We start from the raw sequence: 55,996 nt of genomic DNA, 5'->3' as shown, positions 1-55,996 counted from the left end.
GCATAAGGCCCCGGGCCATTGCCGTCGATTTGCATGCCGACTATGCCGCCACCCGGCTGGGCGTGCGCCTGGCAAGGGAGCGCGGACTGCCGTTGTACCGGGTGCAGCATCATCATGCCCATCTGGTGTCCTGCCTGGTGGAAAACAGCCATGGGCCAAATGAGCCGGTGCTGGGCGTGGTGCTCGACGGCCTGGGCCTTGGCGATGACGGCAGCCTGTGGGGCGGGGAGTTCATGCTGGCCGATTATGCCGCTTACCACCGGCTGGGGCGGCTGCGGCCTTTCCCTTTGCTGGGGGGCGATCAGGCCAGCCGCCAGCCCTGGCGCAACCTGCTGGCCCAGCGGGTATCGTTTTCTTTATGGCCGGAGCTGCAATCCCGCTGTCCGTTACTGTTCAGGGATGAGGCCGAGACGTTGCTGGCCATGGCGCCGCGTTTTCCGCTGACCTCATCGGCGGGGCGATTGTTCGATGCGGTGGCGGCACTGCTGGGCGTGGCGCCTGCCGAGCAGAGTTTTGAAGGGGAGGCGGCCATGAAGCTTGAAAGCCTGGCCGGCAGGGCGCAGGCCAGCGCCTGTTATGACGTTCGGGTAAGCCGCGAAGGCGGACTCTGGCAACTGGACCCGGCCCCGATGTGGCCCATGATGATCAATGCCCTGCTGGCGGGAGCAAGCGAAGCGGTGCTGGCGGCCAATTTTCACCTAAGTTTAGTGAGTGGGCTGTGCCGAATGGTGCAGCAGTTGCAACGCCAAGCGCGCTTTGACGTCGTGGCCCTGAGCGGTGGTGTGATGCAAAACCGCCTGCTGCTGGCGGCCCTGATTGAGGCGCTGGAAGCGATGGGGCTGACGGTACTGACCCAAAGCCGGGTGCCCAGCAACGACGGGGGCATTGCCCTGGGTCAGGCCGCCATCGCCCTTGCCCGGGGCAGGAGCAGGGGGAAGGCGCCGCTTTAGCCGGCGCGAGCAGGTTGTTTCGACCTGCGCCGAGGGGAAGGGGGTGTTTATGTGCCTGGGAATACCGGCCCGAATCGTGAGCATTGTGGATGTCGACGCCGGCCTGGCGCTGGCAGAGACCGCCGGGGTACGCCGGCAAATCAATATCGCGCTGCTGGCTGCCGATGGGCGAGCACTCTCGACGCTGGTGGGGAAGTGGGTGTTGCTGCACGTGGGTTTTGCCATGGCGCTGATTGACCAGCAGGAAGCCGACCGCACCCTGGCCTTGCTGGCGCAAATTGAGCAGAGGGAATGTGATGAGCCTTAACACAGACTTTCGTGATGCCGACCGGGTACGGGCCCTGCTGGCCGCCATGACCCCGGTGGCCGGGCGGGTGGCGGCGTGCCTTGGCCGGCCGTTGCAGATCATGGAAGTGTGTGGCGGCCATACCCATGCCATTTTTCGTTTCGGGCTGCACCAGCTCATCCCCGACACCATCGAGTTTATTCACGGCCCCGGCTGCCCGGTGTGCGTGCTGCCGGTGGCGGCGGTGGATCAGGCGGTCGCTCTGGCCCGGCAGCCCAATGTGATCCTGGCAAGCTTTGGTGATCCGCTGCGGGTGCCGGGCAGCCGGGGCAGTTTGCTGCAGGCCAAAGCCGAGGGCGCCGGGGTGAGGGTGCTTTATTCTCCCTATGACGCCCTGGCGCTGGCAAAGGCACATCCCCGCAAACAGGTGGTGTTTTTTGCCATCGGTTTCGATACCACCATGCCGGGCACCGCCCATTCGATTCTGGCCGCCGACCGTGCCGGCATCGGTAACCTGCGTTTTCTCTGTCACCACATTCGGCTGATGCCGACCCTGACCGGCCTGCTTGAGGCGGGCGAGGTGAAGCTGGATGGCTTTGTGGGGCCGGGGCATGTCAGCATGGTGATCGGCAGCCGGGTGTATGCCCCCATTGCTCGGCAGTACCATAAGCCGCTGGTGATTGCCGGCTTTGAGCCGGTGGACTTTCTGCAGGCCCTGTATCAGCTGGTGTTGCAGCTGGATCAGGGGCGTTGTGACATCGAAAACGCCTATGCCCGGGTGGTGGCGGACACAGGCAATCCGGCCGCCCTGCAAGCAATCGAGCAGGCGTTTGAATCGGGCGTTGACGGCCACTGGCGCGGCCTTGGCCGGGTGCCGGGCTCGGGGGTGCGGATACGCGCACCATACCGGCATCTGGATGCGACCGGGCTGTCGGCTGTGGCCGGGCCGGGCAAGGCCGCCGATGATCCCGCCTGGTGCCATGGCGTGCTCACCGGCCGGATCAAGCCGGATCAGTGCCCGCTGTTTCGCCGCCGGTGCACCCCCGAGCACCCGGAGGGAGCCCTGATGGTATCGAGCGAGGGCGCCTGTGCCGCCTACTACCAGTACCGGCCCGAGCAAGACCACCCCGAGGAGGCCCGCCGTGACTAGCACCGAAAAGACCATCACCCTGGCTCACGGGGCCGGGGGCGGGGCCATGCATGGGTTGATCGACGGCCTGTTTCTGTCCGCCTTTGGCGACATGCCCTTGCTGCAAAAGGAGGATCAGGCCCGCTTGCCATTGGCCGGCCTGCAGGCCCGGGGGGACCGGCTGGCGCTGACCACCGACAGCTTTGTGGTCAGCCCGCTGGAATTTCCCGGGGGCGACATCGGCAAGCTGGCGGTGTGTGGCACCTTGAACGATCTGGCCGTGGGCGGGGCCGTGCCGCTTTATCTGAGTGCCGCCTTTATCATCGAGGAAGGACTGCCGCTGGCGCTGCTGCAACGCCTGGTCGGCTCCATGGCCGAGGCCGCCCGCCAGGCCGGGGTTACCATCGTCACCGGGGATACCAAGGTGGTGGAACGGGGCATGGCCGACAAACTCTTTATCAACACCACCGGCGTGGGCGTGATCCCGGCGGGGCTGGCCCTGTCCGTTGCCGCGGCCCGGCCCGGCGACAAAGTGCTGATCAACGGTCATGTAGGGGATCACGGCGCCGCCATCATGCTGGCCCGGGAAGAGCTGGGACTGGAGGGGAAGCTTGCCAGCGACTGTGCCGCCCTGCACACGCTGATCCAGCCGGTGCTGGCGCAATGCGCGGGCGTACGCTGCCTGCGCGACGCCACCCGCGGCGGCCTGGGAGGGGTGCTGAACGAAATGGCCGAGGCGTCGTCGGTGGAGATTCGGCTGACCGAGCAGGATCTGCCCATTCGCCCGCAGACCCGGGCGTTGTGCGAACTGCTGGGGCTGGAGCCGCTGCTGCTGGCCAATGAAGGGCTGGCCGCCATGGTGATCGCCCCCGAGCAGGCCGGGCAGGCCCTGGCGTTGTGGCATGCTCACCCCCTGGGCCGCCATGCCCGCATTATCGGCGAGGTAAGGGCGCCGGCGTCGCCGGGACGGCTCAGCCTGCTCGGTCCCTACGGTGGCGCGCGGCTGCTGGAGGTGCCTCATGGCCTGCAATTGCCACGGATCTGCTGAGCATGCATGAGCTCTCGGTGGTGCGGGCCCTGCTGACCCGGCTCAAGCCTTATCAACACCGGGAGATCTGCCGCATTACCGTCGAGGTGGGCGCCATGAGCTGCGTGGATGGTGAGCGGCTGCAGTTCTGTTTTGACATGGTCAAGAAAGAGGCCGGGTTAAGCGGTGCCGAGCTGGTCATCCAGGTGGTGCCGGCCCGGGCCGAATGCCGGCACTGCGGCCGGCATTTCACCCCGGACAAGCCGGGGGACGCCTGTCCCTGCAGCAGCCACGACTATACTTTGACGTCAGGAAGGCAACTGCTGTTAACGGAAATAGGATTCGGCTGATGTGTGGTCACTGCGGATGTTCCGGCGACAAGGCCCGGTTGTCGACACCGGGCAGCGAAATCCATCGTCACCTTCACCATGAAGGTGACAGCCTGCGATTACAGCAGGCGCTGCTGGCCGGCAACGACGAACTGGCCCGGCAAAACCGCGACTGGCTGACCGCCCATGGTATTACCTGCATCAACCTGATGGGCACCCCGGGCGCCGGCAAGACCCGGCTGCTGGAAGCCACCTTTGCCCATGCCTCCAGACAGGCCGGCTGGCCGCCGATGGCGGTGCTGGAAGGGGATCAGCACACCCAGAACGATGCGCGGCGCATTCAGGCCTGTGGCGGCCGGGTGGTGCAGATCAACACCGGCACCGGCTGTCATCTGGACGCGCACATGATACAGGCGGGGCTGGCCACCCTGGCGGCGCCGGACGGCGCGCTGGTGCTGGTTGAAAACGTCGGCAACCTGGTGTGTCCGGCGCTGTTCGATCTGGGCGAGCAGCACCGCGTCGCCATGATGGCGGTGACCGACGGCGACGACAAACCGGAAAAATATCCCCATCTGTTTGCCGGCTGCGGGCTGGTTATTATCAACAAGGCCGATCTGCTGCCTTATCTGAAGGTGGATCTCGACAGCATAAAAAGCGCCCTGCGCCGGCTTAATCCTCATGTTCAGATCCTGGTGCTGTCGGCCCAGAGCGGCGAGGGGCTGAATGCCTGGTACGACTGGCTGTTGAGCACGCGGCCATGAGCCGGCGTTTTCTGCCGCGAAAGCACCTGCACCGGCTGCATCACGCGCTGGTGCAGGCCGGTTATGAGGTGATTGGCCCGCAAGTGAAGGACGACGCCATTGTGTTCGCGCCGCTGGCACATGTCGATCAACTTCCCTGGGGCTGGCAGGAACAGGCCGACGCGGGCAGCTACCGCCTGCAGCGCACCGCCGGCGAGCGTGCCTTTGCCTGGAACACCGGCCCGCAGGGCCTCAAACCCTGGCTGTTTTTACCTGAGCAACCCCTTTGGCGAGCCGAGCACACCGACGATGGCCTGCGTTTTCGCGCCGTGGAGCCAAAGCCCAGGCTGCTCGCGTTTATCGGCCTGCGGGGTTGCGATCTGGCGGCACTGCGCATTCAGGATCAGCATTTTATCAAAGGGCCTTATGCCGATGCCTTTTACCGGGCTCAGCGCGAGCACCTCTTTATCGTGGCGGTGAACTGCGGCCGCAGTGCCGACACCTGCTTTTGTGTGTCGACCGGCGACGGCCCCGAGGCCCGTTTCGGTTTTGATATTCTGCTCGACGAGCTGGCAGAGGGCTACCTGTTGCAGACCGGCAGCGACAAGGGCGACACCATTACGGCTCAATTGCCGCTGAACAAGGCGAAGAATAAGCAACTGAGCGAGGCGGAAACCGCGCTGGTGGCAGCCCGCCGGCAACAGCGAGTCATGCCCGGCGAAGCCGAACTGGCGCAGCTGGTGGACCGGCTCGACCACCCGCGCTGGCAGCAGGTGGCCGAACGCTGCCTGGCCTGCGGCAACTGCACCTCGGTCTGCCCTACCTGTTTTTGCTCGAAACAGGACACCGAAGGCGACATCCGCCATCGGCAGGCCGAGCAGGTGCAGCGCTGGGACTCCTGTTTCAGCGAGCAGCACAGTTACATCACCGGCAAGGTGATCCGCCATGAACTCCGCCACCGCTACCGGCAATGGCTGGTGCACAAGCTGGCCACCTGGCAGCAGCAATTCGGCCGCAGTGGCTGTGTCGGCTGCGGTCGCTGCATTGCCTGGTGTCCGGTGGCCATCGATCTGGTGGAAGAGAGTCAGGCCCTGCTGGAGGAGCCATCACAGGAGGGCGACCATGGCTGACGGGGTGCCCATGGTCGCCACCCTGGCGGCCAAAACCATGGAGGTGCCGGGAGTACATACCCTGAGTCTGGCGCTGGACACGCACTCACCGTTCGACTTCGATTACGGCCAGTTCAACATGCTTTACCTGTTTGGAGCCGGTGAGGTGGCCATTTCCATCATGGGCTGGCATCAGGGGCTGTTGCAGCACACCATTCGCGCCGTGGGCCGGGTCACGCGGCCGCTGGTGGCGCTGGAGGTCGGCCAGCAGCTGGGCCTGCGCGGCCCCTTTGGCCGGGGCTGGCCACTGGCGCAGCTGCGGGGGCGGGACCTGGTGTTTATTACCGCCGGGCTGGGCTGTGCCCCGGTGGTGGCGGCCATTCACCATGCGGTGGCCAACCGGGATCAATACGGTCGCATCGTGATCCTGCAAGGGGTCAAGCACCATGCCGATCTGCTGTGGCAGACGCAGTACCGGCGCTGGCAAGCCCTGGGCGAATGCCAGGTATTGCTGGCCGCCAGCGAGGAACACCGGCACCGGCATCACTGGCGGCTGGGGCTGGTGACCGAATTGCTGGCGCTGGCGGAGTTTGATGCTGATCACTGTGCGGTCATGATGTGCGGGCCCGAGATCATGATGCTGGCGGCCCTTAAACAGCTGGCGCGCTTAAAAGTGGCGGACGAGGCGGTTTACATGAGCCTTGAACGCAATTTTCAGTGCGGCCGGGGCCTGTGTGGTCATTGTCAGCTGGGGCCGTATTTTGTCTGCAAGGACGGTCCGGTATTTCATTATCCGCAGGTCAAGCCCTGGCTGGGCAGGGAGGGCGTATGACGGCCAAGCTGACCCTGGCGGTGCACAAGCTGACCTCCTGCTCCGGCTGCCAGCTGGCCTTGCTCAATCAGGGACCGGCGCTGCTGGATTTATTGGAGGAAGTGGAGTTTGTGCACTTCATCGAGGCGGGCATAACCGGGCCCGACAAAACCGTGGATGTGGCCTTGGTCGAGGGCAGTGTGTCCACGCCGGACGATCTCGAACGCGCCCGAACCCTTCGCCGCAACAGCAGGCTGGTGGTGACCATGGGCGCCTGTGCCACCAGCGGCGGCATTCAGGCCCTGCGCAATCTGGCGGATGGCCCGGGCTGGAAAGCGGCCGTTTATGCCCGGCCGGACTTTATCGCCACCCTGGCCACGTCCACCGGGGTAGCCGAGCACATCCAGGTGGACTTTGAACTCTGGGGCTGTCCCATTACCGTGGAGCAGATGCGCCATTTTCTGCGTCAGTTGCGCCTGGGCGTGTGGCCCCGGCCCGAGGCTGAAAAGCTGTGCATGGAGTGCAAGCGCCGTCAGCAGGTGTGCGTCATGGTCACCAGGGGCGCCCCCTGTCTGGGACCGGTGGTGCGCACCGGCTGTGGTGCCCTCTGTCCCGCCTTTGGCCGGGCCTGCTATGGCTGTTTTGGTCCGTCCGAGCAGCCCAACGGCGACAGCCTGGCCAACCGCTTCGCCGGCCTGGGGCTGCTGCCCGACGACATTGCCCGGCGGTTTGCCGCCATTCACAGCCACAGTCCGCCGTTTCGCGAGCAGTACCGGCGCTGGCAGCGCATCGATGTGCGGGAGCTCGACGAATGAAGAAAAAGGCCAGGCGTCGCATCGCTCTCAAGGTGCCCTTTGTAACCCGGCTGGAAGGGGAAGGCAGCCTGGAGCTGAACGCCAGAGGCGACCGCATCGACCGGTTGCATCTGGCCATTTTCGAGCCGCCCCGGTTGTTTGAAAAGTTTCTGGAAGGGCGGGGCTATCAGGAGGTGCCGGATCTCAACGCCCGCATCTGCGGCATCTGCCCCATGGCCTACCAGCTCACTTCCATTCAGGCGATGGAGCGGTTGTTCGGCATAGCGCTGCCCCCGCCGCTGGCGCAACTGAGACTGCTGATGAATCTGGGAGAGTGGGTGCAAAGCCATGCCCTGCATATTCACTTTCTGGCGGCACCCGACTTTCTCGGGTTTGATCATGCCCTCGACATGGCCAAGGTGTTCCCCGAGGTGCTGAAACGGGGCATGTTGCTGCAGGAAGCCGGCAATGCCCTGATGGCGCTGCTGGGCGGTCGCTCCGTACACCCGGTGGGGTTGCAGGTGGGGGGCTTTGGCCGTCTGCCGGATCACGAACGCTGGCATGAAGTGCGTGGGCTGGTGAAGCAGGCGCTGCCCGCCGCCGAGGCACTGGTGCGCTGGACCGCGGAGCTGACGTTGCCCGATTACAGCCACGACTTTATCTGGGTCAGCCTCACCGAGCCCGACGGTTATGCCATCAATGGTGGCCGTATCACCAGCAGCCATGGCCTGAGCCTGGATTATTCCGACTACCCCCGACATTTTGCCGAGCATCAGGAGCCTCATTCCACCGCGCTCTATTCCCTGCTCGATGGCCAGGATTACCTGGTCGGCCCGCTGGCGCGGATGAACAACAGTTTTGAGCGGCTGCCTGCCGAGGTGCGCGCCCTGGCCCGGGAATGCGGCTTTGCGTTTCCCAGCCGCAACATGTTTACCAGCATTCGAGCCCGGGCACTGGAAATATACTGGGCTCTGTTCGAGGCCGACCGATTGCTGGCGCAGCCATGCCCCAACGGCGATGCCAGCCTGCCGGTCACTCCTACCGCGGGAGAATGCTGTTTCTGTACCGAGGCGCCGAGGGGCATGATTTATCATTATTACCGGCTGGATGAGCAGGGCCGGGTGCTGTCCTGCTCCATCATTCCGCCCACCAGTCAGAATCAGGCCCGTATCGAGCAGGATCTCAGGGCTTCGGTCACCCGCTTTGGCCTGCACCACAGCGATCAGGAGCTCAAACTGTTCTGCGAGCGGCTGATCCGCAACTACGACCCCTGCATTTCCTGCTCCACCCATTTTCTGCAGTTCAGGCTGCGGCGCGAATAGCCGGTTTATGGCTAAACTTGCCTGAAGAGCGTCAAAGGGCGGCATCATTCGGTCACCCGCTCTGCCACCCGTAAAGCCACCGGCAAGCAGGAGGCTCGCATGGGCTTTGAAATCATCACCAAGACACCGGAGCCGTCCGGCGTCAGACCCAATCTGCCGGACTACCGGCAAGGCTGTCGTCAGTTTCACTGGCAGCAGGCCCAAGCCAGGATCAAGGGCCATGAGGGGGGCATCAACATCGCCTTTGAGGCGCTGGATCGCCATGTGCTGGAGGGGCAGGGCGAGCAGACGTCGCTTGTCTGGCTGAGCAAACAGGGGGAGCGGCGCACCTTCAGTTACCGTGAATTGCAGGGGCTCAGCAACCGCTTTGCCAGCCTGCTGGCCAGCCTGGGAGTCGTCAAGGGAGAAACCGTGTTCAGCCTGTGCGGGCGCACGCCCCAGCTGTATGCCGCCTTGCTGGGCAGCCTGAAAGCCGGCGCCGTGTTTTGCCCGCTGTTTTCCGCCTTTGGCCCCGAGCCCATTCGTTCCCGTATGGAGATTGGCAATGCCAGGGTATTGATCAGCAGCGCCCGTCTCTACCTGAAAAAAGTCGCGCCCTGGCGCAGCGAGCTGCCCCAGCTTGGGCAGGTGTTGCTCTACGACTGCCACGGCGACTGCCCCGCCGGCTGCCTGGATCTGGACTCCGCTCTGGCGGGGGCCGCCGACACCTTTCACATCTGCCCGACGCAGCCTGAAGACCCGGCCCTGCTGCATTTTACCAGCGGCACCACCGGCCTGCCCAAGGGCGCTCTGCATGTGCATGAGGCGGTGGTGCATCACAGTTATTCCGCCTGGTGCGCGCTGGATCTGCATCCCGGCGACATTTACTGGTGCACGGCGGATCCGGGCTGGGTTACCGGCACCAGTTATGGCGTGATTGCCCCCTTGTGCAACCGGGTCACCCTGGTCGTGGACGAGGCGGAGTTCGATCCCGAGCGCTGGTACCGGATCCTGGCCGACGAAAAGGTCAATGTCTGGTATACGGCACCCACCGCCATTCGCATGCTGATGAAAGCCGGTGACGAGCTGGTGGCCCGTTATGATCTGGGGGCGCTGCGTTTTCTGGCCAGCGTCGGCGAGCCGCTCAATCCCGAGGCGGTGGTCTGGGGGAAGCGGCTATTTGGCATGCCCTTTCACGACAACTGGTGGCAGACCGAAACCGGCGGCATCATGCTGGCCAATTTTGCATCCGAGCCGGTGAAGCCGGGCTCCATGGGACAGCCGCTGCCGGGCATCACGGCGGGCATAGTCCGGGTGGATGACCAGGGGCGGCTCACCGAGCTGAGCACTCCCGGCCAGGTGGGCGAGCTGGCGCTGAGGCCGGGCTGGCCGTCCATGTTCAGGGGCTATCTGCATGATGAGCAACGTTACCGCAACTGCTTCAGGGACAACTGGTATCTGAGCGGCGATCTGGCCTGGCGGGATGAGGACGGCTACTACTGGTTTGTGGGGCGCAGCAAGGAGCTGATCAAGTCCTCCGGCCATCTGATCGGCCCCTTTGAGGTGGAAAGCGTGCTACTCGAGCACCCGGCAGTGGCGGAAGCCGGGGTCATTGGTATTCCCGATGTGGTCGCCGGGGAAGTGGTGAAGGCCTTTGTGGCGCTCAAACCCGGTTATGAGGCCGGTGAGGACTTGCTGAAAAGTCTGATGGCTCATGCCAGAAAGCGCCTGGGCCCGGCGGTGGCGCCCCGGGAGATCGCCATCAAGGACAATCTGCCCAAGACCCGCAGCGGCAAGATCATGCGCCGCCTGCTGCGGGCCCGCGAGCTGGGCTTGCCACCGGGCGATATTTCCACCCTGGAAAGCGATGAGGGCAATGGTCATGAACACTCACCCCGAAGCTGACGGCAGCGGGCCGGACAGCCGTCACTTGCTGCAGTTGCTGCAGGCGATGTTGCGCATTCGCCGTTTTGAAGAGCGCTGCGCCGAGCTGTATATGGAAGAAAAAATCCGCGGTTTTCTGCATCTTTATATTGGTGAAGAAGCAGTGGCGGTGGGCGTGATGCAGGCGCTGACGGCGGAAGATGCGGTGATCGCTACCTACCGGGAGCACGGCCATGCGCTGGCCCGGGGGCTGGACATGAAAGCGGTGATGGCGGAGATGTTCGGCAAAGTCGGGGGCAGCAGCCGGGGGCGGGGCGGCTCCATGCATATTTTCGACAAGAACAAACGTTTCTATGGTGGCAATGCCATTGTCGCCGGCGCCCTGCCGATGGCGGTGGGACTGGCATTGGCCGACAAGCTGCAGAACCGCCGCCGGGTAACCTGCTGCTTCTTCGGTGAAGGGGCGGCGGCGGAAGGCGAATTTCACGAAAGCCTCAATTTGGCCCAGCTGTGGCAACTGCCGGTGCTGTTCGTGTGTGAGAACAACCGCTACGCCATGGGCACGGCCCTGGCCATCTCCGAGTCGGAGCAGCACATTTACAGAAAGGCCGCCAGCTATGGCCTGGACGCCCGCGAGGTGGACGGCATGCAGGTGGCGGCGGTGGAAGCGGCAGCCAGGGAGTCTTGTGACGCCATTCGTCAGGGGGGCGGGCCCCGCTTTCTGGAATGCCTGACCTACCGTTTTCGCGGTCACTCCATGTTTGATACCCAGCTTTACCGTACCCCGGATGAAGTGGAGCAATGGCAGCAAAAGGGCCCCATTGTGCAGCTCAGGAAACTTCTTGAGCAGCGCGGTGAGCTGGATGACGCCCGGTGGCAGCAACTGGAGCAGGCGGTCAGATTGGAGTTGAATGAGGCTGTTTCCTTTGCCGAGCAGTCGGTGTTTGAGCCCGAGTCGGAGCTGTGCCGCGGCGTCTATCAGGAGCCGGAAGCATGAATATGCCAGACATCAGCTACCGTGAGGCGGTGCGGGAAGCCATACGGGAAGCCATTCGGCAGGATCCCCGGGTATTCCTGATGGGCGAGGACGTGGGCCATTATGGCGGCTGCTATGCGGTAACCAAGGGGCTGCTGCAGGAATTTGGCGAGCAGCGGGTGCGGGATACGCCCTTGTCCGAGTCCGGGTTTGTCGGGGCCGGGATAGGCGCGGCGCTGGGGGGCATGCGGCCCATTGTGGAGGTGATGACGGTCAATTTCAGCCTGTTGGCGCTGGATCAGATCGTCAACAATGCCGCCACCCTGCGCCACATGTCCGGTGGCCAGCTGGGGGTGCCGCTGGTGATCCGCATGGCCTGCGGCGCCGGCCGGCAGCTGGCGGCCCAGCATTCCCACAGTCTGGAAAACTGGTATGCCCACGTGCCCGGCCTCAAGGTGCTGGCGCCGGCCACCCTGGCCGATGCCCGTTATATGCTGGCGATGGCCCTGGCGGATCCCGATCCTGTGCTGCTGTTTGAGCATGTGCTGCTCTACAACATGACGGGGCCGGCCCCCACGGCGGAGCAGTGCCCCGACATGCACCGGGCGCTGGTGCGCCGGCAAGGGACGGATCTCAGCCTGGTCAGCTACGGTGGCTCCATGCCCAAGGTACTGGACGCCGCCGAGTTGTTGCAAAGCCGGGACATCAGCGCCGAGGTGATCGATCTGCGCTGCCTGCGTCCACTGGATCTCGACACCCTGTTTGCCTCGGTCAACAAGACCCGGCGCCTGCTGGTAGTGGACGAAGGCTGGCGCACCGGCAGCCTGGCCGGCGAGATTTGCGCCCAGGTGGCGGAGCATTGCTTCTGGTCGCTGGATGCACCGCCCCAGCGGGTGTGCAGCAGAGAGGTACCGATCCCTTATCCCCGGCATCTGGAGCTGGCGGCCACCCCCCAGGTCGAGGGCATAGTGGCTGCCGCCATCAGGGTGGTGGGAAAATGATCAAAACCATCAGCATGCCATCCTTCGGATCCGACATGGCCAAGGGCACGGTGGCGGAATGGCGGGTGAAACCCGGGGATGCGGTTCACCGGGGCGATGTGATCGCCACCATCGACACCATGAAGGGACTGATTGATCTGGAAGTCTTTGACGAAGGCGTAGTTGAGGCACTACTGGCACCGATAGGTGAGCCGTTGCAGGTGGGTGAGCCCATCGCTCGCTTGCGCCTGAGTGGTGATGCCGAACAGGAGGAAACGGTCAGAGAACCCCGGGTACCGAATATGCCTGAGCCGGAACCGACCAGGCCGGCGGCTGCCGGGAGATCCGTTCGCATTTCGCCGGCGGCCCGCCAGCGGGCCGGCCAGCTGGGCATCGACTGGCGTGGTCTGGGACCCGGCAGTGGACCCGATGGCGCCCTGGTGCTGGCGGATATCGAGGCGTTGGCGTCATCGTCAAAGCCGCAGGAAGCGGAGCCGCGGATGCGCCAGGCCATTGCCGATGTGGTGAGTCGCTCCAAGCGGGAGATCCCCCATTACTATCTGGAGCAGGATATTGCCCTGGCGCGGGCCCAGGCCTGGTGCACGGCCTTTAATCATGGCAAGCCCGCCGAACAACTGGTGCTGGCCAATGCCCTTGTCTACTGTGCCCTGGCTCGAGCACTGGCCGAGTTTCCCCGCTTCAACGGTTTTTACCGGGACGGTCACTATTACAGCGAACCCCGGGTGCACCTGGGTAACGTCATCCACCTGCGCCGGGGCGGGCTGGTGGTGCCGGCCATCCATGACGCGCACCTACTGGGAGCGGCACAAATGATGGCGGCCCTTCGGGATCAGGTGATCCGGGCCCGGGAAGGGGGGCTGCGCAGCGCTGAACTGCAGGAGGCGACGGTGACCGTGTCCAGTTTGGGGGAACGGGGAGTGGATCGCATTCAGGGGGTGATCTTTCCGCCGCAAGTGGCCCTGCTGGGTATTGGTCGGGTGCGTCTGGCTCCCTGGGTACAGCAGCAGAACATAGTGCCCATGCTCCAGGCCAGCTTCAGCCTGGCCGCCGACCACAGGGTGAGTGACGGTCACGAGGGCGCCCGTTTGCTTAACCGGATAGACAACTTATTGCAACAGCCGGAGCAACTGGAATGAAAGACAAGCAAGCGCTGACCGAACTGGTCTGTCGCCACATTCGGGACATAGCACCGGATGCCGATACCGCACAGCTGGATCCGGGAGAAGACATGAGAGACGCACTCGATCTGGACTCGATGGATTTTCTGCGGCTGGTTGAGGCGCTGGGTCGGGAGCTGGAGATACATATTCCGGAAGCCGACTTTGCCAGCATCACTCAGCTGTCGCAGATGGTGGATTACCTGAGCCGGCACACCGGCGAATCCGAGCAAGAAGATACCGGCCAGGGGCCGGTATGACTCAGGGGGCGGGGGAGAGGAACCTTCAGTCCTGCTCTTTCAGCATATGGCCCAGCTTGCCGGCCTTGGTGTCCAGATAATGCTCGTTGAAGGGGTTGCGGCCTTCCTGCAACGGCACCCGCTCCACCACTTCGATGCCGAAATTTTCCATCGCCTTGACCTTGCGCGGGTTATTGGTCATCAGCCTGAGCTGTTTGACGCCCAGGCTGCGCAGCATGTCGGCACAGATGGTGTAGTCGCGCATGTCGGCGGCAAACCCCAGCTCGACGTTGGCTTCTACCGTGTCCTTGCCCTGATCCTGCAGGTGGTAGGCGTGGATCTTGTTGAGCAGGCCGATGCCGCGGCCTTCCTGACGCACATAGAGCAGCACGCCCCGGCCTTCCTTGGCGATTTTTTCCATGGCCGCCTGCAGTTGGAAGCCACAGTCACAGCGCAGGCTGAACAGGGCATCGCCGGTCAGGCATTCGGAATGGATGCGGCCCAGTACCGGCTGGCCGTCGGCCACGTCGCCCATCACCAGGGCGGCATGATCCTTGCCTGTGCCTTTTTCTTCGAACCCGACCAGGGTAAAGGTGCCCCAGGGTGTCGGCAGTTTTGAGTTTGCCATCCGGGTAACACTGCTCATGGCGTTCCTCTTCGTGTCTCATGCATCAAAAAATAGCGGCCATTGTAAAGCGGATGGGCCTGCAGGTATAGGCGCAATATGCAATGACGAAAGGTTAATCAATTGTAAATTATGCCTTTGTTCGCCAACTCGGGTATAATGCCGGCCGCGCGGCACCCGAGGTGCCCAGATACATGATTGAGTGGAGGATGCAATGTCTGAACTAGCTCCCGTCATCACCGTCGATGGCCCGGGCGGAGCCGGCAAGGGAACGCTTTGTCAGTTGCTGGCCGAAAAACTGGAATGGCATTTGCTGGACTCCGGCGCCATCTACCGCGTGCTGGCGCTGGCGGCACTGCATCACAATGTGGCGCTGGATGATGAAACCGGTCTTATGCCCCTGGCGGCCCATCTGGATGTGCAGTTTCCGGTGGTGGACGGGCAGATCAAAACCATCCTGGAAGGGGAGGACGTGTCCCGTTCCATCCGCACCGAGCAGGTGGGCGAAGCGGCGAGCAAGGTCGCCGCCTTTCCCCGGGTGCGCGAGGCCCTGTTGCGACGCCAGCGGGCCTTCCGGGCCAAACCCGGGCTGATTGCCGACGGGCGGGACATGGGCACGGTGGTGTTCCCCGATGCCCAGGTCAAGATCTTCCTCGACGCCAGTGCCGAGGAAAGGGCGCAGAGGCGGCTTAAACAGTTGCAAGATAAGGGGTTTGATGTTAGCTTTGACCGCCTTTTAAGCGAAATTCAGGCGCGTGACGACCGGGACCGAAACCGGAGCGTGGCGCCCCTCAAAGCCGCCGATGACGCCCTGGTTATCGACTCGACCCACCTGTCCATCGCCGAGGTGCTGGACAAAGTATTGAGTCATACTAAGGTTATTCTTGGTCGCTGAAGCGATTTGGCAATGCCCGCCTCAAGGACAGAGACGGGAGAATGTTAATCACCCCACCGGTGCCGGATTGCCCCGTGGATGTTCAACCTTAACAGTGTATTCATTAAACATGACTGAATCTTTTGCTCAACTCTTTGAAGAGTCTCTGAAAGAACTCGAAACCCGTCCCGGTTCCATCGTCAAGGGCACCGTTGTTGCCATCGAGAACGGCATCGTTCTGGTTGACGCCGGCCTGAAATCCGAATCCGCCATTCCCGCCGAGCAGTTCAAGAACGCCCAGGGCGAGCTGGAAATCAGCGTTGGCGACAGCGTCGATGTCGCGCTGGACGCGGTAGAAGACGGTTTCGGCGAGACTCTGCTTTCCCGTGAAAAAGCCAAGCGCCACGAAGCCTGGCTGCAACTGGAAAAAGCCTACGAAGATCAGGAAACCGTTGTTGGTATCATCAACGGCAAGGTCAAAGGCGGCTTCACCGTAGAAGTGAACAGCATCCGTGCCTTCCTGCCCGGTTCTCTGGTTGACGTGCGTCCGGTACGTGACACCCTGCATCTGGAAGGCAAAGAGCTTGAGTTCAAAGTCATCAAGCTGGACCAGAAGCGCAACAACGTGGTGGTTTCCCGCCGCGCCGTGATCGAAACCGAGAACAGCGTTGAGCGCGAGCAGCTGCTCGAAAACCTGCAGGAAGGCCAGGAAGTCAAGGGTATCGTCAAGAACCTGACCGACTACGGCGCCTTCGTGGACCTGGGCGGCGTAGACGGCCTGCTGCACATCACCGACATGGCCTGGAAGCGCGTCAAGCATCCTTCCGAGATCGTGAACGTGGGCGACGAGATCAACGTCAAGGTGCTGAAGTTCGACCGCGAGCGTACCCGTGTGTCTCTGGGTCTGAAGCAACTGGGCGCCGATCCCTGGGTGGATATCGCCAACCGCTATCCGGAAGGCACCCGCCTGTCCGGCCGCGTGACCAACCTGACCGACTACGGCTGCTTCGTTGAGATCGAAGAAGGCGTTGAAGGCCTGGTACACGTGTCCGAAATGGACTGGACCAACAAGAACATCCACCCGTCCAAGGTGGTTTCCGTTGGCGACAACGTAGACGTGATGGTGCTGGACATCGACGAAGAGCGTCGTCGTATCTCCCTGGGCCTGAAACAGTGCAAGTCCAACCCCTGGCAGCTGTTCGCGGAAACCCACAACAAGGGCGACCGTGTTTCCGGCAAGATCAAGTCCATCACCGACTTCGGTATCTTCATCGGCCTGGACGGCGGCATCGATGGCCTGGTTCACCTGTCCGACATCTCCTGGAACGCCAACGGTGAAGAAGCCGTTCGTGAGTTCAAGAAGGGCGACGAAATCGACGCCGTGGTGCTGCAGGTCGATCCGGAGCGTGAGCGCATCAGCCTGGGCGTGAAGCAAATCGACGAGGATCCTTTCAATAAGTACCTGTCTGACAACAAGAAAGGTGCTATCGTTAAGGGTACCATCACCGCCGTTGACGCCAAGGGCGCCGTGGTTGAGCTGGAAGAAGGCGTGGAAGGTTACATCCGCGTTGCCGACATCTCCCGCGACCGCATCGAAGACGCCTCCACCGTACTGAGCGTGGGTGAAGAAGTCGAAGCGCGTTTCATGGGCGTTGACCGCAAAAACCGTACCGTCAGCCTGTCTATCCGTGCGAAAGACGAAGCTGAAGAGAAAGCCGTTATGGACAACCTGAACCAGCAACAGCAAGAAGAAGTTGGTTTGAGTGCCATGGCCGAAGCTTTCAAGGCGGCGAAAGGCGAATAAGCCTGTCCGAATTCAAAAGGGGGCCTTCGCGCCCCCTTTTTATTTGGTGTTCAGGAGACATACATCATGACCAAATCCGATCTGATTGAGCGTTTGGCCGAGCAATACGGTCATCTTTCCGCCAAGGAAGTGGAAAACGCCATCAAGGAAATCCTCGAGCAAATGGCCTCGACCCTGCAAACCGGCGATCGCATCGAAATTCGCGGTTTCGGCAGTTTCTCATTGCACTATCGTGCCCCCCGCCAGGGCCGCAACCCCAAGACCGGTGAAAAAGTGGAATTGACCGGCAAGTACGTTCCTCATTTCAAACCGGGAAAAGAGCTGCGGGAGCGGGTGAACCCGTCCTGAGCCATACCGGTGCCGTCCGATATCACTTTTCATGCGTGCCCGGCTGGCGGGATCAGCGCTTTTCCGGGATAATGCCAACACTCAAAATCAGGAAGTTGAGAGGATAAGGTGAAAATCATTATTGGTCTGGTATTCCTGGCTATCTTGTTCGCGGTAGGGCTGACCCTGGGGTCGCAAAACGATCAACTGGTGCAGGTCAATTATTTGCTGGCCCAGGGAGAATACCGTCTTTCCACATTACTGGCCGTGGTCTTCGTGGCCGGTTTTCTTATCGGCTGGCTGGTATTCGGCCTGGTGATGCTGCGCCTCAAGATGAACAACAGCGGGCTGCGCAAGAAAGTCGAGCGTCAACACAAGGAATTGGAAGAGCTCAGGGCCTTGCCCGTTAAGGATTGACGAGCCCCATGCTGGAATTGCTGTTTCTGCTGCTTCCGGTGGCTGCCGCCTATGGCTGGTATATGGGGCGCAGGGGAGTCCGGCAGGATGCTCAACAACAATCCAATCACTTCTCCCGGCAATACGTTGCCGGGTTGAATTTTCTGCTTTCCGACGAGCCCGACAAGGCGGTCGATCTCTTTATTCAACTGTTGCAGGTCGACAGTGAAACCATAGAAACCCACCTGGCACTCGGTAATCTGTTCCGCTCCCGGGGGGAAGTTGACCGGGCCATTCGCATCCATCAGAACCTGATCGCCCGACCCAACCTGTTGACCGAACAGCGCCACCTGGCCATGCTGGAATTGGCCCGGGACTTTCTGGCGGCAGGCCTGCTGGATCGGGCCGAGCATATCCTGGTTGAGCTGAAAGACGATCCGGATTACGAAGAAGCGGCCTTGGGCCAGCTGATGCAGATCTATCAGCAGTTGCGGGAGTGGGAAAAGGCCATTGCCGTTGCCGAACGGTTGAAGAAGCGCCAGGGCATCAAGGCGATGACCCCCATGGGGCATTTCTACTGTGAACTGGCCGAGCAGCAGTGGCGGCAACAGGATGCCAAGACGGCGATCACGCTGTTCAAGAAGGCCCTCAAGGCGGATGCCGGTTGTGTCAGGGCCAATATCCGCCTGGCGGATATTCATATGGCGGGGGCAGAGTGGGCACAGGCCATCCAGTGCCTGAGCCGGGTCACCGAGCAGGATGCGGACTTTATTTCCGAGGTACTGCCGGCGCTGCAGCGCTGTTACCGGGAGCTCGGCAGGGAGGAGGAGTTCATCCGCCAGCTGGAGCAATGGGTGGCCAAGGACAGCGGCACCAGCGCGGTGCTGATGCTGGCCGACAAGATCGGTGAAACCCAGGGAACCCTTAGCGCCGAACAGATGGTGCTGCGCCAGTTGCAACGTCATCCGACCATGAAAGGCTTCCATCGGCTGATGTCCTATCATGCGGCCAATGCCGAGCAGGGCAGGGCGCGGGAAAGCCTGGAAATGCTCAAGTCGCTGGTGGCCGAACAGATCAAGGCCAAGCCCAGCCATCGCTGTGGCCAATGCGGCTTCTCTTCCCAATCTTTATTCTGGCAATGTCCCTCCTGCAAGCAGTGGGGCAGCATCAAGCCGGTGCGGGGACTTGATGGCGAATAAAGGGTGAGGCGTGAGGGGTGAGGCGTGAGGGGTGAGGCGTGAGGCGTGACGAGTAAAGAACGTCTTACTGCTCAGCCCCCACTCCTTACGACCCGTGATAAAAAAGGTAACCCATGCAAGATTCAAACATTCATGATCCCAAGATCCTGATAGCGCTCGACTTCGCCGATCGGCAGGAGGCACTGGCGCTGGTGGCCAGGCTGGATCCGGCCAGTTGCCGGCTGAAAGTGGGCAAGGAGATGTTCACCCTGTTCGGGCCGGAATTTGTCCGCTCCCTGGTGGACGCCGGCTTCGATGTCTTCCTCGATCTGAAATTCCACGATATTCCCAATACCGTGGCCAAGGCGGTGGCGGCGGCGGCCGAGCTCGGGGTGTGGATGGTCAACGTCCATGCCAGCGGTGGCCCGCGCATGATGCAGGCGGCCAAGGCGGCCCTGCAGCCTTACGGGGACAAGGCGCCGCTGCTTATCGCCGTCACCGTGCTGACCAGCATGACGGGGGAAGAATTGCACCAGGTGGGGGTACTGCGCTCTCCCGCCGAGCAGGTACTGACCCTGGCCCGCCTGACCCGGGATGCGGGCCTGGACGGCGTGGTCTGTTCGGCCCAGGAGGCCAGCTTGCTGAAGGCCGAGCTGGGGCCGGACTTCAAACTGGTGACGCCAGGCATTCGCCCGGCGGGAAGCGAGGCGGGTGATCAGCGCCGGATCATGACCCCGGAGCAGGCCCTGGCTGCCGGCAGCGATTATCTGGTCATCGGCCGCCCCATTACCCAGGCCGATGATCCTGCCGCTGTGCTGGCACAAATCAACCGCGGCCTGGCCGCTGCCGGCTGACGGAAAGATGCCGCTCTTGTCGTGTATCGGGATATAAAGTATGGGGTTCTCAGCGGCCGAGCTGCGGCTTATCATCAATAAACCCATGCCCTTCGGCAAATACCATGGCCGGCCGCTGTTGCGGCTGCCCATGGCTTATCTGTGCTGGCTGGAACGGCGTGGCTGGCCGGATGACCGGCTCGGGGCGGAGCTGGCACTGGTTTACGAACTCAAGCTGAACGGACTGGACGCGGGGCTTTACCCCTTGCTGGAGCAGGCCTGATAAAGGCAGGATGCCGGCACCAGCAGACGTTGGAATATCAGGATCTGCGCCGTTCGCCTTTGCGCCACGTGAACGGGCGCCTACAGATCCGGCGATGCCGCTGTAGGTGCCGCTTTAGCCGGTACGCACAGGCAAGCTGGTGGGAAAAAATGGTGCAACGTTTCGAGGCTTGATGCTGTTCGCCCATTTCCGCCACGTGAACGGGCGCCTACAGATCCGGCGATGCCGCTGTAGGTGCCGCTTTAGCCGGCACGCACAGGCACGCTGGTGGGAAAAAATGGTGCAACGTTTCGAGGCTTGATGCTGTTCGCCCATTTGCGCCACGTAAACGGGCGCCTACAGATCCGGCGATGCCGCCGTAGATATCTGCTTGTTAATTATTCAAGGCGAGGATGAAAACAGGGCCCGGAGGCCCTGTTTTTGAATCGCATTACTTGATCAGAAAGTCTTCCAGTTTTTTCTCGCCACTCTCAATGGCTTTCTGGATGGCGGCGGGCTTGCGTCCCTGACCGGTCCAGGTTCTGTATTCGCCGTTATCGTCCTCGTATTGATATTTGGCGGGACGTTTGCTGCGAGTGCCGCTGACCGCTTTTTTGCTCGGCTCGGCCATCTCGATGAGATCGTTAATATCGATGCCATCGGCCTCCAGCTTGCTGACAAACTCTTTCAGTTTACGCTCACGCTCTTCATTGGCGGCGCGCTCGGCGGCTTTGGCTTCACGCTGTTCTTCTACAATAGAAGTCAGTTTGGCCAAGCCTTCTTCCAGTTGTTCCAGAGTCAGATCGCGGGTAGCAGCACGCAGGCTGCGAATGTTGAGCAGTGTCTTCAAAAATTCGGTCATTGGGTTCACCTGTGGTGTTCTATCGATGCTGTAATAAATTAAATTTACAACTTCATTTTAAATGAAGCAAGTTAATTAATACAGACTTTAACAGGCGCATTCTTTTCAATTCCTGTCTCGTCATATATTGACGGATATGGCTTTGCAATTTGCAAAAATCAATCGCTAATCAAGAATGTGATTAAAGGGCTGCTTCATTATTCGGCAATGGCAATAGCGGTCGCGGGACAATCGCCTGAGCCAGAACTTAACAAAAACCTGTGAACCGAGCTGCATTTTTTCATAAAACAGCATGGCACAGATATGCTATGCGTGCCAAGGTAGCGAAAGATCTCATTATTTTGGTTTAATATATTGATCTTTTGCTTTTTATCAGTAAAATCCTCCGGCTTGCCTGCGTAGAGGCGCGTCTATTATCAGTAAACCAGCTCAGGGTGATGCCGTTTATCCTGGTTGAAAGGAATAGATGCCGAAGCCACGCCATTTATCCGATGGTCTGGTTGGGATCAGTGCCGAAAGGGCTGATACTGTCATGAATGTTTTCATGATGCGCTACTGCTGGGAAAGAGGGGACGGCCTTGACATCGGTTCCTGCTCCTGGTGGTGATGTTGACAACTCAGATTCAGGTGTCCTCGTGGAATCACATCTTTTTGTTCAGACGTTCTGGTCGCTACTGCCTCCCTTGCTGGCCATCATTCTGGCCATTTTTACCCGGCGGGTACTGCTTTCCCTTGGGGTCGGCATTGTCCTGGGGGTGTTGCTGTTGCAGCAATTCAATCCTCTCGATGCACTGGTTCATTTGAGCCGCAATGTAGCGGCACTGCTTTGGTCCGACAATGCCGTGAACGAATGGAATGTAAATATCCTGCTGTTCTTGCTGTTGCTGGGCTGCATGATCAGCATGCTCAGCCATACCGGCGCGACGCTGGCGTTTGCACACTGGGCTCAGGAGCGGATTAAAAGCCGCCGTCAGGCGAAGATCATGACGGGTCTGCTGGTGTTCATCTTTTTTATCGATGACTATTTCCATAGTCTTTCAGTGGGCACCATTTGCCGGCCCGTCACCGATCGTTTTCGTATTTCCCGGGCCAAACTCGCCTATTTGCTGGACTCCACCGCCGCCCCGGTGTGCGTATTGATGCCGGTCTCTTCCTGGGGGGCCTATATCATTGCCCTGGTCGGCGGCATACTGGCGAGCTATGGCCTGACCGGACAGAGCGCCCTGGGCGCCTTCCTCGTCATGGGGGCGATGAATTTCTACGCCGTCTTTACCCTGCTGATGGTCTTGCTGGTAATCCGTGGCGGCTGGGATCTGGGGGCCATGGCCCATCATGAACGGCAGGCGCTGGACGGCGTCCTGTTCGACCAGGCGAAAGGCACACCGCCCGGGGTGGCCGACAGTGCCGACAGTCCCGGCCGGGTCGTCGATCTGCTGCTGGCAATCGGCACCCTTACCCTGGTGACCGTGGTTTCCCTGCTGGCCACCGGGGCGGCGGCGCTGGCGGATAATAACCTGTCCTTCACCGTGCTGGCCGCCCTCGAAAACACCAATGTGGGTCGCTCCCTGGTACTGGGCGGTGTTGCCGGCGTGCTGGTCTGTGCGGTTGCCATGATCCGGCACGGGGCTGCCCTGGCGGTCTGGGGGCATGTTCTGAAGCTCGGGCTGAAAGGAATGCTGCCGGCCATTTATATCCTGTTGTTTGCCTGGACCATCGCCGGCCTTATCGCCGAGCTGGAAACCGGCAAGTACCTGGCTTCCCTGGTGCAACAGAACATTCCTCTGTTCGTGTTGCCGGCCATACTCTTTCTGCTGGCCGGGGTGATGGCCTTTGCCACCGGCACCAGCTGGGGTACCTTCGGGGTCATGTTGCCCATTGCGGCCGACATGACCATGGCCATCGATGCCCAGCTGCTGTTGCCGGGCATGTCGGCGGTGATGGCGGGAGCCGTGTTTGGCGATCATTGCTCGCCGATATCGGATACCACCATATTGTCTTCCACCGGGGCCTCCTGCCACCATATCGACCATGTGGTCACCCAGTTGCCCTATGCGCTTTCCATCGCCCTGGTCAGCGTGGCCGGCTATCTGGCCCTGGGCTACACCGCCTCGTTGCCGATGGGCTTCCTGGCGGCGGCCATCGCCTTTATGCTGGTACTGGCAGGCTGGGCCCTGAAACAAAGGAACTTACAAGGCAATGGCCTCTCTCCACTATAAATACGCGGCCATGAACTCGGGCAAGTCCACCCAGTTGATACAGGCGCACTTCAATTACCGGGAAAGGGGGCTCAGCCCCTACGCCATGACGCCGCGGCTGGATGACCGGGCCGGGGTGGGGGTGATCGAAGCCCGGGTCGGGTTGCGCCTGGAGGTGGATACCTTCAGCCGCGACTGTGATCTGTTCAGGCTACTCAAGGCCCGTCGTGGCCGGCACCGGGTTGACGTTCTTATTCTCGACGAGGCCCAGTTTCTGACCCGGGCCCAGGTCTACCAGCTGGCCCGTATCGTGGACGAGCTGGATATACCGGTGATGGCCTATGGCCTGAAGACCGATTTCCGGGGCGAGCTGTTTGAAGGGGCGCACTACCTGCTTTGCCTGGCCGACAAGCTGGAAGAACTGAAGACCATTTGCTGGTGTGGCAACAAGGCCCATATGAACGCCCGTCTGGACCAGGATGGCCAGCTGGTGCGTGAAGGGGATCAGATAGAGATTGGCGGCAACGAGCGCTATGTGGCCCTGTGTCGCCGCCATTACCTGCAGGGCAGGGCCAAGGGCTGAGAAGCGAAGTCAGGCCAGCCGGTGACCCTGGCCGAGCCGATTGCTCCATTGCACCGCCTGTTCGTAACACTGGCTGCTGGCCGCTTCACTCAGGCGGATAAAGGCGAGGCGCTGCTGCAGTTGCGGCCAGTTCGCCTGCTCATGATCGTGGATCAGGCCCATGAAAAAGCCCAGTTCACCCTTGCTTTCCAGCAAGGCGTGGGAGATGGCTTCCGATACCGACAGTTGCGGCAAGATTTCGGCCATGGGGCGTTCCAGCAATACGTCCAGCAGGGAAAAGAGGCCACAGATAAAGGCATCGTCCTTGAGGGCAGGGTGCACTTTGTCGGCCAGCAGTTCGCACCATTTGGCCCTGATGATGGAAAGCCGGTACAGCTCGATGTTCTTGTTTTTGCTGATGTAGGCGGTCATGACCAGGGCGGTAAAGCGTTTCAGCTGCTGGTGACCCAAATACACGATGGCGCTGCGCAGATTTTCGATATTCTGGTGCCGGTAGCCCATGTGCAGGTTGTTCACATAGCGCAGCAGGTTATAGGACAGTGACAGATCCCGGCTGAACAGTTCGGTCAGCCTGTTATAGTCGATCTCTTCCTCGTTGACGGCGGACAGCAACTCGAAGGCGGTCAGTTCGTCGGTGGTGAGGATGCGCCGGCGGATCACCTGGGGCTGCTGGAAGTAATAGCCCTGGAAAAATTCGAAGCCGACTTCGGCGGCGGCGGCGAACTCTTCCCGGGTTTCGACCTTTTCGGCGATAAAGCGCAGTTGCGGATAACAGCGGCATGCCCGGATAAAACGGGCACAGTCGGTCAGGGGCGTCTGGCGCAGGTCCAGCTTGATAAAGTCCATAAAAGGCAGGAAGGCATCCCACTCGCTGCCCGGCAGGTGATCGTCCAACGCCAGTTTAAACCCCTGTTGTTTAAGCCCTTTGACACATTCCAGCAGGGCCTGATCCGGGGTGGCGTCTTCCAGTATTTCAATAACCAGCCGGTGGGGGTGGAAGCCGTCGGCCAGACCTTCGCGCAGCAGGCTGTCGGGAAAGTTGACAAAACAGAGGGTATCGCCAACCAGATCCTCGATTTTCTGGCTCAGGAATTGCTCCGCCATCAGCCGGCGGGTAGCCTGTTCGGCGCCGATATTGGGAAAACGGTTCTCAAGGCCAAGGCGAAACAACAGCTCGTACCCCAGGGGATTGCCCTGCTTGTCGAGGATGGCTTGTCTGGCTACAAAACAGTTCATAGGGCCCCGGCGCGTCAAAAACAGGTTGTGGAATATACAGGATAATCATCGGGTTGACAAAGACTGCGCCGACAAAAAAGCGCCCTCGGGGGGCGCTTTCAGGCAGGACTCGACAAGGGATCAGAAGCGGTAGTTCATCTGCAGGCCGAGCAGGTAGGCATCGCCGCCGGAACGAAATTCATAGGGGGCGGGTAAGGCATGGCTTTCTTCTCTTACATCAACCTTTTTACCGTGGAGGAAGGCAAAGGCGGCATCGAAACTCAGATTCTGGCTATAGGCATAGGTGGCGCCCAGGGTATACCAGGTACGATCCACATCCGGAATGGAGATGGAGCGGAACTCTTCGGGCACCGGCGACTTGTCGTAGGCGATACCGCCGCGCAGTGTCCATTGATCGTTCAGATAGTGGGTGGCGCCGGCGCTGATACGCCAGCTGTTTTTGAACTGCTCGGGTTTTTCCAGGCAGACACCACCGGTACATTGGTTGCTGGTGGCTTTCAACTCATCGAAGTGACGCCATTCGGTCCACATCAGGCCATAATGAACGGCCCAATTGGGAGATAGCTTATTGAAACCGGAAAGCTCCGCAATAGAGGGGAGGGTCAGATCAAGTTTTCCCGGCACCGTCTGAAAGCCGGAGTTGCTGCCACTATACTGGCCATCGAAGGTTAGATCGACTTTGGAGCGGTAGGTCAGAGCCCAGCGGTTATTTTCATCGGCTTCAAGTAACAGACCGATATTCCAGCCATAACCCCAGTCGTCACCCGTTAAACGAGACACTTCCGTTGTAGCAGAAGGAATCGCTGGATTTGCACTCAAGATACCGGCGTGTCTGATCAATTCAGCATCGGCATAAACAGCGTTGAAGCCAGCACCCAGTGACAGGTGATTATTGACCCTGAATGCGATGCTAGGATTGAGGTTAAGAGTTTTCAGAGAAGTTTTGCCCGCAACTTCACCGGCAAAATGGTCATTGGCATAGCTGGTGGACAAACCATAGTTGGTAAAGGCGCCAAAACCGGCCACCCACTGCTCATTGATGGGATGCACATAGTAGAAGAAAGGCACCACCGCATCATCGGCGATATCCTTGGCATCGGTAGGAAGGCCCATCGCCTTGCCTTGCTGGGCAAAAGCACCTTTCCCCTCCACATCCACTTCCGGGTTGATATAAACGGCACCGGTGGACAGGGCGGGGCGTTCGAACAGGGTCATGGCGGCGGGGTTGCGGCCCAGCACAGCGGCGTTGTCGGCCACGGCGCCCTCTCCGGAGTAGGCGCGACCGAGACCCGTTGTATTCTGCTCGGCCAACTGGAAAGCGGCGGAATGGGCCTGCCCTGCTGCCACGGCGATGGCGGCGGCGAGCACGGACAGTTTCAACGTCTTATGGCTCATAGAAGACTCTCTTCTCGTTGTTATGTGAATCGGGCGCGACAGCTTTTAGCGCAACTGGTATGAGGTGTGAACTCTTACCAGACGGGAGAATAAAAAAATGTAACCTAAAAGTAAAACGCTTGTTTATAAAAAAAGGGCCCTCAGGCCCTTTTTGTGAGAGGAATCAAAGCTTAAAGATCGGATTCCATCCGTCTGAACCCCAGTACCACGGCCTTGGACGGCTCCTTGTCCATGCGGCTGACCAGGATGGCGGCCAGGCCGCAGGCCAGGAAGCCGGGCACGATTTCGTACAGATCGAACAGGCCGCCGCTCAGTTGCTTCCAGCCGATCACGGTCAGCGCTCCCAGTATGATGCCGGCCAGGGCCCCGTTACGGGTGAGGCGGGGCCAGAACACCGAGAGGATGATCACCGGGCCGAAGGCGGCGCCGAAGCCGGCCCAGGCATAGCTGACCAGGCCCAGCACCGTGGTCTGCGGATCCAGGGCGATCAGCATGGCGCATACCGCCACCCCCAGCACCGCAAAACGGCCCACCCAGACCAGTTCGTTGTCGCCGGCCCGTGGACGCAGCCAGCGCTTGTAGAAGTCTTCGGTAATGGCGGAGGAGCACACCAGCAACTGGGAGTCGATGGTGCTCATGATGGCGGACATGATGGCGGCGATCAGCAGTCCGGCCACCCAGGGGTTGAACACCGCGTTGGCCAGGGCCAGGAACACGGTCTCGGGGTTGTCCAGCGGGGTGCCGCTGAAGTAGACGGCTCCGGCCAGGCCCACGCCGAGGGCGCCGAGCAGCGACAGTATCATCCAGCTCATGGCGATACGGCGGGACAGGGGGACCGAGTTCGGCGAGTCGATGGCCATAAAGCGGGCCAGGATATGGGGCTGGCCGAAATAACCCAGCCCCCAGGCCAGCAGGCTGAGCCCGCTCAGCAGCGAGAAGTCGTGGAAAATATCGAGCTTGGTGCTGTCCATGCCTTCCAGGGTGGCCAGGGTCTGATCCATGCCACCGAGTTCGTTCATCACCACCCAGGGCAGCACGATCAGCGCCAGCAGCATCAGTATGCCCTGGAAGAAGTCGGTCCAGGACACGGCCAGGAAGCCGCCCATAAAGGTATAGGCGACGATGACGCCGCCGCCGACGATAAGGGCGGTGAGGTAGGGCAGACCGAATACCTTCTCGAACAGGATGGCGCCACCCACCAGGCCGGAGGCGGTGTAGAAAATGAAGAACACCAGTATGGTCAGGGCCGAGATCACCCGGAGCAGGCCGCTGTGGTCGGCCAGGCGGTTTTCCAGGAAGTCGGGCAGGGTGAGGGAGTCGTTGGCCTGCTCGGTATACACCCGCAGCCGCTTGGCCACGAACAGCCAGTTGAGCCAGGCGCCGATCACCAGGCCGATGCCGATCCAGGCCTGGTTGATGCCGTACAGGTAAACCGCGCCGGGCAGGCCGAGCAGCAGCCAGCCGCTCATGTCCGAGGCACCGACACTCAGGGCCGCTACCCCGGGGCCGAGGCGGCGGCCGCCGAGAATGTAATCGCTCAGCGAACTGGTGGCCTTATAGGCCACCAGGCCGATCAGCATGGTCAGCAGCAGATAGCCGACAAAGGTAATCAGAATGGGGAGTTCTATGGTCATAGCGCATTCCTGTTGTTCCGAACAGCGTTTTCGCTTCCGTGTGGGCGAGGGTGCCGAATGTTACACCATTAGGCGATTGAACTCCCAGCAATAGGTGTCGTTTTTGAGACGCGATCCGGGGCCGCCACCGGCGTTCCAGCCGGCGGGCAGGCGGCGCCAAGGCGACAGGATGGATGCCGTTGATGAATTTGCGCCACGTAAACGGGCGCCTACGATTGCAGGCGGCCTTGCAGGTGCCGCTGTAGACGCCGCTGCAGGTGCCGCTGCAGGTGCTGCTGTAGGTGCCGCTTTAGGCACGAACCGGCACGCACCGGCAACAGGTCAAAGCGCTCTTTCCAGCGATGCCCGGACCCTTTCGGCCACCGAATGCACGTTCTCCTGCCTGTCGCTGACCACCACCAGGCGGTTGTAGGTCATGGGGATCACCTCGCCGTGGAGGTTGGCGTCGGAAAACTCGGCAACGATCTGCAAGGCGCGCTCCATGGGCACCAGGAAGACGTGCACGCGTTCAAACTCCCCCTGGATCACCAGGTGGGCCGCCGGACCACCGCCGAACATGCAGTGATTGGCGTAGTAGATCTTGCCGACGGCGGCGATGTCCTTCAGCCTGGCGCCGTAGGGGCGCAGCTTGGCGTTGACCGTGGCCAGGGTCAGCTCTTCGTCGACATAGCGGGTAAAGGGCATTTCCATCTGCACGTGGTGCATCGCCACCTTGGCCACCGAGGGCGGCAGATTGCCGGACTCCGCCGATAACTGCATGAACCGGGTGGAAAAACCCAGGGCGAAGGCGATGGAGGCGGCCACCGCCAGGTGGCGCCAGCCCAGCCCTTCCTTTTGGTCGGGCTGGCGCAGCAGATGGGACAGCATCAGTTTATCGGGCAGGGCCGGAGGCACGGGTTCGCTCAGTGCCCGCTCCAGCTTGCGGTTGAACTCTTTCAATTCTTCCATGAACTGCCGGTTGCCGGCGTTGGCGGTAGATGCGGATACAAACTCCGGGCTCTTGTCACAGGGATCGGCATAAGCCCGACGGCGAAATTCCAGATCATCCATTGCAGCGGCCTCGTGTGCTCTTGTCCTGCTCCAGGGCCTCTTTCAGCTGGTTGCGGGCGCGAAAGAGGCGGGTCATTACGGTGTTCTTGTTCAAGTCCAGTATCTCGGCTATTTCCTCGCCGCTGAAGCCGCCGATGACCTGCAGCAGCAGCGGTTCCCGGTATTCCACTGCCAGCTCGGCGATATGCCGGCGCAGCCATTCGTTTTCCATGTCCTGCTCCGGCCCCAGGCTTTGCTTGTCGGCCACGGGCACCGTTTCCAGATCGACCAGATCGAACTGCTTGCGTTCGAACCGGCGGGCGTTTTCCCGCCGCAGTATGGTAATAAGCCAGGCCTTGGCGGCTTTTTCATCCTTCAGACTGTCGAGCGCCTTCCAGGCGCGCAGAAAGGTTTCCTGCACCAAGTCTTCCGCCACCTGCCGATCGTGGCATAGCCAGTAAGCATAGCGGAACAGATCGCCATGCAAGGCATACACCAGCGCCTCGTAACGCTTTTGTTTTATCTTCATGCTGTTAGAGACCGCATCCGGCTTTGTCTTCTTTCGCCTGAATATGGAAATCATCATTCACCGTGGGCTAGGGGTGGCTTCTATCAGTCTACTCACTCTTGCAGGGGGATGCGACAGTAGCCGGTGCTTTAGCCGCCGGGAATACTCGCGCCGGAGACGCAGGCACCCCACCGGTTGCCGGTTTGCGCCACGTAAACGGGCTGGCCGGCCTCAGGAAAAATTTCAATCACCTGTTTAAAACTTGTAGGGCCATTGTTAATATGGCCGCGAGGTCAGACCTCTTGCCAACAAGGAGCAGACATGACGCTGACTAACCCCTTAACCACCAGAGCCGGCGATCGCATCGCCATCGTCTCCGGCCTGAGAACCCCCTTCGCCCGGCAAGCCACCGCCTATCGCGGCATTCCCGCCCTGGATCTGGGCCGCATGGTGGTGGCCGAGCTGCTGGCGCGCACCCCCATGGAGGCCGGTGAAGTGCAGCAGCTGGTGTTCGGCCAGGTGGTGCAGATGCCCAAGGCTCCCAACATCGCCCGGGAAATCGTGCTCGGCACCGAACTGCCGGTGGGCACCGACGCCTACAGCGTAACCCGGGCCTGCGCCACCAGCTTCCAGGCGGTGTCCAACGTCGCCGAGGCGATGATGGCCGGCCATATCCAGGTAGGCATTGCCGGCGGGGCCGATTCCTCCTCGGTGCTGCCGATAGGGGTATCCAGCCGGCTGGCCGATGCCCTGCTCGACCTGAGCAAGGCGAAAACCCTGAGTGCCAGGCTCGGTATTCTGCGCCGGCTCAAGCTGAAAGATCTGGCGCCAGTGCCGCCGGCGGTGGCGGAATATTCCACCGGCCTGTCCATGGGGCAGACCGCCGAGCAGATGGCCAAGAGCCACGGCATCGGCCGGCTGGAGCAGGACGAGCTGGCCCACCGCTCGCACCAGCTGGCGGCCCGGGCCTGGCAGCAGGGGCTGCTCGACGAGGAAGTAATGACCACCTATGCGCCGCCCTTCAAGGCGCCCTTCGAGCGGGACAACAATATCCGCACCGAATCCAGCCTGGCGGATTACGCCAAACTCCGGCCCGCCTTCGACAGGCGCCATGGCAGCGTGACCGCCGCCAACAGCACCCCGCTCACCGACGGCGCCGCCTGTGTGCTGATGATGACCGAGACCCGCGCCCGGGAGCTGGGCCTCAGGCCGCTCGGCTACCTGCGCAGCTACGCCTACGCCGCCATCGATGTGTGGCAGGACATGCTGCTGGGGCCGAGCTACGCCACCCCCCTGGCGCTGGCGCGCGCCGGCTGCACCCTGGCGGACATGGATCTGGTCGACATGCACGAGGCCTTCGCCGCCCAGACCCTGGCCAACCTCAAGATGTTCGAAAGCCAGACCTTCGCCGAGCGCGAGCTGGGTCGCGGCCAGGCCATAGGACAAGTGGACATGGCCAAATTCAACGTGCTGGGCGGCTCCCTGGCCTACGGCCACCCCTTCGCCGCCACCGGCGCGCGCATGATCACCCAAACCCTGAGAGAGCTTAACCGCCGTGGCGGCGGCCTGGCGCTGACCACCGCCTGCGCCGCCGGCGGCCTGGGCGCGGCCATGGTACTGGAGGCAGCAGAATGAGCGAACAACAACCGACCTTCACCCTGCGCAAGGACGACGGTATCGGCATCATCACCATGGATGTGCCGGGCGAGCGCATGAACACCCTGCGGGCGAGCTTTGCCGGGGAGATCCGCGCCCTGCTGGACGACATCCAGGCCGACGCCAGCCTCAAGGGGCTGGTGCTTTGCTCGGGCAAGCCCGACTCCTTTGTGGCCGGCGCCGACGTCAACATGCTGGCCGCCTGCCAGAGCGCCGGCGAGGCGGAAGCCCTGGCCCGGGCCGGCCAGGAAATCTTCACCGCCCTGGAGGCGCTGAAACTGCCGCTGATCGCCGCCATTCACGGCCCCTGCCTGGGGGGCGGCCTGGAGCTGGCCCTGGCCTGCCACGGCCGGGTGTGCAGCGACGACGACATCACCCGCCTGGGGCTGCCGGAAGTGCAGCTCGGCCTGCTGCCCGGCTCCGGCGGCACCCAGCGCCTGCCCCGGCTGGTGGGGCTGACCAGGGCGCTGGACATGATGCTCACCGGCAAACAACTGCGGCCCAAACAGGCGCTGAAAGCCGGCCTGGTGGATGATATGGTGCCGAGGAGCATACTGCTGGACACCGCCATCGCCCTGGCCCGCAAGGGCAAGCCGAAGCACAAGCGCAAGCAGGATCTCAAGACCCTGGCGCTGGAGGCCAACCCCTTCGGCCGCAAGCTGGTGTTCGACAAGGCGCTGAGCGCCCTGCGCCACAAGACCCGCGGCAACTATCCGGCACCCGAGCGGCTGCTGGAGGTGGTGCGCACCGGGCTGGACGAGGGCATGAGCAAGGGCCTGGCCGCCGAGGCCAGGGCGTTCGGCGAGCTGGTGATGACGCCGGAGTCGGCGGCATTGCGCCACCTGTTCTTCGCCACCACCGAGATGAAAAAGGAAAGAACCTTCCAGGGCGCCGAGCCCATGGCGCTGAAGCGCATCGGGGTGCTGGGCGGCGGCCTGATGGGCGGCGGCATCGCCTTTGTCACCGCCACCAGGGCGGGGCTGCCGGTGCGCATCAAGGACATTGCCCACAACGGCATCAACCAGGCCATGGCCACCGCCCACCAGTTGCTCGCGCCCAGGGTCAAGAAGCAGCAACTGCGCGCTACCGAGATGCAGCGCCAACTGGCGCTGATGACCGGCACCCTGGATTACAGCGGCTTCGGCCGGGTCGACATGGTGGTGGAGGCGGTGTTCGAGGATCTGGAAGTGAAGCGCAAGATGGTGGCCGAGGTGGAAGCCCATTGCCCGGCCCATGTCGTGTTCGCCTCCAACACCTCCTCCCTGCCCATCCATCAGATAGCAGAAGGGGCGACGCGGCCGGAGCAGGTGCTGGGCCTGCACTACTTCAGCCCGGTGGACAAGATGCCGCTGGCGGAGATCATTCCCCACGCGGGCACCAGCAACGAGACGGTGGCCACCGCCATCGGCCTGGCCCGGGCCCAGGGCAAGACCCCCATAGTGGTGCGGGACAAGGCCGGTTTTTACGTCAACCGCATCCTCGCGCCCTACCTCAACGAGGCGGCGCGGCTGCTGCTGGAAGGTGAGCCCATCGAGGTCATCGACCGGGCCCTGGTGGATTACGGCTTCCCGGTGGGGCCCATCACCCTGCTGGACGAGGTGGGCATCGACGTGGCGTCCAAGATCTCCCCCATCCTGGAGCGGGAGCTGGGCAGCCGCTTCAAGGCGCCGGAGGCCTTCGGCAAGCTGCTGGACGACAAGCGCCATGGCAAGAAGAACGGCCGCGGCTTCTACCGGTTCGACAAGAAGGGCAAGCCGGTGGACGAGAGCGTCTACAGGCTGCTCGGCGTCAAGCCCCAGGGCCGGCTGCCGGCCGGGGACATGGCCGAACGCTGCGTGCTCTTGATGCTGAACGAGGCGGCCATGACCCTGGACGAAGGGGTGGTGGCCTCGGCCCGGGACGGGGACATCGGCGCCATTTTCGGCATCGGCTTCCCGCCCTTCAGCGGAGGCCCCTTCCACCATATGCACCGGCAGGGCATTGGCGCCATCGTCGCCAAAATGGAGGAATACGCCCGCAAGTACGGCGAACGCTTCGCCCCCTGCGACGCCCTGCGCCGACTGGCGGAAGAAGGACGCAGTTACTACTGACTAAAGCTTGAAGCTTGAAGCTTGAAGCTTGAAGCTGGAAGATCCTTCCGGCTTCCGGCTTCCGGCTTCCGGCTTCCGGCTTCCGGCTTCCGGCTTCCGGCTTCCGGCTTCCGGCTTTGTTTCCCGCCGCCTCTTGAAATCCCCGTATCCAACCCCATCTTTCAGGCTGTAGGTTAAACCAAGCAAGGAACTTATCATGTCAGAAGCCGTGCATACCGAAACTCATGGTTTTCAAACCGAAGTCAAACAACTGCTCAACCTGATGGCGCACAGCCTCTATTCCAACAAAGAGGTGTTCCTGCGCGAGCTGGTGTCCAACGCCGCCGACGCCGCCGACAAGCTGCGCTTCAAGGCCCTGTCTGACAGTGAACTCTATGAGAACGACGGCAACCTGCGGGTGCGCCTGATCCTGGACAAGGATAAAAAGACCCTGACCATCTCCGACAACGGCATCGGCATGACCCGGGACGAGGTGATCGAGCACCTGGGCACCATCGCCAAGTCCGGCACCAAGGCCTTTTTCAGCCAGCTGTCCGGCGACCAGGCCAGGGATTCCCAGCTGATCGGCCAGTTCGGGGTGGGTTTCTACTCCGCCTTTATCGTGGCCGACAAGGTCACGGTGCTGAGCCGGGCCGCCGGCCAGCCCGCCGATCGCGGCGTGCGCTGGGAGTCCGACGGCGACGGCACCTTCACCGTGGCCGACATCGACAAGCCCGGTCGTGGCACCGATGTGATCCTGCATCTGCGCGAGGAGGAGCAGGAGTTCCTCGACGACTGGCGCCTGCGCAGCATCATTGGCAAGTATTCCGACCACATCAGCATCGCGGTGGAAATGTGGAAAGAGGGTGAGCCCGAGCGGGAAGAAGACGGCGAAAAAGTGCTCGCCACCGAAGGCGAGTGGGAACAGGTGAACAAGGCCACTGCCCTGTGGACCCGCGCCAAGGGCGAGGTGAGCGACGAGGAATACCAGGAATTCTACAAGCACATCTCCCACGACTGGCAGGACGCCCTGGCCTGGAGCCACAACAAGGTGGAAGGCAACCAGGAATACACCAGCCTGCTGTACGTGCCCGCCAAGGCGCCCTGGGACCTGTGGAACCGGGATCAGAGCCACGGCCTCAAGCTCTATGTGCAGCGGGTGTTTATCATGGACGATGCCGAGCAGTTCATGCCCACCTACCTGCGGTTCGTAAAGGGCGTGCTCGACTCCAACGATCTGCCGCTCAACGTCTCCCGCGAGATCCTGCAGGACAACAAGGTCACCGCCCAGCTGCGCAAGGCCTGCACCAAGCGGGTGCTGGGCATGCTGGAGCAGATGGCGAAGGACGATGCCGACAAGTACCAGGGCTTCTGGAAGGAATTCGGCAATGTGCTGAAGGAAGGCCCGGCCGAAGACTACGCCAACCGGGAACAGATTGCCGGCCTGCTGCGTTTTGCCAGCACCCATAACGATACCGACGCCCAGACGGTGTCGCTCGATGATTACCTCGGCCGGATGAAGGAAGGCCAGGACAAGATCTACTACATCACCGCCGACAGCTACGCCGCCGCCAGCCACAGCCCGCACCTGGAAATCTTCCGCAAGAAGGGCATCGAGGTGCTGCTGATGTGGGAGCGGGTGGACGAGTGGCTGATGAACCACCTCAGCGACTATAAAGAGAAGCAGTTCGTGTCGGTGACCAAGGGCGAACTGGACCTGGGCGAGCTGGACGACGAGGAAACCAAAAAGGCCCAGGAAGAAGCCAGGGAAGCCCTGGCGCCCCTGCTGGAGCGGGTGAAGACCGCCCTGGGCGACGAGGTGAAGGAAGTGCGCCTGACCCACCGCCTGACCAGCACCCCCTCCTGCGTGGTGGCCGGTGAGCACGACATGAGCACCCAGATGATCAAGCTGATGCGCGCCGCCGGCCAGCCGGTGCCGGAGCAGAAGTACATCCTGGAGCTCAACCCGGATCACGTGCTGGTGAAAAAGCTCGAAAGCCTGGCCGAAGGCGAGCAGTTCAACGAGTGGTCCCAGCTGCTGCTGGAGCAGGCCCAGCTTGCCGAGCAGGGCGGCCTGAAAGACCCGGCCGCCTTCGTGGCCCGGGTCAACCGCCTGCTGCTGGGCTAAACAGTAAACCACCCCGGCGCACCGGGGCGGTTTTCCTTCCATCCCCAGCAATGCCCTGCCTTCGCAGGGCGTTGCTTTTTCAGGGCGTCGGCGGCCGCTGATGGTAGGGCTCGACATGGGAGCCATGGAACAGCTCCTGCCCGGCGATAATGGTTCTTTCCACCGCCAGATCCCGCAGCCGTAGCGGATCGACGCTCAGGGGGTCTTCCGCCAGCACCACCAGATCCGCTACCTTGCCCACCTCGATGCTGCCGCGCTCCTGTTCGTCGAAGGTCAGGTAGGCCGGTCCCCGGGTGTAGGCCCGGATCGCCTCTTCCACGGAAATCGCCTCTTCGGCACCATAAACCTTGCCGTCATGGCCGAGACGGTTCACCGCCGCCCAGATCCCGAGCAGGGGACCATGGGGCAGGCCGTCCGAGCCGTAGGCGATGCGGATGCCGCGCTCCAGCAGGGAGCGTTGTGGATTCTGCCGCTCCAGCCGGTTGCCGCTCACCGCCGCCAGCATAAAGGCGTTGTTGTAGTAGGTATAGTTGGGCTGGGTGTCGACGATCAGGTCCAGCTCGGCGATCTTGGCGAGGGTCTCCTCCGGCGGCCTGATGGTCAGGTGATGGAGATGGTGGCGATGATCCTCTCGGGGGTACTCCCGCAGTACCCGCTCCAGCACCTCGACCGCCTCGACCACGGCCCCATCCCCTATGGTATGGATGCCGAGCTGCCAGCCCAGCTCATGGGCCCGGCTGGCCACCCGGTACAGGCTGTCCTTGGGGATCACCGTCACGCCGTTGAAATCGCCCTTCTGGTTTTCCCAGGGGCCCCGTTCATCGAAACGTACCTTGCCGTCGTAGGGTTTGAGGGTCCTGAAGTCCGGTACCGCGATGGCGCCGTCCATGCTCATCTTGATGGCACCGAGCTTCAGCCGGTCATTACCGATACCGGTACGAAAACCGAGTCCTTCCAGCTCGGCGAGGCTGGTGTCGACATCGTCGTAGCCGGGAAACAGGAAAATCTGCAGGGTGGCTCGGGGCAGCTCGTCCCCCCAGCGCTGGTAGACATCCTGGATCAGGCGCAACTCGTTCGGGCGCACGCCGGCGATATTGACGCTGGTGACCCCCATGGGCAGGAATTTTGCCAACTGGGCGCGCAGGTTGTCCCGGGCGCTGTCGTCACTCAACGCCGGATTGGGGATGACCCGGGTGGCGTAGCGTCGCGCACCCATGGTCAGTACGCCCTGCGGCTCGCCCTGTTCATCCCGCACGATAAGCCCATCCTTGGGCTCCGGCGTGTCCTTGCTCAAGCCGGCCAGCTCGATGGCTTTGGAGTTGAGGGTGAGCTTGAGCACGCCGCAGGCCAGCATCACCGGGTGGTCGGGTACGATGGCGTCCAGCTCCCAGCGGTTGGGCATCTGCATATGGCAATGGGGGCGATTCATCAGCCCGACCAGCCAGTCACCGGCCGGCACCTTGGCGGCCTCCCGGGCCAGTATCTCTGTTAACTGATCAGGGGTGGGAACATTGAAAGTGGCGCCGAAGGGGCGGGGGCCTGTCCCCACATGGATATGGCCGTCATAGAAGCCGGGCAGCAGGGACTTGCCCTGCAGATCGACCTGCCGGGTATCGTTTCCGGCCAGCTCCTGCAACTGAGCATGGCTGCCGACCGCCATGATACGTCCCGCCTTGATGGCCACCGCGTCGGTGATGTCGAAGTGGTCATTGACGGTCATGACCCGGGCATTGTAGTAGATGGTTTCGGCTTCTCCCCCGGGCGTAACGGCCCCGGCAGAAAACGTCATGGCAGAAGCCAGGAGCATGGCCGACCATGCCGTTTTGTCTCTTGTGTTATCCATCGCGTTTCCTTTATCACATCCATTTGCCTGATGGTGGTTACTTTTGCTAACTAATTGTTATAAAATTGCTAGCAAGTGGCATCACACTGTATCCTGGCCACCGGAGCCAGGGCCAACCGGCATGGTGCTGTGGTGCCAGGCTAGGCGGCTCAGAGCCAGCTGCGGATTTCCAACAGGGTCAGATGGCCTTCGGGGGTGAAGGCGCCGGTGTCGATATACAGCATGTTGCCGAGGCGGGTAATGGCGGGGACTATGCTGTGGCCGGCCAGGACCAGATCGATGTGGGCGATGGGCGTGGGGTCGCGCCGGGCCAGCCGCTCCCGGGCCCATACCAGTTGGGCAAGCTGGCCCCGGGTGAGTGGCCGGTGCAGGCTGTACCAGTCCTGCTCGGGGACTTCGGCATGCACCAGGCCGACCTTGTTGCCGCTCAGCTCCACTTCGATGGCATGGGGCATGCGGGCGAGGGCGCTACGGGCATAGGCCTTCAGCTCCGCCCAGTCGTACTCGAAGCCCCACTGGCCGCCGTTCATGAGCCAGTGGGCGAGGGCGCCGGGGCTGGCGCATTCCAGGGCGGCCTGCATCATCTGTTCGTGGTTGCCCTGCACCGCGAAAAACCAGGGCTCGAACACCAGGTCCAGGCAATCGAGGGAGCGGGGGCCCCGATCGATCAGGTCGCCCACGCTGAACAGGCGATCGCGTTCGGGATTGAAAGCGGCATCGGCCAGGCAGGAGCGCAGTGCTTCATAGCAGCCGTGCAGATCGCCGATGGCGAAGTCGCGGCCCCGCTTGTTCGCGCCGAATGTCTGCAGCTGCATGCCCGGATCTCCGCTCGAATACCCATATTACCCATGCCTTACGTTCAGTGTAGTGCCCATCTCCGGCGCGGATGGAGGCCAGGGCCGGGCGCAGCCGGCGTTGTCCGGGCCAGGATATTTCCCTGCGGGGACGCGGGGTGCGTTCGATACCGCTTTAATACCGAGGTTTGCCGGCAATATCATCAATAGGTCTAACAGGGCCGTCCTCTCCCTTGTTCCCATGCCGGTGTCATGCCACAATCAGGCCCCAAATTACGAATGATTAATCAAAAGAGGACGCTGTTATGCGCATCGTTTTGCTGGGTGCTCCGGGCGCGGGTAAGGGAACGCAGGCTCAATTCATCATGGAGAAGTTCGGCATTCCGCAAATCTCCACCGGTGACATGCTGCGAGCCGCTATCAAGGCCGGCACCCCGCTGGGGCTGAAAGCCAAGGAAGTCATGGATCAAGGACAACTGGTTTCCGACGATATCATCATCGGTCTGGTTAAAGAACGCATCAGCCAAGACGACTGTGCCAAGGGCTTCCTGCTCGACGGCTTTCCGCGTACCATCCCCCAGGCCGACGCCATGAAGGACGCCGGCGTTCCCGTCGATTATGTGCTGGAATTCGCGGTGCCGGACGAGGAAATCGTCAAGCGCATGAGCGGCCGCCGGGTGCATCCGGGCTCGGGCCGGGTTTACCACCTGGTGTATAACCCGCCCAAGGTGGAAGGCAAGGACGACGTGACCGGCGAAGAGCTGGTGATCCGTGCCGACGACGAGGAGAGCACGGTGCGCAAGCGCCTGGCGGTGTACCACGAGCAGACCGCGCCGCTGATCGACTACTACAAGCAAGAGGCCGAAGCCGGCCGCACTCGCCACTACAAGGTGGACGGCACCCAGTCGGTCGAGCAAGTCAGCCGCGAACTGACCGACATTCTGTCCTAATTCCATCGTTCTTCGGCCGGGAGCCTGTGGCTTCCGGCCTTTGCTATTCAGGATATGGTAACAAGGTGAAAACAGGCGTCTTACTGGTTAACCTGGGTACCCCCTCAGCCCCCACCGCCAAGGCGGTAAAGACCTTTCTCAGCCAGTTTCTGCACGACCGTCGGGTAGTCGATGTTCCCCGGGCCCTGTGGTGCCCGTTGCTGCACGGCATTATTCTGCCCTTTCGTTCCCCCAGGGTCGCCAGGCTTTATCAGTCCATCTGGTGGGAGGAAGGCTCGCCGCTGATGGTGATCAGCCGGCGCCAGCAGGCGGCATTGGCCGAGGCGCTGAACGAAGCGGGCATCGACATGCCGGTGGCGCTGGGCATGAGCTATGGTGAACCCTCCCTGGCAACGGCCTGGCAGGAGCTGAAATCGGCCGGGGTGGACAGGGTGGTTTTGCTGCCGCTTTATCCCCAGTACTCGGTCAGCACGACCGCGTCGGTGTTCGATGGCTGGGCCCGGCTGATGAAAAAAGAGCGTCTGGTGCCGGCTTTTCGTTTTATCCACGACTACCACGACCACAGCGGCTACATCCAGGCACTGGCCGAGTCGGTGCGTCGGCATTGGGAACAGCACGGGCGCGGCGAACTGCTGTTGCTCTCCTACCACGGCATCCCCAGGCGCTACGAAGACGAAGGCGACCCCTATGGCCAGCAGTGCCACCGTACTTCCGAGCTGCTGGCCGCCGAGTTGGGGCTGGAGCGCCACCAGTGGCGCACTACTTTTCAGTCCCGCTTCGGGCGCGAAGAGTGGCTGCAGCCCTATACCGACGACACCATGAAAGCCTTGCCGGGGGAGGGCATCAAGCGGCTGGACGTGATCTGCCCCGCCTTTTCCGCCGATTGCCTCGAAACCCTGGAAGAGATCGCCGAGCAGAACAGGGAGCTCTTCATGGCCTCCGGTGGCGAAGCTTACCACTATATCCCCGCCCTCAATGACCAGCCCGCCCATATCCGCATGATGATGGATCTGGTCTGCCGCGAACTGGTGTAACCCTGCATCTTCAGGCCCTGTCTTAGTGCAGGGCCTGCATCTCGTTGTTTGGCGTAATCAGGAATATTCTGCTCCGGTGCTGCTGCACCGCCTGCTCGAGTGACTGCTGCAGCCCAGCGACGGGCCGCCATTGCCAGCACACCACGGCGGCTATGCTTTTATAGGCCATGGCCCGCAGCAGCAACTGTTGTTGCTCTACCTTGTTACCCATGTCGATAACCAGCGCCGGATCTACCCCGGCGTCGGCCAGCAGGCGGCGCGACAGGGGCGCGGGCGTGTTGAGCATAAGGATCCATCCGCGCCGTTCATGGCTGATGGCGGCGAGTTCAGCCAGCAGTTGGCGTTGCCCGGCATTGTTCCATCCGTCAAACCACTCCACCAGCGGCGCCTTGGACACCGGCTGATGCCATTGCCTGGACGGTACGGAAAAGGCCTGTTTGCGAGACAGCAAGACGGTAGCCATATGCACTCCCTGTTGATTTACTGTTTATATATACAGTATCGATCATCAACCGCAGAGGTCAAGAAGAATACTGTTTAAATTTACAGTATCTCGGCCTCGCCGGCGTTCGGTGCCGATCTATACTGAGCAGACAGGTACGACAAGGGGGCAGGCCATGAACAAGGTTCAACTGGAGCATATGGACGATCATATGCTGCTCAGCATCATCAACGAAAAACTGCGGCTGGAGTGTGAAAGCCTGGAGGCCTTGCTGGTGCTGTATGAGCTGGACAGCGGCCATGTAAACGCCCGCATGGCCCGGATTGGCTATCATTACGACGCCGGCAGCAACCAGTTCAAGGCCGCTTGAAATGCCCGGTTGAGTCTTGAGATAGTTATCCTCCTTTTGTATTGCGGGAGATGACATGGACGCACAATTCTGGCACCAACGCTGGCAATCCTCACGGATCGGCTTTCACCAGCAAGAGATCAACGAACTGCTCGGCCGCCACTGGCATCGCCTTGGCGTGCCCGAGCACACCGAAGTACTGGTTCCCCTGTGCGGCAAGAGCCGCGACATGCACTGGCTGGCGGAGCAGGGCCACAATATCGCCGGCTTCGAGCTTTCGCCACTGGCCATCCGGGACTTCTTCGGCGAGGCAGGGGTACTAGCGCAGCAGCAAAAGCTGGTGCACTACCTGTGCTGGCAGGCCGGCGGCTTCAGTCTGTACGAGGGTGATTTCTTTCAGGCGGAGTCCCTGGGTCGGCGTTTCGACGCCGCCTACGACAGGGCCGCCCTGGTCGCGTTGCCCGAGCCGCTCAGGCCGCTTTATGCCCGGCTGCTGGCGCGACTGCTCAATCCGGGCGCCGCCATGCTGTTGGTGACCCTGGATTACGCGCCGGTGCAGCACGAGTCGCCGCCCTTCGCCGTCAACGAGCAGGAGGTAAGGCGCCTGTTCGGGGCCGACTTCGAGGTGACCCTGCTGGATCGCATCGAAGAGGGCAACAGCAACCCCAGGGTGGCCAGCGGCGAGCGGCGCTTCTTTGACGAACTCTGTTTTTTGTTGCGCAGGAAATAGGGGAGGGCGTGTTACCGTTCGCCGGGGTCTGTCCGGCCTGACGCGGTATTTTCCGGCAGCTATACCCGGCAGTATTTCCGGCAGCTAAAGCGCTGGCTACGGCTACGGCTACGGCTACGGTTACGTGGGGCGCGGGCGGCCCGCCCGCATGAGGGTGGCACCGAGGTTGGCGAAGGCACAACCCAACCCGTGATGCCTGTTCTGCCTCGAGCCTCTTTCACCCTGTGCTGTGGTCGGCCAGTCCGAGGGTTCCCGCTGCGCGGGAAAGCAGGCGGGCCGCCTGCGCTCCACCATCCAGGTGCCAGTCTGCAAACATCGTTTGCCGCCGACGAGAGTGGCAGGGATAGCACACGCCATCCTTCCCTAAGCGTCTTCCCCTATCATCTTTCCCGCTTGTTTCCGTTTTGTGCACCTGATCTGTTTGCATGCGCGGACAAAATCCTTATACTCCACCCCTGAAATTAACAATACAGAACAAATATCTAACAAGATCTATTTTTGTGGGTTTATGTTTTGATTTTATCTTTTGATTAAATATATTTGGCTATAAAATAAGTATTCAGCAATCCATCAGTTTACTGGCAACTTATTCGCTCAAACGTTGTTTTTATTCTGGGTTGGTTGGCTGAACTGCATAAAAGTGCGGTTTTTACCTTTTTATAGCCGAGTTGGGTGCTGTTGCCCGATAAGGAAGGAGTAACCATGGAAAAGACGTTGACGGTGCAGGCCGAGGCCAGCAAGCGAAACCTGCTGATGTTCCTGCTGCCCTCGCTCGCGGGCATATTGCTGTTTATGACTCCGGTCAGCTACAACGGTGATCTCACCATCATGATAGCGGTGCTGGCCAAGAGCCTGCAGGCGTTGTTGTCCGACTGGCTGACGGCCATCGTCACCGTGCTCATCACCCTCTCGGCCCTGCTGTCGCTGTTTACCACCCTGTTCAAGCCGGCCTTGGTGACCCGCAGCCTGTTCCTGAACACCCTGTTCAACGTGCGGCCGGTATGGCTGGTAAGCCGGTTGCTGGGCGCGGCCTTCGTGCTGATGGTGTTCACCCAGTCCGGCCCCGAACTGCTGTACAGCGGCGACACCGGCGGCCTGGTCCTGAACGACCTGCTGCCGGTGCTGTTCGCGGTGTTCATCTTCGCCGGCCTGCTGCTGCCGCTGCTGCTGGACTTCGGCCTGCTGGAGTTCGTGGGCACCCTGCTCACCGGCCTGATGCGCCCGGTGTTCCGCCTGCCCGGCCGCTCGGCGGTGGATTGCATGGCCTCCTGGCTGGGCGATGGCAGCGTGGGCATACTGCTGACCAGCAAGCAGTACGAAGGCCATCACTATACCCAGCGCGAAGCGGCGGTGATCGGCACCACCTTCTCGGCGGTGTCCATCACCTTCAGCCTGGTGGTGCTGGCCCAGGTCAAGCTGGAGCACATGTTCGTGCAGTTCTACCTGGCGGTGTGCCTGGCCGGCATAGTGGCGGCCATAGTGGTGCCGCGGCTGCCGCCGCTGTGCTGGAAGAAAGACACCTTTATCAACGGCGAACCCCGGCCGGCCAACGATGAGAACACCCCCGCCGGCTATTCCCGCCTGGGTCACGGTTACGCCCTTGCCCTGGCCCGGGCCGGCAAGGTGAAAAGCATGGGGCAGGTGGCCCGCACCGGCGTGCACAATGCCCTGGACATGCTGTTCGGCGTGCTGCCGGTGGTGATGGCCTTCGGTACCCTGGCGCTGGTGATCGCCGAAACCACGCCGCTGTTCACCTGGCTGGGCCTGCCTTTCGTGCCGCTGCTGGAGCTGCTGCAGATCCCGGAAGCCGCCGCCGCCTCCGAGACCATAGTGGTGGGCTTTGCCGACATGTTTATTCCGGCCATTCTCGCCACCTCCATCGAGAGCGACATGACCCGCTTCGTGATTGCCGCCCTGTCGGTCACCCAGCTTATCTACATGTCCGAAGTGGGCGCCCTGCTCTTGGGCAGCAAGATCCCGGTCAATATCGTCGAGCTGTTCGTGATCTTCCTGCTGCGGACCCTGGTTACCCTGCCGGTGATCGCCCTTATCGCCCACCTGGTGTTTTAATCCCTCCCTCATCCCCTATACTGTGGCCAGATAGTCACGGTATAGGGGAACCTCATGTATCAGTCTGTACTGGATTTCTGGTTTGAAGAGCTGCCTCCCGAGCGGTGGTGGCTCAAGGATCCGTCCCTGGACGAGCTGATTCGCCAACGCTTCGGCCGGCTGCACACCCAGGCCTGCCTGGGCGAGCTGTTCGAATGGCGCACCCGGGCCCGGGGGAGGCTGGCGGAGATCATCGTGCTCGATCAGTTCTCCCGCAACATTTACCGGGACAAACCCCAGGCCTTCGCCGCCGATGGCATGGCCCTGGTACTGGCCCAGGAGGCGATAAGCAGTGGTGCCGAAAAGGGGCTGAACCAGCAGGAGCGGTTGTTCCTGTACATGCCCTTTATGCACAGCGAGTCGCTCAAGGTGCACGACGTGGCCCTGGCGCTGTTCGAGAAGAACGGCCTGGCGGACAACCTGGAATTCGAGCTGCGCCACCGGGACATCATCGCCCGTTTCGGGCGCTATCCCCATCGCAACGCCATACTGGGGCGGGTATCCACGGAAGAGGAAAAACAGTTCCTGGAACAACCTGGCTCCAGCTTCTGAAGTGCTAAGCACCCGTTGACGATCTTCGGAAGTATTCCCCGGCGGCTAAAGCGCCGGCTACGGGCCCGGCGGCAGATGCCGGTTATGGGGAGGCCGTAGGCGCCCGTTTACGTGGCGCAAACCGGCAAACGGCGAACATGGACATTCGGTGCCCTGTTCCCGCCGGTTTGTGCCAGCTAAAGCGGCACCTACAGAGCAAAAAGGGGCGGAGTCAATTTTTAATTGACTCCGCCCCTTTTTTTATCAGCCTGCCAGTTTTACTGCTGCTGGATCATCCAGATCTGGAAGGCGCGGCGGGTGTCCTTGTCGGCGGCGTTCCACCAGTGTTGCAGCATTTCCAGGGCGTCGGCATCAACGGCGGCGTCACCGAATTTCGCCTGGGCGGCGGCGACCGCGGCGTCGGTGCGGCCGCTGAAGGCCTTGCCCTGCTCCTGCAGGTAGTCCTGAATGCCCCGACCGGTATCCAGGCCGGCGGGGGTGGGGATGGTGAAGATGTCCGCTTCCATTACCCGGCCGGTGGCCTTGTCGACCACCTTCACCCGGCTGTCCTGCTCGCGCAGGAACTGAACTGCCTGCTGGTAATTGTTGGGCTCGGCATAGTCCAGGGCCAGTTGGGCATCGGCGGGCACGTCCAGGGTGATGATCACCGGGTTGCCATTCAGTACCCGGCTATCGGTGCGGGTGGAGAAGTCCTTGCTGTAGGCCACGGCAAACTGGTGCTTGCCTTCGCCGATGGTCACGCTGTGCACCGACTTGGTGATGGTGCTGGTGGTTTTCTCGCCGTCGACCAGATGGATCTGGTAGGGCTGCTGGGCTTCGAAGGTGGCCGCGCTGGCACCGAAAGACAGGCCGGCAACGGCCAGGGCGACGAGGGTAGAACGCATTTTCATCAGGGGCTCCTGAGCCATTATGATTCCCGTAACGGGTTGCTAAGTAATTGAACCAAATACCCACTAAACCGCGAGATTGTGGCAATTAATGGGGCCGAGCGCAACGATCAAAACCAGGCCTGCCAGGCGAGCTTGATGGAAATGGCCAGCACCATCAGCACGAAAATGGGGCGGATAAAGCCGCCGCCGAAGCGAATGGCGGAGCGGGCCCCGATAAAGGAGCCGGCCATGATGCCGAGGCTTAAGGTCAGGCCCAGCACCCAGTCCACCTGGCCCAGGGCGATGAAGGTCAGCAGGGAAACGAGGTTGCTGATAAAGTTCATCGACTTGGCCAGGCCCGAGGCCAGCAGGATATTCAGCCGGTACAGGGCCATGCCCGAGACGATAAGAAAGGCGCCGGTGCCGGGGCCGAAGGCGCCGTCGTAGGCGCCGAGCAGCAGGCCCTGGCCCCACTGGCGGCGATGCAGCCGCCGATCGGCCCTGGGCAGCTGATTGCCCTGGGGCTCGCGCTTGCGGTTGAGCACCGTATAGACGGCCACCATCAGGATCAGCAGCGGCAGGGCCTTTTCCAGCCAGGCGGCGCTGATCTGGTTGATAAGCAGGGTGCCGAGCAGGGCGCCCAGGGCGGCGGCCAGGCAGGCCCGCCACCAGAAGGCGGGCGCGAACAGCCGCTGGCGGTAGAAGGTGCTGGCGGAGGTCAGCGAGCTAAGGCTGGCGGCCACCTTGTTGGTGCCGAGTGCCAGGTGCGGCGGCAGGCCGGCGCTGAGCAGGGCGGGGATGGTGATAAGGCCGCCGCCGCCCGCCACCGCGTCGAGAAAGCCGGCGACCAGGCCGGTGGCGGCCAGCAACAGGTAAACGGAAATGTCCAGGCTCATGGCAGCTCCCGGCTGAAGGGGGGCAGGGCGTCCAGCAGGGCGGCGCCATAGCGGCGGCTGACCAGGCGCTTGTCGAGCAGCACGATACGGCCATGGTCGGTTTCGGTGCGCAGCAGCCGGCCGCAGGCCTGGATCAGCTTGCGGGAGGCTTCCGGCATGGCCAACTGCATAAAGGGGTTGCCGCCGCACAGGCTGACCCATTCGGCCATGGCCTCTTCCACCGGCGAGGTGGGCACGGCAAAGGGCAGCTTGGTGATGATAAGGTTGGTCAGGTAATGGCCGGGCAAGTCCAGCCCCTCGGCAAAGCTGCCGGTGCCGAACAGCACGCTGGGCTGGTTGCCGTCGCATCGTTGCTTGTGCAGTTGCAGCAGGGCCTGGCGGCTGGCTTCCCCCTGCACCAGCAGGGACTGGCCCCGGCCCCGCAGGGCCTCGGCCACGGCCTGCATCTGCCGGTAGGAAGAAAACAGCACCAGGCTGGCGGTCTGTCCCTCGAGCCAGGCGGGGATCTGCTCGCACAGCAACTGGTCGAAGCGCGCATCCGTGGGTTCGCAGTCCAGGCGGGGGAGGATAAGCCTGGCGCTCTGGTAATCGAAGGGAGAGTCGAGGCGCAGGTAGCGGCTGCCGTCGTTCGCCCTGAGCCCCACGGCGCGGCGAAAATAACCGAAGTCGTTGAGGGCGGTCAGGGTGGCCGACACCAGTATCGCCGCCGCCGCCCGCGACCAGCACCACTGCTCCAGCAAATGGCCCACCGCCAGGGGGGTGGCGCACAGGGTCAGCTCCTGCCGGTCCTGCTCCAGCCAGCGGGCCGGGGGCGGCTGCTTGGGGTGGCCGGCGCGCAGCATCAGTTCGCACAGATCCCGGGTTTGCTCGGCGCGCAACTGTTGCTGGCTCAGGGCGGCCAGGGCCGCCTCGATGGCGCCCGCTTTGGCCGGCTGGCGCTTCAGCTGTTCGCCCAGCGCGGCCTGTACCCGCTCCAGGCTGCGGGCAAAGAGCTTGTTGTCTTCCTTCAGGCTTACCAGGGCCTCGAGCAGAAAACCGGGCAGTTCCCCGGCGGTGAAGCGCAGGCAACCCTGTTCATCGGGGGTCAGCTCCTGGCGCGAGAGGGCGCTGCTCAGTTGCCGATAGAGCTGGTTCAGGGCGGGGATCAGCTGTTGCAGCGCCTGTTGCAAGCGGGCCAGGCGCGGCTGGCCTTCCTCGCCCAGCAGCTCGTGAACGCCGCCGAGCTGCTTGTTGAACTGCTCCAGTGCCCGCCGGTGCAGGCCGAGCGGCAGGCGGGCCGAGCCCTGCTCCCGGGCCACGGCGGCGATATGGTGGGCTTCGTCCAGTATATAAAGGCATTGCTCGGGTTCGGGCAGCAGCACGCCGCCGCCCATGGCGAGATCCGCCAGCAGCAGGGCATGGTTGACCACCACCACATCGCTTTTGTCGATCTCGGCCCGGGCCAGGTGGAAGGGGCAGTGCCGGTGACCCAGTAGCGGCTGGCAACTGTGCCGTTCGGCCTGCAGCTGTTGCCAGAGGCTATCGTCGATGGGTTCCGGCCAGCTGTCCCGGTCGCCGGGCCAGCGTTGGTCGCACCAGGCCTGCCAGAGCCCGGCCAGCTGTTGCTGCTGGGCGGGGGTAAGGCCCGCGGCGGCCTCGAACAGGCCGAGCTGGTTTTCGCCCAGTGCCAGGGCCTCCAGCCAGCGCACGCAGCAGTAGCGGGCCCGGCCCTTGGCCAGGGTAAAGGTAAAACCGGGCTGGCAGTGGGGCTGGAACAGGGGCAGGTCCTTGTTGACCAGTTGCTCCTGCAGCGCCAGGGTGGCGGTGGAGACAATGACTTTTTTCTGGTTGAGCCGGGCCCAGGGAATGGCGGCCTGCAGGTAGGCGAGGGATTTGCCGATGCCGGTGCCCGCTTCGGCCACCAGGATACGTCTGGCGCTGTCGTAGTGCCCCAGCAAGACCTTGCCGATTTCCGCCACCAGGTAGTTCTGCTCCCGGCGGGGGGTAAAGCCTTGAATAGACTGGCTTAATCGGCGGTAGTTGTCGCGCACCAGGGTGCGGTAATCGGCTCTGGCCATGGCTGCCTGCAGGTATAAAATCCGGCGCCAAGTATACCCGCTAGACGTTTTTATGCCAGTTGCCAAGCCGTGGCTTAATAAAAAGCGGCCAAGGTCACAATTGCGCACCTTACGAACATCATTGTCATAAAAAGTTCCCGCGATTTTGTTGCAAGCTCAAAAAACCGGTGATAGGCTGCTCGCCATAGTAACGTGAATCGTTGCTAACACAGGGAATAACAAGGACTTAGTGTTTAATTACAGTAGGCATCTAAAATTATGAAAAAGACTATTCTTGCACTGACCATCCCTGCGCTGTTCGCAACCTCTGCCAGCGCCGTGACCGTATACTCCGACGAAGGCGCCCAGGTTGATCTGTACGGCCGTATCCAGTACGACGCCGGCTCTTTCGATCACGAAGGCGCCAAGCGTGAGAAGTTTGGTGGCGACGGCTCCGCTCGTCTGGGCACCAATGTCAAGTACAACCTGAACCAGGACGTAGCCCTGATCGGTAAGCTGGAGTGGCAGGCCGCCGCCGAATCTTCCGACGGCAGCAAGCTTGACTCCCGTTACGCCTGGGCCGGTTTCCGCTTTATGGATACCACCGACCTGACCTTCGGTAAGAGCGAGAACCCCTACGTTCAGCTGTCCGACATCACCGATATCTTCGATCTGTTCGGCGCCGCGGCTTACTCCCACGGCTTCCGTATCGATGACCAGGTACGTGTCAGCTATGCCGACCAGGGCATCGATCTGCGTGCCGCCTACGCCTTCAATGACGAAAACAAGACTCGTCAAGATCTGGCGGCTGACGAAGAGCGCGCCCAGAATCAGTACAGCCTGTCTGCCGGCTATACCTTCCCCTTCAACCTGGGCCTGGTTGCCGCCTACGAGAAGCAGAGCGTGAAGACCGGTGCCAACGCGGGTCTGGATGCTGACTTCGACATGTGGGGTCTGGGTGCCAACTACAGCATCGACGGTTTCTACTTCGGTACCGTTTACGGTCAGAAACAGCAGGACGTTACCGGCGCTGCTGATGAGAAAACCCGTTACTGGGAACTGGTTGCCGCCTACAACGTAGATGCCTGGACCCTGAAGGCTGGCTACAACTACGAGAAAGAGCGTGGCACTGGCGACAACGAGAAGCTGGTGAACGAGTACGTGCTGGGTGCCGCCTATGCCCTGACTCCGAAAGCCAAGCTGTATGCCGAGTACAATATCCAGCGCGCCAAAGATGGCGACGAGCGTAAAGACGACCTGTACGGCGTTGGTATCCAGTACAACTTCTAAGTTAGCCTTTAGCTAAATTAGCAAGTTCAAAAAAGCCGGCGAAAGCCGGCTTTTTTATTGGGTTTAAAACTGGCCGGACTATTATCCTTACGCCTTACGCCTTACGCCTTACGCCTTACGCCTTACGCCTTACGCCTTACTCTACAACTCCCAGGCGCCGTGCTGGGCCTTGCGGTATTTCTCTTCGCAGGGGTCGCAGCGCTGGCGGCAGGGGTCGTCCCACAGCTGCTCGGTGGTGAGTTCGGCCTCGCAGTCGCTGCACAGGCCGTACAGGCCCAGCTGCCACTGGCAGAGGGCGGCGTCCGCCTGCTTCAGGGATTTCAGCTGCGGCTGCAGCTGGGGATAGGCGGCCAGGGGCGGGTAGTCGGCCCATTCGTCCGGCGGCAGCCGGTGCAACTCGGCGGTCAGGGGGGCGTCCAGGGCCAGCAGCGCCTCCAGAAAAGCCTGGCGGCGGCGCTCCACCTCGGCCTGCAGCCGGGCTTCCAGCCGGGACTTGGTAATGATGCTGCTCATGATGATGTCCAAAAAAGGGGGAATACCGGCCGCCAGTATAGGGCCGGGGCCACCGGCACATCATGATACAAATCAAAGGGAAGCCAGAGTCTGCCTGATCTCGGCGGTGTGCTTCAGGGTGCGGATACGGCCGAACAGGGCCTGAGCCTCGGGGTAGTGCAGCCTGAGGTAGCTCAGCCACTGCTTGATGCGGTTGGGGTAGTAAAGCCCCTTGTCACCCGCTATCTCCATCGCCGAATAGTCCAGCAGCAGGGCCACCACCTGCCGCCAGGCCATGGGCGCGGCGCCCCGGCCTATGGTGGCGGCCAGGTTGGGCAGGGCCAGGGCGCCCCGGCCCAGCATCAGATCCTGGCAGTGGCTCTCCCTCCGGGCCTGCCCGGCCTGGGCAGCGTTCCAGATCTCGCCGTTCACCACCACCGGAATGGCCAGGGCGCGGCGGATGTCGGCCACCAGGGGCCAGTGGGCGGGGGGACGGTAGCCATCCTTCTTGCTGCGGGCATGCACCGCCAGCTCGCTGACCCCGCCTTCCGCCAGGGCCAGGCTGTTCTCCAGGTAGGAGTCGCGCTCGTCCACCCCCAGGCGGATCTTGGCGCTCACCGGTAACGAGGCGGGCACCGCCGCCCGTACCGCCCTGGCGATGCGGTAGAGCAACTCGCTGTCGTTCAGCAGGGCGGCGCCGCCCCTGTGGCGGTTGACGGTCTTGGCCGGGCAGCCGAAGTTGAGATCTATGCCCTGGGCGCCCAGGCGACAGGCCTGGGCGGCGTTTTCCGCCAGCCAGTCCGGATCCTGCCCGAGCAGCTGGATGCGTACCGGGGTGCCCGCCGGGGTGCGGCAGCCCTGGTACAGCTCGGGGCACAGCCGGTAGAACACCCGGGGTGGCAGGCGCATGTCCACCACCCGGATAAATTCGGTCACGCAAAGGTCGAAGGGGTTGAGGCGGGTCAGCAGATCCCGCATCAGATGGTCAAGCACCCCTTCCATCGGGGCCAGTATCAGGCGCATGGTGGCTCGAGTCGGTTGAAAAGCGGGGATTGTATAGCGGCGAGCGGTTCAGGCAAAGCATGTTCCGGCCGTTGTAGGCGCCCGTTTACGTGGCGCGAACCGGCAACCGGCGGGGTGCCGGCAGGGCGGGCGCGGTATGTTCCGGTAGTTGTAGGCGCCCGTATACGTGGCGCAAACCGGCAACCGGTGGGGCCTGCCGGCTCCGGCGCGGTATGTTCCGGTAGTTGTAGGCGCCCGTTTACGTGGCGCAAACCGGCAACCGGCGGGGGCCTGCCGGCTCTGGCGCGGTATGTTCCGGCGGCTAAAGCGCCGGCTACGGGCGCCGGCTGTGCCTTTGGTTACCTCGGTGTCGCCCTTATGCGGGCGGGCGGCCCGCGCCCCAAGGGGGCGGGCAAGCCCCAGCCCCGGGCCTTTACAGATCGTAGGGCTCGACGCTGACCCCTTCGAGGGAATAGGAGGCGTTGGCCACTTCGTGGCTGGCGCTGACGGTGCGCAGGGTACCGGTCACCCAGACCGCGTCCCAGAGATCGTCCACCCGGGCGCCCTTGGGGTAGTCCACGTAGACTATCTGGTTGGTGGGCGGCGGCGGCACATGGATGCAGGCGCCGAAGTAGGGCACCAGGAAGAAGGTGGTCACCGCCTTGCTGTCACCCTCGAGCGGCACCACAAAGCCCGGCAGCCGCACCTTCTGGCCATCGAGGGTGGGCACCACCTTGCCCACCGGCTGAGGCGGAATGGCAAACTCGTCTTCGTGGTTCACCTCGGGGAAGGGCGGCGGGTTGAGCCGCTCTTCCATGGGGATCAGATCGTCCCACTCCAGCAGGGTGAATTCGTCGGCCCAGGCCGGGGCCATCAACAGGGCCAGGCTGGCCAGCCAGATACTGCATGTTTTCACTGTTTGATACTCATTCCGTCGTTAACCGAGTAGCGGTAGGCCTGGGCCGCCGGCAACAGGCCGATCACCAGGCCCGCCAGCCAGATAAGCCCGAGTAGGCGCCATTCGGCGGCCGTGGGCAGGCCGGGATAAAGCAGCAGCCCGTACTGAGCCTGTACCAGGGGGGCGGCCAGGCTGAGACCAAGATACAACAGCAGCAGCCCCAGTAACATCCCCAGGCCGGTCAAAATGGCCGCTTCCAGCGCCAGCAGCGCGAACAGGTGTCGCGGCCCGGCGCCGAGGGAGCGCAAAATGGCCAGTTCCCGCCGCCGGGCCGAAAGGCCGGCGAGCAGGGTGGTGAGCATGCCCAGCAGGCCGGCCACCACCACGAACAGGGCGATAAAGGCGATGGCCTTCTCGGCCATGCTCATCATGCTCCACAGCTCGTGCAGGGCGGTGCCGGGCAGGATGGCGGACAGGGGCTCGGCCCGGTAGCCGTTGATGGCCCGCTGCAGCTGGAAGGCCAGCACCTTGTTTTCCAGCCCCACCAGGAAGGCGGTGATGGCCTTGGGGGTGAGGTCGGCGGCGCGGGCCTCGGCCTCGCTCAGGGCGCGGGTCTGGCGGCCGCTCTGCCAGCCGAGGTGGATGGCCTCGAGCCCGTCGAGGCGCACATGCACCGTTCTGTCCACCGGGGTGCCGGTGGGGGCCAGTATGCCCACCAGGGTGAAGGGCAGGTCCTCGTGCAGGCTGAAGGAGGTGTTGCCGGCGCCATGGGCGATCACCAGCCCATCCCCCAGCCGGTAGCCGAGCTTTCGGGCCACGTCCGCGCCTATTACCGCCTCGAAGGTGTCATTGAAGGGGCGGCCTTGGGCCAGAGTCAGCGGCTGCTGGCGGCCGTAGGCGTAGTATCTGAAATAGTCCTCGCTGGTGCCCAGCACCCTGAATCCCTGGTGGGAGTCGCCCAGCGACAGGGGAATGGTCCAGGCCACCCCCTTCTGCTCCCTGATACGCTGGTAGGAATCCCAGCTGATGTTGTTGGTGGGGTTGCCGAGGCGGAATACCGAATAGAGCAGGAGGTTTATCTGGCCGGAGCGGGCGCCCACGATCAGATCGGTGCCGGAGATGGTGCGGGCGAAGCTGTCTTTCAGCTCATGGCGCACCTTTTCCACCCCCACCAGCAGCAGCACGCTGATGGCGATGGCGGCCAGGGTGAGGCCCGCGGTGAGCCGGCGCGCCCACAGGCTTTTGAGGGCCAGCATTAACATGGCGGTACCTTATTCAGTTCGGGCAGGGACACCACCCGGGAAAACAGCGGCTCCAGATGGGGGTCGTGGCTGACGAACACCAGGGTGCTGCCCTGCAGGTTGCATTCGTTGAACAACAGCTCGATAAAGGCGGCCCTGTTGTCGGTGTCCAGCGCCGAGGTGGGCTCGTCGGCGATGACCAGCTCGGGGCGGCCGATCAGCGCCCGGGCCGCCGCTACCCGCTGCTGCTGGCCGATGCTGAGGCGGTGCACCGGCTGTTGCCACAGACCGGGGGGCAGTTGCAGCTCGCCCAGCAGCCGTTCGGCCTCTTCCCGGGCCGGCGCCTGCAACCGGGCCCGCTTGTGGCGGGAGAAGATCAGTGCCGAGGTGACGTTTTCCAGTACCGACAGAAAGGGCAGCAGGTTGAACTGCTGGAAGATATAGCCCAGGTGGTCGGCCCGGAAGCGATCCCGGGCCCGGCCCGAGAGCCGCGACAGATCCTGGCCCAGCACCTCGAGCCGGCCCTGGCTGGCCCGCTGGATACCGGCCAGCAGGCCGAGCAGGGTGCTCTTGCCGCTGCCGCTCGGGCCCTTGATAAAGATGCGCTCGCCGGCGGCCAGCTCGAGTCGCGCTATATGCAGCAGTTCGGGCTGGCCGGGCCAGGCGAAGCGCAGGTTTTCCATGGAAATCAGTGCAGTCATTTATTACCAGCTGAGTTGGGGTTGTGCCGGGGTCAGGGTGGCGGCCACCTGGCCGGAAGGCAGGATACCCTGTACCTCGAGGCGGTTAAAGCTCGGAAACTGCTCGAACAGGGCCACGTCGATCCGGTTGAGGGCATCCGGCTGGTCGCAGTGATAGAAGTAGTGCACCTGGATATCGCTGTGACCATGCTCTTCATGGTCATGATCCTTATGGTCATGGTCATGGTCATGGTCATGTTTGTCATGATGCTCGTGTTGATGATCATCATGATGGTCGTGGTCGTGGTCGTGGTCGTGGTCGTGGTCGTGGTCGTGGTCCTTATGGTCATGACCGTGCTCGTCCTCGTCCTCGATCAGCTCGACCTTTTCCAGCCGGCAGCCTGCCGCCGGGGCCAGGCTGAAGAGGAGGTCCGCCTGGCGGAGCTTGCCCTGCGCCGCGGCCAGTTGGGCCTTTTCGGCGTCGGTGGCGGCGTCGTGCTCGAAACCGACGATGTCCGCCGCCGGGGCAGTCAGCTCCAGCACCAGTTGCTGCTGCTCCAGGGCCAGGTTGAGCTGGCCATGGCCGTGTTCGTGCACGCCGAGCTGGGTCTGGGCGGACAGGGCGAGGGGCAGCAGGGCCAGCGGGAAGGCAACAGGATTAAGTTTCATATGATGCTCCAATTGGATTGATTTTGTTACGTTATAACGTTTTTTGGGGCGGCCTGTAAAGATTGCCCTAGTGCAGCGGGCCAGTTGCTGTTTTTTTCGCCTCATCTCGCGCCACGTAAACGGGCGCCTGCACCTTATCCCCGTAGCCGGCGCTTTAGCCGCCGGGAATACCCGTGCCGGATCCGCAAGCACCCCGCCGATTGCCGGTTTGCGCCTTGGGGCGCGGGCGGCCCGCCCGCATAAAGGTGGCACCGAGGTGGGCGAAAGCACAGCCCAACCCGCGATGCCGATTCTGCCTCGAGCCTTTTTAAACTTGTGGTATGGCAGGGTTCGCGCTACGCGCGAAGGCAGGCGGGCCGCCTGCGCCCCAAGTATCGGCGCCGCCTGAGCTTTAAACTGGTCGGTGTTCCGGATTCCCGTTGCGCGCGAAGGCAGGCGGGCCGCCTGCGCCCCAAGTATCGGCGCCGCCTGAGCTTTAAACTGGTCGGTGTTCCGGATTCCCGCTACGCGCGAAGGCCGGCGGCCCGCCTGCGCCCCGGATGGACGTCGTTTGGGGGAATGTTCAGCCCCGGTGCTGCTCCCGGATAAAGTCGATAAAGGCCTGTTCGGCCCGGGACAGCCGCCGGTCGTCCGGCCAGGCCAGGCAAAGGTCGAGGAAGTAGGGCTCCTTAAAGGAAACGGCGAACAGGCTCGGGTCGTCCCGCACGGCCATGCGCAGAAAGGTGGTGATGGCAAAACCCTGGCGCACCACCGCCTTCAGCAGCGGGATCAGGTTGCTCTCGAAGCCGATAACGGGAGTGATGCCGGCCTGGCGGGCCACCTCCTCGATATATTCCCGGTGAAAGAAGCCGTGGCGGAACAGGGCCAGTTCCTGGCGCAGAAAGTCCTCGATGGCCATATAAGGCTGGTGGCGGGCCGGGTGCTCCGCCGGTACCACCGCCACCATTTCTTCCCGCAGCAGGGGCAGGCCGGTGAGTCCCGCCGGCAGGGAGGCGGTGAGCACGATGCCGAGGCCGAGCTTGCCCTGGCACAGACGCCCGAGCACATCCTGGGTGCCCGCGTCTTCCACCCGGATGGAGAGGCTCGGGTAGCGATGCTTGAATGCCATCAGCAGGGGCGGAAAGTAAAAGGAGCCGAGCATGCTGGGAATGCCGATGCAGACCTCGCCGGCGCTGAGATCGTGCAGGGCCGCCATGTCCTGCTCGGCCAGTGTCAGGGCGGCGAGGATACGCTCGGCATGCTGGTAGAGCCGTTCTCCCTCGGGGGTGAGCCGCAGCCGGCCCTGGCGACGGTCGAACAGGCCGATGCCGAGTTCCCGCTCCAGCTTCTTGATGGTCATGGTCACGGCGGGCTGGGCCAGGTGCAACTGCTCGGCGGCACGGGTGATGCTGCCTTCCCGGGCCACGGTGGCGAACTGGCGCAACCATTTGGTTTCAAGCATAAGGGTCAGTTATTTTTTCCATAAATTTTATATATTTCATTTATGCATTGGCGGGCGTTAAGGTCAAGGCTCTGCCCTTGGAGTTGCCCATGATAGATCTGAAAACCCCACTCTGGTGGCGTGCCACCCTGGCCCTCGGCCTCGGCTCCATGCTGGTGTTCATCAACCTTTACCTGACCCAGCCGCTGTTGCCCCTGCTGGCGCAGGACTTCGGGCTGTCGGCCCTGGATGCCGGCTGGGCGCTGTCGGTGGCCACCCTGGGGCTGGCGGTGGGACTCTTGTTCTGGGCGCGGGTGGCCGACCGCCTTGGCCGCAAGCCGGTGATGCTGGGCTGCCTGCTGGTGGCGGTATT

The 55,996-nt window shown here is 62.3% G+C and carries 55 protein-coding genes and 1 riboswitch (2 of these 56 only partly in view); of the genes, 35 read left to right on the top strand and 20 right to left on the bottom strand.

The features are described from left to right. The 15 genes from hypF to AN401_RS10165 form a co-directional block, all read left to right on the top strand. A protein-coding gene (gene hypF, locus AN401_RS10235) for a carbamoyltransferase HypF (RefSeq protein ID WP_096779272.1) crosses the window boundary here: on the top strand, positions 1-950 show its 3' end. Its footprint begins 1,861 nt before the window's first position; 950 of the gene's 2,811 nt are visible here — the last part of the coding sequence; its start codon lies beyond the left edge, outside the window; the stop codon is at positions 948-950. 49 nt (positions 951-999) lie between these two features. Then, the gene (locus AN401_RS10230; protein ID WP_096779271.1) at positions 1,000-1,257 is read left to right on the top strand and encodes a HypC/HybG/HupF family hydrogenase formation chaperone; all 258 of its coding nucleotides are present in this window, start codon (positions 1,000-1,002) and stop codon (positions 1,255-1,257) included. Beyond that, entirely contained in the window at positions 1,247-2,386 is a 1,140-nt protein-coding gene (hypD, locus tag AN401_RS10225) for a hydrogenase formation protein HypD (protein ID WP_096779270.1), read from the top strand. The genes AN401_RS10230 and hypD overlap by 11 nt, the downstream gene beginning before the upstream one ends. Further along, the gene (gene hypE, locus AN401_RS10220; RefSeq protein WP_096779269.1) at positions 2,379-3,413 is read left to right on the top strand and encodes a hydrogenase expression/formation protein HypE; all 1,035 of its coding nucleotides are present in this window, start codon (positions 2,379-2,381) and stop codon (positions 3,411-3,413) included. Before hypD ends, hypE begins: the two co-directional genes overlap by 8 nt. A gap of 2 nt (positions 3,414-3,415) precedes the next feature. Then, positions 3,416-3,742, top strand: a complete 327-nt coding sequence (locus tag AN401_RS10215) for a hydrogenase maturation nickel metallochaperone HypA/HybF (RefSeq protein ID WP_096779268.1) — start codon at positions 3,416-3,418, stop codon at positions 3,740-3,742. Continuing rightward, a complete protein-coding gene (gene hypB / locus AN401_RS10210) occupies positions 3,742-4,482 on the top strand; it encodes a hydrogenase nickel incorporation protein HypB (RefSeq protein WP_096779267.1) in 741 nt (246 codons plus the stop codon). The genes AN401_RS10215 and hypB overlap by 1 nt, the downstream gene beginning before the upstream one ends. Next, positions 4,479-5,591, top strand: a complete 1,113-nt coding sequence (locus AN401_RS10205; RefSeq protein ID WP_096779266.1) for a 4Fe-4S dicluster domain-containing protein — start codon at positions 4,479-4,481, stop codon at positions 5,589-5,591. Before hypB ends, AN401_RS10205 begins: the two co-directional genes overlap by 4 nt. Further along, the gene (locus AN401_RS10200; protein ID WP_096779265.1) at positions 5,584-6,402 is read left to right on the top strand and encodes an FAD/NAD(P)-binding protein; all 819 of its coding nucleotides are present in this window, start codon (positions 5,584-5,586) and stop codon (positions 6,400-6,402) included. Before AN401_RS10205 ends, AN401_RS10200 begins: the two co-directional genes overlap by 8 nt. Further along, entirely contained in the window at positions 6,399-7,196 is a 798-nt protein-coding gene (locus tag AN401_RS10195; RefSeq protein ID WP_096779264.1) for an NADH-quinone oxidoreductase subunit B family protein, read from the top strand. Before AN401_RS10200 ends, AN401_RS10195 begins: the two co-directional genes overlap by 4 nt. Continuing rightward, entirely contained in the window at positions 7,193-8,497 is a 1,305-nt protein-coding gene (locus tag AN401_RS10190) for a Ni/Fe hydrogenase subunit alpha (protein WP_094038101.1), read from the top strand. Before AN401_RS10195 ends, AN401_RS10190 begins: the two co-directional genes overlap by 4 nt. A gap of 99 nt (positions 8,498-8,596) precedes the next feature. Further along, complete coding sequence (acsA, locus tag AN401_RS10185) at positions 8,597-10,381, top strand: acetate--CoA ligase (protein ID WP_096779263.1); 1,785 nt, start codon at positions 8,597-8,599, stop codon at positions 10,379-10,381. Then, positions 10,359-11,357 (top strand): pyruvate dehydrogenase (acetyl-transferring) E1 component subunit alpha, encoded by a 999-nt coding sequence (gene pdhA, locus AN401_RS10180; protein ID WP_094038103.1) that lies wholly within the window; start codon positions 10,359-10,361, stop codon positions 11,355-11,357. The genes acsA and pdhA overlap by 23 nt, the downstream gene beginning before the upstream one ends. Next, positions 11,354-12,337 carry an alpha-ketoacid dehydrogenase subunit beta gene (locus AN401_RS10175; protein ID WP_198401713.1) on the top strand — a complete coding sequence of 328 codons (984 nt, stop codon included), beginning with the start codon at positions 11,354-11,356 and terminating at the stop codon, positions 12,335-12,337. The genes pdhA and AN401_RS10175 overlap by 4 nt, the downstream gene beginning before the upstream one ends. After that, positions 12,334-13,473, top strand: coding sequence for a dihydrolipoamide acetyltransferase family protein (locus tag AN401_RS10170; RefSeq protein ID WP_094038104.1), 1,140 nt, complete (start codon positions 12,334-12,336; stop codon positions 13,471-13,473). Before AN401_RS10175 ends, AN401_RS10170 begins: the two co-directional genes overlap by 4 nt. Beyond that, complete coding sequence (locus AN401_RS10165; RefSeq protein ID WP_096779262.1) at positions 13,470-13,754, top strand: acyl carrier protein; 285 nt, start codon at positions 13,470-13,472, stop codon at positions 13,752-13,754. Before AN401_RS10170 ends, AN401_RS10165 begins: the two co-directional genes overlap by 4 nt. A 25-nt stretch (positions 13,755-13,779) precedes the next feature. On the opposite strand, the gene ribA is transcribed toward AN401_RS10165, so the two are convergent. Then, positions 13,780-14,379 (bottom strand): GTP cyclohydrolase II, encoded by a 600-nt coding sequence (ribA, locus tag AN401_RS10160; protein ID WP_094038106.1) that lies wholly within the window; start codon positions 14,377-14,379, stop codon positions 13,780-13,782. Positions 14,380-14,572: 193 nt separating this feature from the next. Between ribA and cmk the strand changes: the two genes are divergently transcribed. From cmk to AN401_RS10125, 7 genes are all read left to right on the top strand, one after another. Then, the gene (gene cmk / locus AN401_RS10155) at positions 14,573-15,253 is read left to right on the top strand and encodes a (d)CMP kinase (RefSeq protein ID WP_094038107.1); all 681 of its coding nucleotides are present in this window, start codon (positions 14,573-14,575) and stop codon (positions 15,251-15,253) included. A gap of 109 nt (positions 15,254-15,362) precedes the next feature. Continuing rightward, a complete protein-coding gene (rpsA, locus tag AN401_RS10150) occupies positions 15,363-17,036 on the top strand; it encodes a 30S ribosomal protein S1 (RefSeq protein ID WP_094038108.1) in 1,674 nt (557 codons plus the stop codon). Between the two features lie 63 nt (positions 17,037-17,099). Next, the gene (gene ihfB / locus AN401_RS10145) at positions 17,100-17,384 is read left to right on the top strand and encodes an integration host factor subunit beta (RefSeq protein WP_303396171.1); all 285 of its coding nucleotides are present in this window, start codon (positions 17,100-17,102) and stop codon (positions 17,382-17,384) included. 108 nt (positions 17,385-17,492) lie between these two features. After that, complete coding sequence (locus AN401_RS10140; RefSeq protein ID WP_096779261.1) at positions 17,493-17,780, top strand: LapA family protein; 288 nt, start codon at positions 17,493-17,495, stop codon at positions 17,778-17,780. An 8-nt stretch (positions 17,781-17,788) separates the two neighbouring features. Continuing rightward, positions 17,789-18,958: a lipopolysaccharide assembly protein LapB gene (gene lapB / locus AN401_RS10135; protein WP_094038111.1), complete on the top strand. Its 1,170-nt coding sequence runs from the start codon at positions 17,789-17,791 to the stop codon at positions 18,956-18,958. 128 nt (positions 18,959-19,086) lie between these two features. After that, positions 19,087-19,791, top strand: a complete 705-nt coding sequence (pyrF, locus tag AN401_RS10130; RefSeq protein WP_176441971.1) for an orotidine-5'-phosphate decarboxylase — start codon at positions 19,087-19,089, stop codon at positions 19,789-19,791. A gap of 40 nt (positions 19,792-19,831) precedes the next feature. Then, positions 19,832-20,053, top strand: a complete 222-nt coding sequence (locus AN401_RS10125) for a DUF3820 family protein (protein WP_094038113.1) — start codon at positions 19,832-19,834, stop codon at positions 20,051-20,053. A 430-nt stretch (positions 20,054-20,483) separates the two neighbouring features. Here AN401_RS10125 and AN401_RS10120 read toward each other — a convergent pair whose 3' ends face one another. Next, positions 20,484-20,894, bottom strand: coding sequence for an H-NS family histone-like protein (locus AN401_RS10120; RefSeq protein ID WP_094038114.1), 411 nt, complete (start codon positions 20,892-20,894; stop codon positions 20,484-20,486). A gap of 391 nt (positions 20,895-21,285) precedes the next feature. Then, positions 21,286-21,457: riboswitch (Lysine riboswitch) on the top strand. 72 nt (positions 21,458-21,529) lie between these two features. Between AN401_RS10120 and AN401_RS10115 the strand changes: the two genes are divergently transcribed. After that, a complete protein-coding gene (locus AN401_RS10115; protein WP_157772230.1) occupies positions 21,530-23,110 on the top strand; it encodes a Na+/H+ antiporter NhaC family protein in 1,581 nt (526 codons plus the stop codon). Next, positions 23,091-23,672: a thymidine kinase gene (locus AN401_RS10110; RefSeq protein ID WP_096779259.1), complete on the top strand. Its 582-nt coding sequence runs from the start codon at positions 23,091-23,093 to the stop codon at positions 23,670-23,672. The genes AN401_RS10115 and AN401_RS10110 overlap by 20 nt, the downstream gene beginning before the upstream one ends. Positions 23,673-23,681: 9 nt before the next feature. On the opposite strand, the gene AN401_RS10105 is transcribed toward AN401_RS10110, so the two are convergent. From AN401_RS10105 to AN401_RS10085, 5 genes are all read right to left on the bottom strand, one after another. Next, a complete protein-coding gene (locus AN401_RS10105) occupies positions 23,682-24,908 on the bottom strand; it encodes an EAL and HDOD domain-containing protein (RefSeq protein WP_096779258.1) in 1,227 nt (408 codons plus the stop codon). Between the two features lie 120 nt (positions 24,909-25,028). Then, positions 25,029-26,303, bottom strand: a complete 1,275-nt coding sequence (locus AN401_RS10100) for an outer membrane protein transport protein (protein ID WP_096779257.1) — start codon at positions 26,301-26,303, stop codon at positions 25,029-25,031. Positions 26,304-26,473: 170 nt separating this feature from the next. Then, the gene (gene putP, locus AN401_RS10095) at positions 26,474-27,937 is read right to left on the bottom strand and encodes a sodium/proline symporter PutP (RefSeq protein WP_096779256.1); all 1,464 of its coding nucleotides are present in this window, start codon (positions 27,935-27,937) and stop codon (positions 26,474-26,476) included. A gap of 321 nt (positions 27,938-28,258) precedes the next feature. Continuing rightward, positions 28,259-28,987, bottom strand: coding sequence for a DUF3379 family protein (locus tag AN401_RS10090; RefSeq protein WP_096779255.1), 729 nt, complete (start codon positions 28,985-28,987; stop codon positions 28,259-28,261). Then, positions 28,980-29,552: a sigma-70 family RNA polymerase sigma factor gene (locus AN401_RS10085; protein WP_198401712.1), complete on the bottom strand. Its 573-nt coding sequence runs from the start codon at positions 29,550-29,552 to the stop codon at positions 28,980-28,982. The genes AN401_RS10090 and AN401_RS10085 overlap by 8 nt, the downstream gene beginning before the upstream one ends. A 243-nt stretch (positions 29,553-29,795) precedes the next feature. Between AN401_RS10085 and fadI the strand changes: the two genes are divergently transcribed. From fadI to htpG, 3 genes are all read left to right on the top strand, one after another. Beyond that, positions 29,796-31,109, top strand: a complete 1,314-nt coding sequence (gene fadI, locus AN401_RS10080) for an acetyl-CoA C-acyltransferase FadI (RefSeq protein WP_096779254.1) — start codon at positions 29,796-29,798, stop codon at positions 31,107-31,109. Beyond that, entirely contained in the window at positions 31,106-33,220 is a 2,115-nt protein-coding gene (gene fadJ, locus AN401_RS10075; protein ID WP_096779253.1) for a fatty acid oxidation complex subunit alpha FadJ, read from the top strand. Before fadI ends, fadJ begins: the two co-directional genes overlap by 4 nt. Before the next feature lie 196 nt (positions 33,221-33,416). Then, the gene (gene htpG, locus AN401_RS10070; protein ID WP_096779252.1) at positions 33,417-35,327 is read left to right on the top strand and encodes a molecular chaperone HtpG; all 1,911 of its coding nucleotides are present in this window, start codon (positions 33,417-33,419) and stop codon (positions 35,325-35,327) included. A gap of 79 nt (positions 35,328-35,406) precedes the next feature. Here the strand turns inward: htpG and AN401_RS10065 are convergent, their stop codons facing one another. Both AN401_RS10065 and AN401_RS10060 read right to left on the bottom strand, forming a co-directional pair. Beyond that, the gene (locus AN401_RS10065) at positions 35,407-37,170 is read right to left on the bottom strand and encodes an amidohydrolase (RefSeq protein ID WP_096779251.1); all 1,764 of its coding nucleotides are present in this window, start codon (positions 37,168-37,170) and stop codon (positions 35,407-35,409) included. A 149-nt stretch (positions 37,171-37,319) separates the two neighbouring features. Further along, entirely contained in the window at positions 37,320-37,985 is a 666-nt protein-coding gene (locus AN401_RS10060; protein WP_096779250.1) for a metallophosphoesterase, read from the bottom strand. Between the two features lie 284 nt (positions 37,986-38,269). On the opposite strand from AN401_RS10060, the gene adk reads away from it, so the two are divergent. Both adk and hemH read left to right on the top strand, forming a co-directional pair. Beyond that, positions 38,270-38,914 (top strand): adenylate kinase, encoded by a 645-nt coding sequence (adk, locus tag AN401_RS10055; RefSeq protein ID WP_094038125.1) that lies wholly within the window; start codon positions 38,270-38,272, stop codon positions 38,912-38,914. 65 nt (positions 38,915-38,979) lie between these two features. Beyond that, a complete protein-coding gene (gene hemH / locus AN401_RS10050) occupies positions 38,980-39,948 on the top strand; it encodes a ferrochelatase (protein WP_096779249.1) in 969 nt (322 codons plus the stop codon). Positions 39,949-39,970: 22 nt separating this feature from the next. Here hemH and AN401_RS10045 read toward each other — a convergent pair whose 3' ends face one another. After that, the gene (locus AN401_RS10045) at positions 39,971-40,411 is read right to left on the bottom strand and encodes a cell division inhibitor (protein WP_096779248.1); all 441 of its coding nucleotides are present in this window, start codon (positions 40,409-40,411) and stop codon (positions 39,971-39,973) included. A gap of 154 nt (positions 40,412-40,565) precedes the next feature. Here AN401_RS10045 and AN401_RS10040 point away from each other — a divergent pair, with 154 nt between their 5' ends. The 4 genes from AN401_RS10040 (at position 40,566) to AN401_RS10025 (ending at position 44,130) form a co-directional block, all read left to right on the top strand. Continuing rightward, the gene (locus tag AN401_RS10040; protein ID WP_096779247.1) at positions 40,566-40,760 is read left to right on the top strand and encodes a DUF4250 domain-containing protein; all 195 of its coding nucleotides are present in this window, start codon (positions 40,566-40,568) and stop codon (positions 40,758-40,760) included. Positions 40,761-40,815: 55 nt separating this feature from the next. Then, on the top strand, positions 40,816-41,469 hold the full coding sequence (locus AN401_RS10035) for a thiopurine S-methyltransferase (RefSeq protein ID WP_096779246.1): 654 nt from the start codon (positions 40,816-40,818) through the stop codon (positions 41,467-41,469). Positions 41,470-42,171: 702 nt separating this feature from the next. Continuing rightward, on the top strand, positions 42,172-43,539 hold the full coding sequence (locus tag AN401_RS10030) for a YjiH family protein (RefSeq protein ID WP_094038131.1): 1,368 nt from the start codon (positions 42,172-42,174) through the stop codon (positions 43,537-43,539). 54 nt (positions 43,540-43,593) lie between these two features. Then, on the top strand, positions 43,594-44,130 hold the full coding sequence (locus AN401_RS10025; protein WP_096779245.1) for a DUF924 family protein: 537 nt from the start codon (positions 43,594-43,596) through the stop codon (positions 44,128-44,130). Between the two features lie 257 nt (positions 44,131-44,387). Here the strand turns inward: AN401_RS10025 and AN401_RS10020 are convergent, their stop codons facing one another. From AN401_RS10020 to dinG, 3 genes are all read right to left on the bottom strand, one after another. After that, positions 44,388-45,020, bottom strand: a complete 633-nt coding sequence (locus AN401_RS10020; protein WP_096779244.1) for a YccT family protein — start codon at positions 45,018-45,020, stop codon at positions 44,388-44,390. A gap of 107 nt (positions 45,021-45,127) precedes the next feature. Next, positions 45,128-45,895: a sulfite exporter TauE/SafE family protein gene (locus AN401_RS10015; protein WP_096779243.1), complete on the bottom strand. Its 768-nt coding sequence runs from the start codon at positions 45,893-45,895 to the stop codon at positions 45,128-45,130. Next, positions 45,892-47,952 carry an ATP-dependent DNA helicase DinG gene (gene dinG / locus AN401_RS10010; RefSeq protein WP_096779242.1) on the bottom strand — a complete coding sequence of 687 codons (2,061 nt, stop codon included), beginning with the start codon at positions 47,950-47,952 and terminating at the stop codon, positions 45,892-45,894. Before dinG ends, AN401_RS10015 begins: the two co-directional genes overlap by 4 nt. A 258-nt stretch (positions 47,953-48,210) precedes the next feature. Between dinG and AN401_RS10005 the strand changes: the two genes are divergently transcribed. Further along, positions 48,211-49,221 (top strand): porin, encoded by a 1,011-nt coding sequence (locus AN401_RS10005; protein WP_096779241.1) that lies wholly within the window; start codon positions 48,211-48,213, stop codon positions 49,219-49,221. 141 nt (positions 49,222-49,362) lie between these two features. Here AN401_RS10005 and AN401_RS10000 read toward each other — a convergent pair whose 3' ends face one another. The 7 genes from AN401_RS10000 to AN401_RS09970 form a co-directional block, all read right to left on the bottom strand. Continuing rightward, positions 49,363-49,734, bottom strand: coding sequence for a transcriptional regulator, TraR/DksA family protein (locus AN401_RS10000; RefSeq protein WP_096780353.1), 372 nt, complete (start codon positions 49,732-49,734; stop codon positions 49,363-49,365). 72 nt (positions 49,735-49,806) lie between these two features. Then, positions 49,807-50,736 (bottom strand): tRNA-dihydrouridine synthase, encoded by a 930-nt coding sequence (locus tag AN401_RS09995; RefSeq protein ID WP_096779240.1) that lies wholly within the window; start codon positions 50,734-50,736, stop codon positions 49,807-49,809. Between the two features lie 412 nt (positions 50,737-51,148). Then, positions 51,149-51,589, bottom strand: coding sequence for a DUF3299 domain-containing protein (locus AN401_RS09990; RefSeq protein ID WP_096780352.1), 441 nt, complete (start codon positions 51,587-51,589; stop codon positions 51,149-51,151). A 38-nt stretch (positions 51,590-51,627) separates the two neighbouring features. Then, positions 51,628-52,875: an ABC transporter permease gene (locus AN401_RS09985; RefSeq protein WP_096779239.1), complete on the bottom strand. Its 1,248-nt coding sequence runs from the start codon at positions 52,873-52,875 to the stop codon at positions 51,628-51,630. Continuing rightward, the gene (locus tag AN401_RS09980; RefSeq protein WP_096779238.1) at positions 52,869-53,555 is read right to left on the bottom strand and encodes an ABC transporter ATP-binding protein; all 687 of its coding nucleotides are present in this window, start codon (positions 53,553-53,555) and stop codon (positions 52,869-52,871) included. The genes AN401_RS09985 and AN401_RS09980 overlap by 7 nt, the downstream gene beginning before the upstream one ends. A gap of 3 nt (positions 53,556-53,558) precedes the next feature. Beyond that, the gene (gene zrgA / locus AN401_RS09975) at positions 53,559-54,203 is read right to left on the bottom strand and encodes a zinc uptake protein ZrgA (RefSeq protein WP_096779237.1); all 645 of its coding nucleotides are present in this window, start codon (positions 54,201-54,203) and stop codon (positions 53,559-53,561) included. Positions 54,204-54,765: 562 nt separating this feature from the next. Continuing rightward, positions 54,766-55,644: a LysR family transcriptional regulator gene (locus AN401_RS09970; RefSeq protein ID WP_096779236.1), complete on the bottom strand. Its 879-nt coding sequence runs from the start codon at positions 55,642-55,644 to the stop codon at positions 54,766-54,768. Between the two features lie 89 nt (positions 55,645-55,733). Here AN401_RS09970 and AN401_RS09965 point away from each other — a divergent pair, with 89 nt between their 5' ends. Beyond that, a protein-coding gene (locus AN401_RS09965; RefSeq protein ID WP_096780351.1) for an MFS transporter crosses the window boundary here: on the top strand, positions 55,734-55,996 show its 5' portion. 928 nt of this gene lie beyond the right edge of the window; 263 of the gene's 1,191 nt are visible here — the first part of the coding sequence; its start codon is at positions 55,734-55,736; the stop codon falls past the right edge of the window.

The organism is Zobellella denitrificans (assembly GCF_002407485.1).
GTDB classification, from domain to species: domain Bacteria; phylum Pseudomonadota; class Gammaproteobacteria; order Enterobacterales; family Aeromonadaceae; genus Oceanimonas; species Oceanimonas denitrificans.
The sequence above is the reverse complement of the archived record's forward strand: the minus strand, read 5'-3'. Positions and strand labels throughout refer to the sequence as shown.

Excerpts from the sequence above, each read along its gene's own strand:
- AN401_RS10110 (WP_096779259.1), top strand. The coding sequence starts at position 23,091 with ATGGCCTCTCTCCACTATAAATACGCGGCCATGAACTCGGGCAAGTCC.
- AN401_RS09995 (WP_096779240.1), bottom strand. The coding sequence starts at position 50,736 with ATGCGCCTGATACTGGCCCCGATGGAAGGGGTGCTTGACCATCTGATG.
- AN401_RS10000 (WP_096780353.1), bottom strand. The coding sequence starts at position 49,734 with ATGAGCAGCATCATTACCAAGTCCCGGCTGGAAGCCCGGCTGCAGGCC.
- adk (WP_094038125.1), top strand. The coding sequence starts at position 38,270 with ATGCGCATCGTTTTGCTGGGTGCTCCGGGCGCGGGTAAGGGAACGCAG.
- lapB (WP_094038111.1), top strand. The coding sequence starts at position 17,789 with ATGCTGGAATTGCTGTTTCTGCTGCTTCCGGTGGCTGCCGCCTATGGC.
- AN401_RS10215 (WP_096779268.1), top strand. The coding sequence starts at position 3,416 with ATGCATGAGCTCTCGGTGGTGCGGGCCCTGCTGACCCGGCTCAAGCCT.
- pdhA (WP_094038103.1), top strand. The coding sequence starts at position 10,359 with ATGAACACTCACCCCGAAGCTGACGGCAGCGGGCCGGACAGCCGTCAC.
- AN401_RS10120 (WP_094038114.1), bottom strand. The coding sequence starts at position 20,894 with ATGACCGAATTTTTGAAGACACTGCTCAACATTCGCAGCCTGCGTGCT.
- AN401_RS10125 (WP_094038113.1), top strand. The coding sequence starts at position 19,832 with ATGGGGTTCTCAGCGGCCGAGCTGCGGCTTATCATCAATAAACCCATG.
- AN401_RS10205 (WP_096779266.1), top strand. The coding sequence starts at position 4,479 with ATGAGCCGGCGTTTTCTGCCGCGAAAGCACCTGCACCGGCTGCATCAC.
- AN401_RS10175 (WP_198401713.1), top strand. The coding sequence starts at position 11,354 with ATGAATATGCCAGACATCAGCTACCGTGAGGCGGTGCGGGAAGCCATA.
- rpsA (WP_094038108.1), top strand. The coding sequence starts at position 15,363 with ATGACTGAATCTTTTGCTCAACTCTTTGAAGAGTCTCTGAAAGAACTC.
- ribA (WP_094038106.1), bottom strand. The coding sequence starts at position 14,379 with ATGAGCAGTGTTACCCGGATGGCAAACTCAAAACTGCCGACACCCTGG.
- AN401_RS10170 (WP_094038104.1), top strand. The coding sequence starts at position 12,334 with ATGATCAAAACCATCAGCATGCCATCCTTCGGATCCGACATGGCCAAG.
- AN401_RS10035 (WP_096779246.1), top strand. The coding sequence starts at position 40,816 with ATGGACGCACAATTCTGGCACCAACGCTGGCAATCCTCACGGATCGGC.
- zrgA (WP_096779237.1), bottom strand. The coding sequence starts at position 54,203 with ATGAAACTTAATCCTGTTGCCTTCCCGCTGGCCCTGCTGCCCCTCGCC.
- AN401_RS10040 (WP_096779247.1), top strand. The coding sequence starts at position 40,566 with ATGAACAAGGTTCAACTGGAGCATATGGACGATCATATGCTGCTCAGC.
- fadI (WP_096779254.1), top strand. The coding sequence starts at position 29,796 with ATGACGCTGACTAACCCCTTAACCACCAGAGCCGGCGATCGCATCGCC.
- htpG (WP_096779252.1), top strand. The coding sequence starts at position 33,417 with ATGTCAGAAGCCGTGCATACCGAAACTCATGGTTTTCAAACCGAAGTC.
- AN401_RS10015 (WP_096779243.1), bottom strand. The coding sequence starts at position 45,895 with ATGAGCCTGGACATTTCCGTTTACCTGTTGCTGGCCGCCACCGGCCTG.
- hypB (WP_096779267.1), top strand. The coding sequence starts at position 3,742 with ATGTGTGGTCACTGCGGATGTTCCGGCGACAAGGCCCGGTTGTCGACA.
- AN401_RS09980 (WP_096779238.1), bottom strand. The coding sequence starts at position 53,555 with ATGACTGCACTGATTTCCATGGAAAACCTGCGCTTCGCCTGGCCCGGC.
- AN401_RS09970 (WP_096779236.1), bottom strand. The coding sequence starts at position 55,644 with ATGCTTGAAACCAAATGGTTGCGCCAGTTCGCCACCGTGGCCCGGGAA.
- AN401_RS09990 (WP_096780352.1), bottom strand. The coding sequence starts at position 51,589 with ATGGCCCCGGCCTGGGCCGACGAATTCACCCTGCTGGAGTGGGACGAT.
- AN401_RS10195 (WP_096779264.1), top strand. The coding sequence starts at position 6,399 with ATGACGGCCAAGCTGACCCTGGCGGTGCACAAGCTGACCTCCTGCTCC.
- AN401_RS10200 (WP_096779265.1), top strand. The coding sequence starts at position 5,584 with ATGGCTGACGGGGTGCCCATGGTCGCCACCCTGGCGGCCAAAACCATG.
- AN401_RS10045 (WP_096779248.1), bottom strand. The coding sequence starts at position 40,411 with ATGGCTACCGTCTTGCTGTCTCGCAAACAGGCCTTTTCCGTACCGTCC.
- AN401_RS10085 (WP_198401712.1), bottom strand. The coding sequence starts at position 29,552 with ATGATGATTTCCATATTCAGGCGAAAGAAGACAAAGCCGGATGCGGTC.
- AN401_RS10230 (WP_096779271.1), top strand. The coding sequence starts at position 1,000 with ATGTGCCTGGGAATACCGGCCCGAATCGTGAGCATTGTGGATGTCGAC.
- fadJ (WP_096779253.1), top strand. The coding sequence starts at position 31,106 with ATGAGCGAACAACAACCGACCTTCACCCTGCGCAAGGACGACGGTATC.
- hypD (WP_096779270.1), top strand. The coding sequence starts at position 1,247 with ATGAGCCTTAACACAGACTTTCGTGATGCCGACCGGGTACGGGCCCTG.
- AN401_RS10005 (WP_096779241.1), top strand. The coding sequence starts at position 48,211 with ATGAAAAAGACTATTCTTGCACTGACCATCCCTGCGCTGTTCGCAACC.
- AN401_RS10165 (WP_096779262.1), top strand. The coding sequence starts at position 13,470 with ATGAAAGACAAGCAAGCGCTGACCGAACTGGTCTGTCGCCACATTCGG.
- AN401_RS10020 (WP_096779244.1), bottom strand. The coding sequence starts at position 45,020 with ATGAAAATGCGTTCTACCCTCGTCGCCCTGGCCGTTGCCGGCCTGTCT.
- dinG (WP_096779242.1), bottom strand. The coding sequence starts at position 47,952 with ATGGCCAGAGCCGATTACCGCACCCTGGTGCGCGACAACTACCGCCGA.
- AN401_RS09985 (WP_096779239.1), bottom strand. The coding sequence starts at position 52,875 with ATGTTAATGCTGGCCCTCAAAAGCCTGTGGGCGCGCCGGCTCACCGCG.
- AN401_RS10025 (WP_096779245.1), top strand. The coding sequence starts at position 43,594 with ATGTATCAGTCTGTACTGGATTTCTGGTTTGAAGAGCTGCCTCCCGAG.
- AN401_RS10060 (WP_096779250.1), bottom strand. The coding sequence starts at position 37,985 with ATGCAGCTGCAGACATTCGGCGCGAACAAGCGGGGCCGCGACTTCGCC.
- AN401_RS10090 (WP_096779255.1), bottom strand. The coding sequence starts at position 28,987 with ATGGATGATCTGGAATTTCGCCGTCGGGCTTATGCCGATCCCTGTGAC.
- AN401_RS10065 (WP_096779251.1), bottom strand. The coding sequence starts at position 37,170 with ATGGATAACACAAGAGACAAAACGGCATGGTCGGCCATGCTCCTGGCT.
- AN401_RS10105 (WP_096779258.1), bottom strand. The coding sequence starts at position 24,908 with ATGAACTGTTTTGTAGCCAGACAAGCCATCCTCGACAAGCAGGGCAAT.
- AN401_RS10100 (WP_096779257.1), bottom strand. The coding sequence starts at position 26,303 with ATGAGCCATAAGACGTTGAAACTGTCCGTGCTCGCCGCCGCCATCGCC.
- AN401_RS10030 (WP_094038131.1), top strand. The coding sequence starts at position 42,172 with ATGGAAAAGACGTTGACGGTGCAGGCCGAGGCCAGCAAGCGAAACCTG.
- putP (WP_096779256.1), bottom strand. The coding sequence starts at position 27,937 with ATGACCATAGAACTCCCCATTCTGATTACCTTTGTCGGCTATCTGCTG.
- AN401_RS10190 (WP_094038101.1), top strand. The coding sequence starts at position 7,193 with ATGAAGAAAAAGGCCAGGCGTCGCATCGCTCTCAAGGTGCCCTTTGTA.
- cmk (WP_094038107.1), top strand. The coding sequence starts at position 14,573 with ATGTCTGAACTAGCTCCCGTCATCACCGTCGATGGCCCGGGCGGAGCC.
- acsA (WP_096779263.1), top strand. The coding sequence starts at position 8,597 with ATGGGCTTTGAAATCATCACCAAGACACCGGAGCCGTCCGGCGTCAGA.